Annotated in this window: 51 protein-coding genes and 2 pseudogenes; 23 read left to right on the top strand and 30 right to left on the bottom strand. The window is 70.9% G+C overall.

All coding sequences use genetic code 11. The features are described from left to right. Window positions 1-298 precede the first annotated feature (298 nt). The 4 genes from ACOBQB_RS09625 to ACOBQB_RS09610 form a co-directional block, all read right to left on the bottom strand. On the bottom strand, window positions 299-4,180 hold the full coding sequence (locus tag ACOBQB_RS09625) for an SDR family NAD(P)-dependent oxidoreductase (protein ID WP_423590596.1): 3,882 nt from the start codon (window positions 4,178-4,180) through the stop codon (window positions 299-301). After that, complete coding sequence (locus ACOBQB_RS09620; protein ID WP_423590594.1) at window positions 4,177-4,959, bottom strand: thioesterase II family protein; 783 nt, start codon at window positions 4,957-4,959, stop codon at window positions 4,177-4,179. The genes ACOBQB_RS09625 and ACOBQB_RS09620 overlap by 4 nt, the downstream gene beginning before the upstream one ends. Window positions 4,960-5,333: 374 nt before the next feature. Continuing rightward, on the bottom strand, window positions 5,334-6,506 hold the full coding sequence (locus ACOBQB_RS09615) for a ParB/RepB/Spo0J family partition protein (protein WP_423590592.1): 1,173 nt from the start codon (window positions 6,504-6,506) through the stop codon (window positions 5,334-5,336). Beyond that, the gene (locus ACOBQB_RS09610) at window positions 6,503-6,628 is read right to left on the bottom strand and encodes a hypothetical protein (RefSeq protein WP_423590591.1); all 126 of its coding nucleotides are present in this window, start codon (window positions 6,626-6,628) and stop codon (window positions 6,503-6,505) included. The genes ACOBQB_RS09615 and ACOBQB_RS09610 overlap by 4 nt, the downstream gene beginning before the upstream one ends. Before the next feature lie 635 nt (window positions 6,629-7,263). On the opposite strand from ACOBQB_RS09610, the pseudogene ACOBQB_RS09605 reads away from it, so the two are divergent. Continuing rightward, window positions 7,264-7,401 (top strand): annotated as a pseudogene (locus ACOBQB_RS09605) (hypothetical protein); the annotation flags it as partial. Between the two features lie 268 nt (window positions 7,402-7,669). Continuing rightward, window positions 7,670-7,933 (top strand): hypothetical protein, encoded by a 264-nt coding sequence (locus ACOBQB_RS09600; protein ID WP_423590590.1) that lies wholly within the window; start codon window positions 7,670-7,672, stop codon window positions 7,931-7,933. A 315-nt stretch (window positions 7,934-8,248) separates the two neighbouring features. Here the strand turns inward: ACOBQB_RS09600 and ACOBQB_RS09595 are convergent, their stop codons facing one another. Then, the gene (locus ACOBQB_RS09595) at window positions 8,249-8,983 is read right to left on the bottom strand and encodes a dienelactone hydrolase family protein (protein ID WP_423590589.1); all 735 of its coding nucleotides are present in this window, start codon (window positions 8,981-8,983) and stop codon (window positions 8,249-8,251) included. A gap of 658 nt (window positions 8,984-9,641) precedes the next feature. On the opposite strand from ACOBQB_RS09595, the gene ACOBQB_RS09590 reads away from it, so the two are divergent. The 3 genes from ACOBQB_RS09590 (at window position 9,642) to ACOBQB_RS09580 (ending at window position 11,502) form a co-directional block, all read left to right on the top strand. Continuing rightward, on the top strand, window positions 9,642-10,856 hold the full coding sequence (locus ACOBQB_RS09590) for a helix-turn-helix domain-containing protein (RefSeq protein WP_423590587.1): 1,215 nt from the start codon (window positions 9,642-9,644) through the stop codon (window positions 10,854-10,856). A 179-nt stretch (window positions 10,857-11,035) separates the two neighbouring features. Continuing rightward, complete coding sequence (locus ACOBQB_RS09585) at window positions 11,036-11,341, top strand: hypothetical protein (protein WP_423590586.1); 306 nt, start codon at window positions 11,036-11,038, stop codon at window positions 11,339-11,341. Then, a complete protein-coding gene (locus tag ACOBQB_RS09580; protein ID WP_423590585.1) occupies window positions 11,338-11,502 on the top strand; it encodes a hypothetical protein in 165 nt (54 codons plus the stop codon). The genes ACOBQB_RS09585 and ACOBQB_RS09580 overlap by 4 nt, the downstream gene beginning before the upstream one ends. A gap of 519 nt (window positions 11,503-12,021) precedes the next feature. Here the strand turns inward: ACOBQB_RS09580 and ACOBQB_RS09575 are convergent. Both ACOBQB_RS09575 and ACOBQB_RS09570 read right to left on the bottom strand, forming a co-directional pair. After that, window positions 12,022-12,843, bottom strand: coding sequence for an inositol monophosphatase family protein (locus tag ACOBQB_RS09575; RefSeq protein ID WP_423590583.1), 822 nt, complete (start codon window positions 12,841-12,843; stop codon window positions 12,022-12,024). Between the two features lie 92 nt (window positions 12,844-12,935). Continuing rightward, window positions 12,936-13,580, bottom strand: a complete 645-nt coding sequence (locus ACOBQB_RS09570; RefSeq protein WP_423590582.1) for a TetR family transcriptional regulator — start codon at window positions 13,578-13,580, stop codon at window positions 12,936-12,938. Window positions 13,581-13,816: 236 nt separating this feature from the next. On the opposite strand from ACOBQB_RS09570, the gene ACOBQB_RS09565 reads away from it, so the two are divergent. Further along, on the top strand, window positions 13,817-15,418 hold the full coding sequence (locus ACOBQB_RS09565) for an FAD-dependent monooxygenase (RefSeq protein WP_423590580.1): 1,602 nt from the start codon (window positions 13,817-13,819) through the stop codon (window positions 15,416-15,418). Here ACOBQB_RS09565 and ACOBQB_RS09560 read toward each other — a convergent pair. Then, window positions 15,349-16,026 (bottom strand): ScbR family autoregulator-binding transcription factor, encoded by a 678-nt coding sequence (locus tag ACOBQB_RS09560; protein ID WP_423590579.1) that lies wholly within the window; start codon window positions 16,024-16,026, stop codon window positions 15,349-15,351. The two genes, ACOBQB_RS09565 and ACOBQB_RS09560, sit on opposite strands and share 70 nt — an antisense overlap. A gap of 169 nt (window positions 16,027-16,195) precedes the next feature. Between ACOBQB_RS09560 and ACOBQB_RS09555 the strand changes: the two genes are divergently transcribed. Next, window positions 16,196-17,056 carry an NAD(P)H-binding protein gene (locus ACOBQB_RS09555; RefSeq protein ID WP_423590577.1) on the top strand — a complete coding sequence of 287 codons (861 nt, stop codon included), beginning with the start codon at window positions 16,196-16,198 and terminating at the stop codon, window positions 17,054-17,056. A gap of 18 nt (window positions 17,057-17,074) precedes the next feature. Here ACOBQB_RS09555 and ACOBQB_RS09550 read toward each other — a convergent pair whose 3' ends face one another. Next, window positions 17,075-18,061 carry a ScbA/BarX family gamma-butyrolactone biosynthesis protein gene (locus tag ACOBQB_RS09550; RefSeq protein WP_423590575.1) on the bottom strand — a complete coding sequence of 329 codons (987 nt, stop codon included), beginning with the start codon at window positions 18,059-18,061 and terminating at the stop codon, window positions 17,075-17,077. 674 nt (window positions 18,062-18,735) lie between these two features. Between ACOBQB_RS09550 and ACOBQB_RS09545 the strand changes: the two genes are divergently transcribed. Further along, a complete protein-coding gene (locus tag ACOBQB_RS09545; protein WP_423590574.1) occupies window positions 18,736-20,118 on the top strand; it encodes a DNA primase family protein in 1,383 nt (460 codons plus the stop codon). 4 nt (window positions 20,119-20,122) lie between these two features. On the opposite strand, the gene ACOBQB_RS09540 is transcribed toward ACOBQB_RS09545, so the two are convergent. The 12 genes from ACOBQB_RS09540 to ACOBQB_RS09485 form a co-directional block, all read right to left on the bottom strand. Continuing rightward, complete coding sequence (locus ACOBQB_RS09540) at window positions 20,123-20,593, bottom strand: alpha/beta fold hydrolase (RefSeq protein WP_423590572.1); 471 nt, start codon at window positions 20,591-20,593, stop codon at window positions 20,123-20,125. A 171-nt stretch (window positions 20,594-20,764) separates the two neighbouring features. After that, window positions 20,765-21,142 (bottom strand): MerR family transcriptional regulator, encoded by a 378-nt coding sequence (locus ACOBQB_RS09535; RefSeq protein ID WP_423590571.1) that lies wholly within the window; start codon window positions 21,140-21,142, stop codon window positions 20,765-20,767. A 241-nt stretch (window positions 21,143-21,383) separates the two neighbouring features. Further along, a complete protein-coding gene (locus tag ACOBQB_RS09530; protein ID WP_423590569.1) occupies window positions 21,384-22,277 on the bottom strand; it encodes a fumarylacetoacetate (FAA) hydrolase in 894 nt (297 codons plus the stop codon). A gap of 101 nt (window positions 22,278-22,378) precedes the next feature. Next, the gene (locus tag ACOBQB_RS09525; RefSeq protein ID WP_423590567.1) at window positions 22,379-23,701 is read right to left on the bottom strand and encodes a pyridoxal phosphate-dependent aminotransferase; all 1,323 of its coding nucleotides are present in this window, start codon (window positions 23,699-23,701) and stop codon (window positions 22,379-22,381) included. A gap of 54 nt (window positions 23,702-23,755) precedes the next feature. After that, window positions 23,756-25,420 carry an AMP-binding protein gene (locus ACOBQB_RS09520; RefSeq protein WP_423590565.1) on the bottom strand — a complete coding sequence of 555 codons (1,665 nt, stop codon included), beginning with the start codon at window positions 25,418-25,420 and terminating at the stop codon, window positions 23,756-23,758. Next, window positions 25,417-26,544: a Glu/Leu/Phe/Val dehydrogenase dimerization domain-containing protein gene (locus ACOBQB_RS09515; RefSeq protein WP_423590564.1), complete on the bottom strand. Its 1,128-nt coding sequence runs from the start codon at window positions 26,542-26,544 to the stop codon at window positions 25,417-25,419. Before ACOBQB_RS09515 ends, ACOBQB_RS09520 begins: the two co-directional genes overlap by 4 nt. 88 nt (window positions 26,545-26,632) lie before the next feature. Further along, window positions 26,633-27,196, bottom strand: a complete 564-nt coding sequence (locus tag ACOBQB_RS09510; protein ID WP_423590563.1) for a type 1 glutamine amidotransferase — start codon at window positions 27,194-27,196, stop codon at window positions 26,633-26,635. Window positions 27,197-27,267: 71 nt separating this feature from the next. Next, entirely contained in the window at window positions 27,268-28,056 is a 789-nt protein-coding gene (locus ACOBQB_RS09505; protein WP_423590561.1) for an acetylglutamate kinase, read from the bottom strand. Next, window positions 28,053-29,108, bottom strand: coding sequence for an N-acetyl-gamma-glutamyl-phosphate reductase (argC, locus tag ACOBQB_RS09500; RefSeq protein ID WP_423590560.1), 1,056 nt, complete (start codon window positions 29,106-29,108; stop codon window positions 28,053-28,055). The genes ACOBQB_RS09505 and argC overlap by 4 nt, the downstream gene beginning before the upstream one ends. Beyond that, window positions 29,105-29,956 (bottom strand): ATP-grasp domain-containing protein, encoded by an 852-nt coding sequence (locus tag ACOBQB_RS09495; protein WP_423590559.1) that lies wholly within the window; start codon window positions 29,954-29,956, stop codon window positions 29,105-29,107. The genes argC and ACOBQB_RS09495 overlap by 4 nt, the downstream gene beginning before the upstream one ends. Before the next feature lie 33 nt (window positions 29,957-29,989). Further along, window positions 29,990-30,175, bottom strand: a complete 186-nt coding sequence (locus ACOBQB_RS09490) for a lysine biosynthesis protein LysW (protein ID WP_423590558.1) — start codon at window positions 30,173-30,175, stop codon at window positions 29,990-29,992. Between the two features lie 28 nt (window positions 30,176-30,203). Next, complete coding sequence (locus ACOBQB_RS09485) at window positions 30,204-31,349, bottom strand: isopropylmalate synthase (RefSeq protein ID WP_423590557.1); 1,146 nt, start codon at window positions 31,347-31,349, stop codon at window positions 30,204-30,206. A 333-nt stretch (window positions 31,350-31,682) separates the two neighbouring features. Here ACOBQB_RS09485 and ACOBQB_RS09480 point away from each other — a divergent pair, with 333 nt between their 5' ends. Further along, window positions 31,683-32,417, top strand: a complete 735-nt coding sequence (locus ACOBQB_RS09480) for a maleate cis-trans isomerase family protein (protein WP_423590555.1) — start codon at window positions 31,683-31,685, stop codon at window positions 32,415-32,417. Window positions 32,418-32,586: 169 nt separating this feature from the next. Here the strand turns inward: ACOBQB_RS09480 and ACOBQB_RS09475 are convergent, their stop codons facing one another. Together ACOBQB_RS09475 and ACOBQB_RS09470 are read right to left on the bottom strand one after the other, a co-directional pair. Then, window positions 32,587-33,354: a response regulator transcription factor gene (locus ACOBQB_RS09475; RefSeq protein WP_423590553.1), complete on the bottom strand. Its 768-nt coding sequence runs from the start codon at window positions 33,352-33,354 to the stop codon at window positions 32,587-32,589. A 322-nt stretch (window positions 33,355-33,676) separates the two neighbouring features. Further along, on the bottom strand, window positions 33,677-34,312 hold the full coding sequence (locus ACOBQB_RS09470) for a TetR family transcriptional regulator (RefSeq protein WP_423590551.1): 636 nt from the start codon (window positions 34,310-34,312) through the stop codon (window positions 33,677-33,679). A 322-nt stretch (window positions 34,313-34,634) separates the two neighbouring features. Here ACOBQB_RS09470 and ACOBQB_RS09465 point away from each other — a divergent pair, with 322 nt between their 5' ends. Genes ACOBQB_RS09465 through ACOBQB_RS09455 form a run of 3 tightly spaced genes read left to right on the top strand, consistent with a single transcriptional unit; the run spans window position 34,635 to window position 37,392 of the window. Then, window positions 34,635-35,837 (top strand): IS701 family transposase, encoded by a 1,203-nt coding sequence (locus tag ACOBQB_RS09465; protein WP_423590550.1) that lies wholly within the window; start codon window positions 34,635-34,637, stop codon window positions 35,835-35,837. A 36-nt stretch (window positions 35,838-35,873) separates the two neighbouring features. Next, window positions 35,874-36,533, top strand: a complete 660-nt coding sequence (locus ACOBQB_RS09460) for a sigma-70 family RNA polymerase sigma factor (protein WP_423590548.1) — start codon at window positions 35,874-35,876, stop codon at window positions 36,531-36,533. Next, a complete protein-coding gene (locus ACOBQB_RS09455; protein WP_423590546.1) occupies window positions 36,523-37,392 on the top strand; it encodes a polysaccharide deacetylase family protein in 870 nt (289 codons plus the stop codon). The genes ACOBQB_RS09460 and ACOBQB_RS09455 overlap by 11 nt, the downstream gene beginning before the upstream one ends. A gap of 168 nt (window positions 37,393-37,560) precedes the next feature. Here the strand turns inward: ACOBQB_RS09455 and ACOBQB_RS09450 are convergent, their stop codons facing one another. Together ACOBQB_RS09450 and ACOBQB_RS09445 are read right to left on the bottom strand one after the other, a co-directional pair. After that, window positions 37,561-37,965 carry a MerR family transcriptional regulator gene (locus ACOBQB_RS09450; RefSeq protein ID WP_423590545.1) on the bottom strand — a complete coding sequence of 135 codons (405 nt, stop codon included), beginning with the start codon at window positions 37,963-37,965 and terminating at the stop codon, window positions 37,561-37,563. Between the two features lie 123 nt (window positions 37,966-38,088). Beyond that, complete coding sequence (locus ACOBQB_RS09445; protein WP_423590543.1) at window positions 38,089-39,318, bottom strand: MFS transporter; 1,230 nt, start codon at window positions 39,316-39,318, stop codon at window positions 38,089-38,091. A gap of 65 nt (window positions 39,319-39,383) precedes the next feature. Between ACOBQB_RS09445 and ACOBQB_RS09440 the strand changes: the two genes are divergently transcribed. Further along, a complete protein-coding gene (locus ACOBQB_RS09440; RefSeq protein WP_423590541.1) occupies window positions 39,384-39,770 on the top strand; it encodes a MerR family transcriptional regulator in 387 nt (128 codons plus the stop codon). Window positions 39,771-39,805: 35 nt separating this feature from the next. Here ACOBQB_RS09440 and ACOBQB_RS09435 read toward each other — a convergent pair whose 3' ends face one another. The 3 genes from ACOBQB_RS09435 to ACOBQB_RS09425 form a co-directional block, all read right to left on the bottom strand. Continuing rightward, the gene (locus ACOBQB_RS09435; protein ID WP_423590539.1) at window positions 39,806-40,576 is read right to left on the bottom strand and encodes an SDR family NAD(P)-dependent oxidoreductase; all 771 of its coding nucleotides are present in this window, start codon (window positions 40,574-40,576) and stop codon (window positions 39,806-39,808) included. A gap of 89 nt (window positions 40,577-40,665) precedes the next feature. Then, window positions 40,666-41,568 (bottom strand): NAD(P)H-binding protein, encoded by a 903-nt coding sequence (locus tag ACOBQB_RS09430; RefSeq protein ID WP_423590538.1) that lies wholly within the window; start codon window positions 41,566-41,568, stop codon window positions 40,666-40,668. After that, window positions 41,565-42,188, bottom strand: coding sequence for a ScbR family autoregulator-binding transcription factor (locus tag ACOBQB_RS09425; protein WP_423590536.1), 624 nt, complete (start codon window positions 42,186-42,188; stop codon window positions 41,565-41,567). The genes ACOBQB_RS09430 and ACOBQB_RS09425 overlap by 4 nt, the downstream gene beginning before the upstream one ends. Before the next feature lie 279 nt (window positions 42,189-42,467). Between ACOBQB_RS09425 and ACOBQB_RS09420 the strand changes: the two genes are divergently transcribed. The 8 genes and pseudogenes from ACOBQB_RS09420 (at window position 42,468) to ACOBQB_RS09385 (ending at window position 50,014) form a co-directional block, all read left to right on the top strand. Continuing rightward, window positions 42,468-43,460, top strand: a complete 993-nt coding sequence (locus ACOBQB_RS09420; RefSeq protein ID WP_423590534.1) for a ScbA/BarX family gamma-butyrolactone biosynthesis protein — start codon at window positions 42,468-42,470, stop codon at window positions 43,458-43,460. Window positions 43,461-43,716: 256 nt separating this feature from the next. Continuing rightward, window positions 43,717-44,388 (top strand): annotated as a pseudogene (locus ACOBQB_RS09415) (bifunctional DNA primase/polymerase); the annotation flags it as partial. A gap of 125 nt (window positions 44,389-44,513) precedes the next feature. Continuing rightward, window positions 44,514-44,840, top strand: coding sequence for a hypothetical protein (locus ACOBQB_RS09410; RefSeq protein ID WP_423590532.1), 327 nt, complete (start codon window positions 44,514-44,516; stop codon window positions 44,838-44,840). Window positions 44,841-44,899: 59 nt separating this feature from the next. Beyond that, window positions 44,900-46,348 (top strand): DNA primase family protein, encoded by a 1,449-nt coding sequence (locus ACOBQB_RS09405; RefSeq protein WP_423590627.1) that lies wholly within the window; start codon window positions 44,900-44,902, stop codon window positions 46,346-46,348. After that, complete coding sequence (locus ACOBQB_RS09400; protein ID WP_423590530.1) at window positions 46,345-46,749, top strand: DUF6009 family protein; 405 nt, start codon at window positions 46,345-46,347, stop codon at window positions 46,747-46,749. The genes ACOBQB_RS09405 and ACOBQB_RS09400 overlap by 4 nt, the downstream gene beginning before the upstream one ends. A gap of 640 nt (window positions 46,750-47,389) precedes the next feature. Beyond that, entirely contained in the window at window positions 47,390-48,049 is a 660-nt protein-coding gene (locus ACOBQB_RS09395) for a ParA family protein (protein WP_423590528.1), read from the top strand. Beyond that, window positions 48,049-49,170, top strand: coding sequence for a ParB/RepB/Spo0J family partition protein (locus ACOBQB_RS09390; protein ID WP_423590526.1), 1,122 nt, complete (start codon window positions 48,049-48,051; stop codon window positions 49,168-49,170). The genes ACOBQB_RS09395 and ACOBQB_RS09390 overlap by 1 nt, the downstream gene beginning before the upstream one ends. A gap of 250 nt (window positions 49,171-49,420) precedes the next feature. Continuing rightward, window positions 49,421-50,014: a hypothetical protein gene (locus ACOBQB_RS09385; protein ID WP_423590525.1), complete on the top strand. Its 594-nt coding sequence runs from the start codon at window positions 49,421-49,423 to the stop codon at window positions 50,012-50,014. A 166-nt stretch (window positions 50,015-50,180) separates the two neighbouring features. Here ACOBQB_RS09385 and ACOBQB_RS09380 read toward each other — a convergent pair whose 3' ends face one another. Together ACOBQB_RS09380 and ACOBQB_RS09375 are read right to left on the bottom strand one after the other, a co-directional pair. Beyond that, window positions 50,181-51,419, bottom strand: a complete 1,239-nt coding sequence (locus tag ACOBQB_RS09380) for an FUSC family protein (RefSeq protein WP_423590523.1) — start codon at window positions 51,417-51,419, stop codon at window positions 50,181-50,183. Between the two features lie 268 nt (window positions 51,420-51,687). Beyond that, the gene (locus ACOBQB_RS09375; protein ID WP_423590522.1) at window positions 51,688-52,569 is read right to left on the bottom strand and encodes a calcium-binding protein; all 882 of its coding nucleotides are present in this window, start codon (window positions 52,567-52,569) and stop codon (window positions 51,688-51,690) included. Between the two features lie 250 nt (window positions 52,570-52,819). On the opposite strand from ACOBQB_RS09375, the gene tap reads away from it, so the two are divergent. Further along, window positions 52,820-54,952, top strand: a complete 2,133-nt coding sequence (gene tap / locus ACOBQB_RS09370) for a telomere-associated protein Tap (RefSeq protein ID WP_423590521.1) — start codon at window positions 52,820-52,822, stop codon at window positions 54,950-54,952. Window positions 54,953-54,955: 3 nt separating this feature from the next. Then, window positions 54,956-55,447: telomere-protecting terminal protein Tpg (gene tpg / locus ACOBQB_RS09365; RefSeq protein ID WP_423590519.1), on the top strand; the 492-nt coding region annotated here is incomplete at its 3' end.

Here is a 55,447-nt window from a genome sequence, read left to right as displayed (position 1 = left end):
CCTCGTCTCTCGTTCGGTAAACCGGAAGGAAATAATTCGGTTCCTGGTTGTCGCTGCCGAGCGGAAACCTTTTCCCCAATCCCGAGGCAGCAGCGGAATTAAGAATGACCCTAACTTCCCGACAGGGGGCGGACAACGACGTTCAAGGCACCCGGACCGAACAACGAATAAAGCGCCCCCCTCCCTCGAATAAAAGGGAGAGGGGCGCTTGTGTGGAATTCTCTGCGGCATCAAAAGCGATACGCGGAACGGGTAATTCCCGAGGGTCGGCCGAGGCGTTTTCCCGGCACCCGCCGGGCTAGCCGGCCGCCACGGGCTCCGCCTGACGCTCCAGGGCCTGCGCCATCCCGGCGACGGTGGGGCTCTCGTACAGCTCGTTGGCGGTCAGCCGGACGCCCAGCTCCTCGTCGATCCGGGCCAGCAGGCGGGTGGCGCGCAGCGAGTTGCCGCCCAGGTCGAAGAAGGAGTCGTCGCGGCCGACGGAGGCCTGGGTGAGGACATCGCCCCAGACCGCGGCGATCCGGCGCTCCAGTTCCGTCGCGGGTTCCTGGTACGTGCGCCGGCTGCCGGGCCGCTTGGGCGCGGCGTCCAGGAGCAGTTGCGTGGTGTCCACCGCGCCCGCGGCGTCCACCGGGATCCGGGCCACCTCCACCATGCGCACGGGCACGGGAAAGTCGCGCAGGACCGGCTCCAGGGCCGCGTGCACGGCCTCCGGGTCGATGCCCTCGGCCGTGTAGGCCACCAGGACCTCGCGGGCGCTCAGTTCGTCGGTGGCGAGCTCGGCGAGGATCGCCGGGTTCTCCAGGTCCAGGCCGATCAGCAGGTAGTGGTACGGCATGGACGTGGCCGACAGGAACGCCCGCAGCCCGTCGTCGGGGTCGATGGCTCGGAAGCCGCGCTGCCGTGCGGGGGCCTCGGACTGCCCCCGGTTCATGCCGACGTCGCTCCACATGCTCCAGGCCAGGCACCGCACGTCACGCCCGCGCTCGTGGCGCCAGTGGTCGGCGAAGCCCACCAGGAAGGTGTTGGCGGCGGAGTAGGCGCCGAAGGAGCGGCCGCCGAACTCCCCGTTGACCGACCCGAAGAGCATCAGGGACGTCTTGGGCCTGCTCTCCAGGAGCGAGGCGATCGCCAGCGTGCCGGCCACCTTGGCCCCGTACTGGGCCGTGAACGTCTGGCGCGTCTCCCGCGCCAGCGTGTGGCGCTCCAGGTCCTTCCACTGGCCGGTGACGTCGGCCGCCGCCAGGTGCAGCACCCCGTCGAGCGGGCGGCCCCAGCGCTCCTCGGCGGCGCCCACCGCCTCGGCGAGCGCGGCCGCGTCGGCCACGTCCGCGCGGAGGTAGCTCACCTCGCCGAGGGCGGCGAGTTCGGCCAGGCTGTCCGCCTTCTCGCCGGTGGGCGCCGAGCGTCCCACCAGGAGCAGGCGTGCGCCGTAGGCCGCCAGGAGGTAGCCGGCGATGTCGTGGGCGATGCCGCCGAGTCCGCCGGTGACCAGGTACAGGCCGCCGGGGACGATCGCGGGGGCGTCCTGGCTCTCGGCCTCGGGGACCGGCCGCAGGCGCGGCTGCCAGCGCAATCCCTCGCGGGCCGCCACCACCCCGGTGCGGGAGCGGTCGGCCAGCTCGGCGGTGACGGCGGCCGCCCACCTGTCCCGGTCGGCCGGCAGGTCGAGGTGGCGCACGGTGACCTGCGCGAGCTCGGTGACGGCGGTGCGCACGAGCCCGGGGAGCGCGCAGACACCGAGGTCGATCCGGTCCCAGGGCCGTACGTGGACGGCCCCGGTGGTGAGCAGCAGCAGCAGCGGGCGGGGGCCGCCCTGCCAGGTGGCGCCGTCCAGCGCCGCCATCAGGGCGGTCACCCGGGCGGTCGCCTCGCCGAGCCTCGCCGTGTGGTCGGCGCGCTCGCCCCCACCGCCGGGGAACGCGGTGCACACGATGGTGGAGATGGGGCCGTGCCGGGCGCCGACCTCGGCGAGGACCCGGCTGAGGTGCGCGCTGTCGCCCGGCGGGACGCGGTAGGCGACGGGGCTCTCCTGGACGAATCCCTCTCCTTGCGCCGCCTCGCGGACGACGACCACGCGGCCCTGGTCCAGCCCCAGGAGGGGAAGGTCGCCGGGTTCGGCGAAGACCAGCCGGACGCCGTCGGTGTCGGTGTCGTCGGATGTGTCCTCAAGCCGTGACCACTGCCGGCGCAGGAAGGCGGTGGCCGGCGGCCCGGTCTCCTCCGGCTGTTCGATCCGGTCGGCGAACCGGCCGGCCCGCAGGTCGGCCACGAGCGCGCCGCGCTGGATCTTCCCGCTGGCGGTCTTGGGGAACTCGGCGACGGTGACGGGGACGAGCAGGTCGGGCGCCAGGCCGGCCTCGCGGCCGAGCCTGGCCCGGATGTCCTGGAAGGTGCGGGTGAGCGAGTCGGCGTCCCAGCGGGTGGGGACGAAGAAGACGACGAGCCGGTCCGAGCCCTCCCCCGCCTCGCGTACGCCCGCGGCCGCCGAGTAGGTGACCCGTACGCCGTCGACCTCCTCGACCACGCTCTCCAGTTCGTGGGCGACGTAGTTGGCGCCGCGGACCACGATCTGGTCCTTCTTGCGCCCGGCGATCACCAGGTGGCCGTCGTGGACGAAGGCGAGGTCGCCGGTGCGGAACCAGCCCTCGGAGTCGAAGGCGGCCCGGTTGGCCTCGTCGTTGCCGTGGTATCCGCGCATCATCGTCACGCCGCGGATCTGCAGCTCGCCGATGCGGTCCTCGGGCAGGACCGCTCCGGCGGCGTCGACGATCCGGACCCTCACCCCTGGCAGTGGCGCGCCGACCGTGGAGAAGGACACCGCGTCCTGTCCGCCGCGCTGGTCACGCTGGTTTGGGGCGGAAAAACGCAGGTCCCCGTCGAAGGAGGAGGGGGCGACGACGACCGTGCCGGCGGCGCGGTCCTCGCGGCTCTGCGTGGAGTAGGTGACCCCGGAGCAGGTCTCCGACATGCCCCAGGCGGGCGCCATGGCGTCGGCGGGCAGGCCGTGCGGTGCGAGCAGTTCCAGGAAGCGGTGGCTGTTGGCCGCGATGACCGGCTCACCGCCGTTGGCGAACTCGCGGACGCGGGAGAGGTCCCACCGCCGCTCGGCGATCTGGTCGGCGTACTCGCTGATCAGGTTGAAGGCGAAGTTGGGCGCCCAGGTGTTGGTCGCGCCGTAGCGCTCCAGGAGGTCCAGCCACATGAGCGGGTCGCCGAGGAAGTCGTCGATCTTTCCGTTGACGTGGAGGCTGCGCAGGAAGACGTCGCGGATGTTGTAGAAGACCATCGTCACGTGGTCCAGCGGCATCCAGATGACGCTGACGTCGTCGCTGGTGTAACCGCGGCCCTGGATGACCGACCAGCTCCGGGCGGCGACGGAGGCGTTGGTGTGCTGGACGCACTTGGGCACGCCCGTGCTGCCGGAGGTGAGCAGGTTGATGACGGGGGTGTGGGCCCCGCCTGCGTGCCAGCGCGTGTCGGGGGCGTGCCGAGCCAGTTGTTCGACCTCCAGGACCCGCACGGTCGACTCGTGCCACAGCGCGCGGACCTCCCGCAGGGCGGGCGCGGTGGCGGTGTCGGTGAGGATGGCGGGCTGCTCCAGCAGGTCCCAGGCGTTGCGGAGCTTGCGGTTGGCCTCGTTGTGCGCGGCGTAGGTCGTCGCCACGGCCACCGGGGTGGGGACGAACCCGCCGAGGACGCACGCCCAGAACGCGGTCATGTAGCCGCGGTGGTCGTCGAACTGGAACAGCGCCGCGTCGCCCGGCTCCAGGCCCGCGGCCCGCAGCCCCGCGAGGACGCACTCGGCCTCCGCCAGGAGCTCGGCGTAACTCTGGAACTGCGGCTCCTGACCGCCGCGTACGTAGACGGTGCCCTTGTCGGGCGCCTGCTCGGCGGCCTGGCGCAGCGCCTCCTGGAGCGTGCTCGCGCCGCCTTGGGGGACGTGCGGATCACCGCCGTACAGCTCGGACGTGGGCCGGTGTCCGTCGGTGCGGGGCTCGGCGGCGGCCGGCGCGGCCGGGGCGGCCGCCGGGGCCGGCGCGGCCGGGTCGAGTTCGCAGGTCACCGCCCGTGCGCCCTGGCGGACCACGGCGGCGGCCTCCCGTATGCCGGGCACGGCCCGGACGGCGGCGGCCATCTCCGCGATGAGGGACGGCTCCAGGGCTCCGGAGGTGCTCATGAGAGGCTCCCTGCCTTCTCGGCTTCCAGCAGTACGTGGCTGATGTCCCGGACCAGCTCGGCCGGGTCGTTGAGGAAGTAGAAGTGGCCGCCCGGGTAGAGCCGGATGTCGAAGGCGCCGTCGGTCTGCTCGCGCCAGCCGTCGAGCGTGTCCCGCGGGGCCCGCGGGTCCAGGGCGCCGCTCAGCACGGTGATGGGGCTGTCCAGGCGGGGGCCGGGGCCGACCTGGTGGTGCTCCCACAGGTCGAAGTCGGCCCGCAGGGTCGGCAGCAGGGCGTCCATGACGTCCTCGTCCGCGGCGATCTCCGGCTCGATGCCGCCCAGCCGGACGACCTCGGCGGCGAGGTCTTCGTCGGTGAGATCGTGGAGCTGCTTGACGCGGCCCGTGGTGCCGGGGGCGGACTGGGCGGAGAGGAAGAGGCGGCTGGGCCGCGGGCCGCCCTTCGCGTGCAGGGCCCGGGCCACCTCGAAGGCGAGAACGGCTCCTCCGGAGTGGCCGAAGAAGGAGAACGGCCCTTCCATGACCGGCCGCAGGGCCTGGGTGAGCACCTTGACCAGCGGCCCGACCGCGGTGACCGGGTCCTCGGCGATACGGTTCTGCCGCCCGGGCAGCTGGACGGCCGCGAGTTCGATCTCCGGCGGGACCAGGGCGGCCCACTCGGCGTAGGCACCCGCTCCGGCGCCCGCGTGCGGGAAGCAGATCAGGCGGTGGCGGGGAGCGCCCCGTCTGGCCCGCCATATGTAGGGGGTCTCGGCGATCAGCTCGAAATGGTCGGTCATCTCTCACGCCTCGCCATCGACGAACGTCCCGGTCCGCGCCGCGGACGTCAGGGCCGGCGTGCGCCGCGATTGTGCTCGCACGGTTCCTCCAAAAATATTCGCTGTGAATTCGGTAAATTCCGCGCAGTCGGCGGCCGGGGGGAAATTCACCGGGGCGGGCGCCGAAATTGAATGGACCAGCTGGTTAACCTCTTCCGGCAGAGACCGACGATGCTCGTCGTTTCGCCGGGCCGGCCAAGATGGCGTGGCGGTGCGTGCTGGTGAACGCTTCCCTGTGTTCCGGTTCTCTTTCCCAGGCCGGCTTTCACCTTGGTCTCCGATGGGGGCGGGTGGCCGGGAGCGGCCGCGCCGCCCCGGGGCGAGAGGGCGCGCTGTCATGGGCACCGCATCTCCAGTTCGTGTGCCAGGCGCAGCCAGTGCTCGGCGCACCGGCGGGCCGCCTGGGCGAGCATTCCGGCGCGGTGCACCGGGACGCTCTGGGCCAGCCGGCTCCACTTCGCCTCGTCGCCGATGGCGTGCAGGCTCAGCAGGTGCAGGAGGGCCCGCCCGGCTTCGGTGCGCAGGGAGGGGTCCTTGCCCATGTTCGGCAGCATCAGGCTGATGGCGGCGGCCGACGTGCGGGTGGCGGCACGGCCCGCGGCCGCGCGGGAGGCGGTGGTCTGCGCGGCCGTCGCGCCCGTCGACGGCCTACGGGGCTTCGGCGCCACCGGGTCCTGGCCGAGCCGGATGCGGTCGCGCACGTCCTTGGCGGTGGCGGTCGCGATGCCGGCGCGCTGGGCGATCTCACGGAGCGAGGCGTCGGGGTGGGCGGCGATGATCTGGCTGGCGCGCCGCCGTCCCTCGGCCGCGTGCAGCGGCCTGACCCGCCCGTCGCGCCCCATTCTGGTGTTCGACTGTCCGCCCTGGGTGGTTGAACGGCGCCGGATGGCCGCGACGGTGCTCGCCGCCAGGCCGGTGTTGGCGGCGATGCGGCGGTCCGACCACTGGGGCCGGGCGGCGACGATCCGGCTCGCCGCGGCCGTGCGGTCGGCCAGGGTGAGGGGCAGGCCGTGCGCGACATTGAGTCTGACGGCGAGGGCGAAAGCGTCCTCCGGCTCGCCGTCGAAGAACTCCACCTCGACTTCCTTCTCGCCCCGCAATTCGGCTCCGCGCAACCGGTGCATGCCGTCGATGACGCGCATCGTCGGCCGGTGGACGAGGATCGGCGGCAGCGGGGCGTCGAGCTCGGCGAGCAGCTTGACGTGATCGTTGACCTCACCGTCGACCCGCGGCGAATCGGAGGGCAGCAGCGCGCCGATGGCCACGGTGGCGCGCTGGCCGCGCGGGCGGTCGTTCGGTGACGGGCGGTCGGCCGGTGACGAGTGGTCGGCCGGTGACTCGGCGGGCGCGGAGTCGGATGCGGAGCCGGTGGCGGCAGCGGAGGCGGTGGCGGCGGATCCGGAGGCGGTGGCGGTGGCGGGTGCGGGTGCGGCGGATCCGGAGGTGGGGGCGGCTGTCGGCGCGGTGGGCCGGGCGGTGTCGGTGAGGACGGCGAGTCGCAGGCTCATCGCTCCTCCTCCACCGGCAGCCCCGTGCGGCCGCTCGTGGCGTCGTACTCGCGCGGCGTGGTCCGGCCGCTGCCGGTGGGCCGGCTTCCGACGGCCTCGGTATGGGCGTCCAGGACGTTCATGACGTAGTGGTTCCTCCCCGGTGGTTGACCGGTCCCCCGTAGGTACCAGGCATGGGCCTTGTCGCCGGACGTGCGGGCAGCGGTGCGCCGGCGGTGGTACGTGCCACTTGACATGCATCTGCTGCGGTGCATCGCGGCTCCCCCTCGACGGACGCGGCTACCTCGGACTAGGAAAATACCAGTGTGCGGGTTTTTTATCGAGAGCCTTGCCGAATCCGGCAGAAACCGGGGCCGCACGCTGAAGCTGAACGGGCGCCCACGCGGTTGCGCCTCGGGGGATTCGGCACAACCGCATGGGCACCGCCCGACCGGACCGAGTAGGCAAAGTGCCTGCTCAGGCAGTTCTCTCACCCTCCCGCGAGCCCCACACAGGGACGAGGGCACAGGGAGAGGAGCTGACAGCGGTCGGCGTGACGCCCACCGTGCCGATCGGGATGAAGGAAGAAAATCATACCTACCTCGCGGTTTTCAAGCCCCTCACTGCGCTTCCCGGACCCCTCGCGTCACGCAGACCGCCCGGCGCACGCGCTCACCATCCGCCCCAACCCGCTCACATCCAGCCCTTTTGAACCGTCGGGCCCTGCGGACCGTCGACAGGTAATACGAAACCGCTATGCTGGTTTTATAAGCTCAAGGTGCAGTCCCCGTATCAAGGAGCACCCGTGACCAAACAAGAGCGCGCCGCCCGTACCCGCCACTCCCTCATCCGCTCCGCGGCCGAGACCTTCGAGCGGTACGGATACGTCCAGGCGAAGCTGGCCGACATCAGCGCCAGCGCCGGCGTCAGCCAGGGCGCCCTGCACTTCCACTTCGAGAACAAGGCCGCGGTGGCCGCCACCGTCGAATCGTCGGCGGGCGTGAGCCTGCGCCGGGAGGCCTGGCTCTCCCAGCGCCCCGGCATGAACGCGCTACAGCGGCTGACGAACACCTCGCACGCCCTTGCCGGACGGCTGCGCAGGGACGTCGTGGCCCGGGCCGGCGTACAAGCTGAGCTGCGAGGCGCCGCACAGCCCCGGCCCCACGCTCCCCCAGGAGTGGCGGGTGTGCGTACGGCAGCTGCTGGAGGAGGCGGCCCAGGAGGCCCTCCTCGTCAAGGAGGCCGAACCCGCCGAGGTCGCCGACGCCGTCGTCGCGGCGACCACCGGCTTCGAGCTGCTCGGGCGCGACGATCCCGGGTGGCTGTCCGACACGGCGCTGACCGCGTTCTGGCGGCTCCTGCTGCCGTGCATGGCCCGCCCCGAGGCCCTGGGGACGCTGGAGCCCGGCGGCTCACAGGTCCGCGCGCTCAACACACCGGTCGGGTGAGCGCGAAGCCCCCGCTCCCGTACCGCCGCCCGCCCCTCGCACCGCCCGGAACCCCACGTCGCTCTGTCTGCCGTACTGCTCGCTCTCGGCTTGGCTTTGTTCATGAGAACCGACAGCACATGTACACGAGTTTGGGCAGCACTCGGAGCTCTGCAGAAATCGAACAGATCATGACTTCAGGCAGCACGGGCCCCTGCCGGAAATTCAGCGGGGGTCCACGGTGCAGAGAGCTGCGGAGGGCCGGCACCTGTTTCTCGATGAGCGGCATGCCGGCCGACCTCAGCTACCGCACGCTGCCGGTCCGACGGCGCGGCCTCACTTCAGGTGCCGGGCAAGAAATCGGCCCGCTTCGTCGCCTGCGGACTGCGGGACGCCGGTGTGCCCGCCCATGTTGGCGTGCAGGGTCTTCTCTTTGGAGCCGAAGGCGTCGAACAGGTCCAGGGCCGCCTGCCGGTCGTTCCCTTCGTCGTCCCACTGCAGCAGGACATGCAGCGGAATGGTGACCTGGCGGGCCTCCTCGAACATGGCCCGGGGGACGAAACTCCCGGCGAACAGAACGGCGGCCGAGATTCGCGGCTCGACCACCGCCAGCCGGGTCCCGATGGAGATCACTCCCCCCGAGTACCCGATCGGGCCGCCGATCTCGGGCAGCGACAGGAGGGCGTCCAGGGCGGCCTGCCATTCCGGGACTGCCTTGTCGACCAGCGGGAGGATGAGGGCGTCGATGATCTCGTCGCTGACCGGCTTGCCGGCCTCCATCGCCCGGCGCAGGTCGGCGCGGGCCTGCTCGGCGGCGGGCAGGCGGGGCCGGTCGCCGCTTCCGGGGAGCTCGATGGTGGCAGTGGCGAAGCCGGCCGCTGAGCAGGCCCGGGCTCGGGCCACCAGTCGGGGGTACATCTTGTGCAGTCCGAGCGGGGGGTGGCCGAGCAGGATCAGCGGCGCCGGTGCGGATGCGGGCGTCCACAGGATGCCGGGGACCTGACCGAGAATGAATTCGCGTTCGAGGACGCCGTCGTCGAGGCACTTTTCGGTAGTGAAGTGAAGGGCCATGGTGGTGCCTTTCGGAAGTGCGCTTGAACGGCGCTCCCGGACGACCTATCGCCCGACCGTGACCCCGGAGGGGAGCACCCATGTCGATACTGCGTTCACGGGTACCACCTCCTCGATCTCTCGCACGGCCGCCGGAAACGTAGCAGTGGTCATCCTCGTCCGCCAACGGGTTTTTGCGGAGTCTCCGTGGCGCCGCCGCAGAGCCGCTACTCGGGAAGTGGGGTGCACTAGCGCTGTCGTTTCTCGTGAACATCGAACACGACGCACCGCCGACGCCTCCCGAACTCGTGTACATGTGCTGTCGGTTCTCGTGGACAAAGCCACTCTTGGCTCGCTCGTCCCGGAGGACGGCCCCGGGTTCCTGCCCGCGCTCATCGGCGTGGCATGGATCGGTGGGACGTACGCGTTCCTCGACCGGCGATGGCCCATCACGGGGTGGATGACCCACACCCGGTGGAGCGGGTTCGCGCAAAAGGGCGGCGCCCACCATGACCGGCCTCTCATAGGCCACCGCAGCACCCGGGAGCACCAACATCGCGCGGGCGAACTCGTCGCGGAGTCATCTTGGCCGGTCCGCGCCGAGGTGCGGCCGGTCGTACGCGTCACGCAAGCGAGTAGCGCCATCTCGCCCCTTCTCGCTGCGGCGTACGGTGACGGGGTGGCAAACGACGACTTGGGCCGAACTCTCCGACGTCTCCGTCGCCTGGCCTCCCTGACCCAAGAGGAGTTGGCCGAGCGCTCCGCGGTGTCCGTGGACGTGATCAAGCAGCTCGAACAGCGGCGCAAGCACTCGGCGCGCTTGCCCACGTTGCACGCGCTGGCCAACGGTCTCGGCGTGGAGCTGACGACGCTCCTGGGAGATCCGCCCGCAGTCACCGCCGCAGGCGAGAATGACGGGCCGCGCTTCGTGGCTGTACGCCGCGCCATCATGCCGGCGCTCTGGGGGCCGGACCCGCAACGACCAGGTCCTGACTTCTCGCTGGACCAGCTGCGCGAGCAGATCGCGGACGGGTGGACGCAGTACCACGCCGCCGAGTTCGGCGCGGTGATGAAGGCACTGCCGGACTTGCTCTTGGATGCGCGCACCGCCACGGCCGCGGACAACGACGACGGCCGCCGGGCCGGATTCGCGGCACTGGGCAAGGCCCTGCAACTCGCCGGACACGTCGCCGTGCGGATGGGCAAGACAGACCTTGCGCTCATCAGCTTGGAGCGCGCCGTAGATGCCGCGGGCCGTTCCTCCGACCCCCTGCTACGCCCCATGATCGTCAACTCCGTTGCGTGGACCTATCAGCGACAAGGGCGCCTCGGTGACGCCTTGAGTAGCGCCCTGCACGCCGCAGACGTCATCAAGGACAACGGACTCATGGGCACCGCTGACGGCCTGAAAGTCTGGGGGGCGCTGACGATGTCCGCCGCCACGTCGGCCGCTCGCAGCAACGACTATGAGCGGGCGGCCGCGTTGATGGAGCACGCCGAGAAGGAAGCCGCCCGCGTGGCCAGGCTGCCGCAGGGCAGCGACAGCCGCATGGTCAGCGTGTTCAGCCCGTCGTCGGTACGGATCGAGCGCGTACGCCTGGCCGTCCAGTACGGGCACCCCGCAGAGGCTCTGACGCTGGCCAAGGGAATGCGGCTGAGCAAGGACACCCCGCCGTCATGGCGGACATGGCTGCTGCTGGACGTGGCCCGAGCCCATACAGACCTCGGTGACGCGGCAGGGGCGGTAAAGACCCTTGAGTCGCTTCGTCGGGTGGCGCCGACGTGGATGCAGCACCACACGTTGGCGGTGGCCATCGTGCGTGACCTTTGGGCGCTTCCCAACCGTCCTGCGGGGCTCAGCTCCTTGGCCGAGTTCTTGGGAGTCGGTGACTAGGTCGCAAAAGGGGGACGTTCCGTCCCTGTCACGCTAAGTAGCACATCGATTCCATGAGTCAGGCGAGACCCCGGCGACCGCGTGACCGGTCCCGGGGCGTGGCCGACTGACTAGGAGTCGACATGGGCGACATCACGGGCCAACTACCCGGTGGGGGAAGCGGTTCAAGAACTCTCCCGATGCCGCCGGTTGAACTGCCCGATCCGGCCGGGCTCGCCGAGGATCAGGTGTGCGGCCGGCGCTGCGTGTGGTGTGCGGCCAGCCTCAACACCGCCATCGCCGTCGACTTCGGGGAGCGTCGCGAGGTGAGCGCGCAGGGCAGCGTCAGCCGCTGGTTCCCCCGCTGCTGCCGCCCGTGCGGCTTCGAGCACATCTACCGGGCGCTCCTTGACCACACCCAGTCCTGCGAGCAGTGCGCCGCCGACCTCACCCACTGCCGGGTGGGCAAGGCCCTGCGCATGGCCATGCGGACGGCGCGGCGATGAGCGAGGGCGTGCGGTACTGCGGGCACTGCGACGAACCGATCACCCCGCAGAATCCCGGCACGGCCACCGTGAAGATCTCCATCTCGGCCGGCGGTGCCGTCATCTGGCGGCACGACCAGTGCCCGCGGCTGCCCGCGCCCGTCCGCCGGTACCCCACCTAGACCCCCGGTCGCGTCCCTGGGGAGGGGCGCGGCCGGGACGGGGCGGCCCGCCCGTCGCCGACCCCCGAGGCGGGCCGCCCACCGCCCTCGTAGAGGAGAGAAGGAATGACCTCGTGCCCTAAGAAGCGTGCCCGTGCCCGTGTCAGCAGCAAGAGGAGACATGCTGGGCGGACCGGTGATCTGCGACGCCTTCAGCACCCACTACTACGCGCTGGTGCCCTGCGTCCCCAAGCGTGTGTGGCCGCACAAGGGGGTGTCCTTTCTGGGGACTGAGCCTGTCTCGGCGTCCCGCGCACCGACGTCCTGACCCCGCCCGGTACGTACTGGGCCGTGCCGCCGCACACCACCGGCGACCTCTGCGCCCTCTCGGCAGTCATCAGCATGGTTGACCTCGGACGCCACTGTCTGGCTCAGGCGAGCGAGTGGTGACCGGGAACCGCCGACCTCGGGTGGGAGACGAGATGCAGGCCGGGCCCTGCCGCGCGGTCGTCACCGATGTCCGCCACGGCGTTCAGGCGTTCAGCCCGAGCCGAGCACGCTGTGCGCGGCCCTGCGCGTGGCCTCGTCGGCGGCGAACACGGCGACCCCCGTCATCGGATGGGACCGTTCGCCGGCTCCGCCGCCCGATCCGCCGAGGCCGCCGAGGCCGCCGACCGATCCGCCGGCTTCCTCGACGATGAGCGCCAACGGGGCGTGGTCCCATATCTGCCCGCCCACCTGCACCGCCAGGTCGAGCTCTCCGGAGGCGACCAGGAGGGCGGCGTGCGACGACCACGGGGTGGCCGCCGCCCTGGCCGTCAGCGCGGCGACGGGCGCCCGGTAGCGCGCGGGGATCATCTCGGCCGGCGGGACGACCCCCAGCGCACAGGCCTCAAGGCCGCCGCCCGGTGCGGCCACCCGCAGTTCCCGGGTACGGACCAGCCGGCCGTCCTCGACATCGGCGCTGAACGCGCCCCGGCCGCGGGCCGCGTACCAGATCCTGTGCTGAGCGGGGACGACCGCCACTCCGACAGCCAGCCGGCCGTCCACCTCCAGAGCGATCAGCGACTGCCATCGGTCATCCGACCGCAGGAACAGCCCCGTGCCGTCGATGCCGTCGAGGATCCAGCGCCGGGAGCCCGTGCCGAGCTCGCCGGTCTCCTCCCCCAGGAAGGCGTCGTCCGGCCGTCCGGCGAGCAGGACGCGGCGGACCTCCTCCTCGACGGCGATGTCCGCCTCGGTCACCACCGAGCCGTCGTCCTTGAGGTGCGGGCGCAGTGCGGCGACCCGGGCCTGGTGGCGCAGGGCCACCGCGGCACCGGTGAGGGCAGCCTGCTGTGCGAGGGCAAGATCATCCGGCATGGTGTGCATTCTGCCGCGTGGCGCAGGCACCAGGACGCGGTTCGCCGCGATCCGGTCCGGGCCGCCGGAGGCCTCTGCGGACAGGAGCACGGCTACGCCCTTGCGCAAGGGCTTCCGGACGGCACCAGCGCGCCGGCGACGCCGTCCGCCGCGAGCCGTGGGAGCAGGAGGTTCCAGAGGGTCGTGACGGTGGTGCCGGCGGCCGCGGCGGGGCAGGGCGGGCTCTGCTGCCCGGTGAGCGTGCCGAGGCCGAGGGTGGTGGCCACCAGGGTGGCTGTCACGACGTCCGCCGGCACGGCCCGCGTCATCGCGCCTTCCCCGGCGGCCCGCCGCAGTGTGTCCCCGACCCAGGCCTGCCATACGCGGCGGAGGTCTCTCGACGCGCCGCACCACCCGGGCACCCGCCCCACGCCGAAGCCGACGCGCAGCACCGCGTCCTCCCGCAGTCCGCGGGCGAGGTCGTGGGTGGCGTCGATCAGGAGCTGCAGGGCGCCGCCCGCAAGGTGGCCCGCGCCGCGGCCGGTGATCCGGGCGAGCCGCTGGACCGCTGCCCGCCCGACCGCTTCGGCCAGCGCGTCCTTGTTGGCGAAGTGGTAGTGCAGGGCTCCCTTGCTGACTCCGGCGTGCGCGCTGATCGTGGAGAGGGACGCCGGCGCGAAGCCGTACCGGTCGAACATCTCGGCGGCGGCATCGATCAGATCGTCGTGGGTGCGATGTGCGCGGTCCTGCTGGGCCATCTCGGCACTCCGTTGCGGCGGGAAGCGGGCGTGAGGGCGGCAGGCCGGTTCCGGGCTCCGCGACGCCCACATTAACAAACCGCTGAACCGGTTTCTATGCGCTCCGGTCTGCGGCGCCCGCGTTCGACGGGCCGCCGCGCCATGTCCGTGCACGCTTCACGAGAACCCCACGCCGTAGCGACGCTCCGGTACATTTCGAGCCGCTGTGTGCAGGCCAGGGAGACGAGGAGTCCCGGATGGTGCGCCCGATACGTACGGATGTGGTCGTAGTCGGGGGCGGCCCGGTCGGCATGCTCCTCGCCGCCGAACTGAGCGGGTACGGCGTGGCCACGGTGGTCCTGGAACGCCGGGCCGCCACCTCGGAGAGACCCAAGGCCACCACGTTGCACGCCCGTACGGCGCAGACGCTGGCCCGCCGGGGCTACCTGCCCGCCCCCGAACTCTCCTCGTCGGTGGGCACGGTCAGCAGCCCGTTCCACTTCGCCGGCATCCCGGGCCTGCGCATCTCCGCCCCCGCGGGCGAACCCGAGCCCATAGTGAAACGGGCACAAGCTGATCTTGAGCGGCTCTTCGAGAGCCGGGCCCGCGCCCACGGGGCCCGCGTCCTGCGGGAGCACCGCATGCTGGAGGTCCGCCAACAGCCGGACAGCGTAGGGGTGGTGGCCGAGGGGCCGCAGGGGACCGTGACGTACGAGGCCGCCTACGTGGTCGGCGCCGACGGCGCGCGCGGCACCGTGCGCGAGCAGGCCGGCATCTCCTGCGAGGCGTACGAGCCCACCGTCTCCGCCATGATGGGCCTCGTACGCCTGGACGACCCGGACGCCCTGGAAGCCGGGTGGCACCGCACTCCGCACGGCTGGGTCGTCACCAAGGACGCGCCTGACGGCAAGACGCAGATCCGGACGGTCGACTTCACACGCACCCCCGCCGATCGCGACCGCCCCTTGTCGCTGGAGGTGCTGCGCGCGGAGACCTCGCGGATCATGGGCCGGGAGATCGGCATGAGCGCGCCGCGGTGGCTGAGCCGGTTCAGCGACTACGCGCGGCTCGCGCACACCTACCGCAAAGACCGCGTCCTGCTGGCCGGAGACGCCGCGCACCTGCACTTCCCCGTCGGCGGCCAGGGTTTGAGCACGGGTCTCCTCGACGTCCTGAACCTGGGCTGGAAGCTGGCGTTCACCGTGCGGGGCGCCGCGAGCGAGAGCCTGCTCGACTCCTACGACACCGAACGCCGCCCGGCCGCCGAGCGGGTCATCGACAACGTCCGCGCGCAGCTCTCCCTGATGCAGCCGGAGGTCCGCCTCGACTCACTGCGCAACGTGTTCAGCGGGCTGCTCGCCGAGGACCAGGGCGGGTCCCGTCTGGGCGCGATGCTCAGCGCCCAGGACACCGTACTGCCGGCCCGCTCCCCCGATCCCTCACCGTGGGAGGGCACGTTCCTGCAAAACATCGCTCTGACCACCCGGTCGGGAACGACCGATGTGACGCGGCTGCTGCAAGACGGCCGGATGCTCCTGCTGCTCCTGGGCGCCGGCCACGGTGCACAGCACGAGGAAGCCGCGCGGCGGTGGCCCGGCCTGCTCCGGGTCGTACGGGCCCAGCCGGTGTCGGTGATGCCCTGTGCCGCTCTGCTCGTGCGGCCCGACGGCTACATCGCCTGGGCCTCGGACGGCGGAGCCCTGCACCCGGCGCTGGCGGCGTATGTGACCCGCGGCGGGCGTGCGGGGCAGCCGGCCCGTCGGGGGCGGGCCGGGCGCGGCGTACGGCGTCAGCTCGCGGTGGCGACGGGCTCGCGCAGCCCTTCTTCCACCCGCGCGAGGCCACGGACCTCGTCGTAGACCAGGGCACCGCGGTTGGCGGAGAGGTCCACGGTGGCGAGCACTGAGGCCAGCACCACATTCGGCAGGACGTGGCGCAGTAGTTCCGAGACCCGGTGGCCGAGGTCCTGGTAGTTGCTGATGATCTGCGACATGGCCTGGACACCCGCGAAGGAGCCCACGAGGACGTCGGCGGTCTCGGAGGCGACCACGTGCGGCAGCAGCTCACCGCGCGCCTCCTGCAATAGCCTCAGGATGATCTCGCTCCAGCCCAGGAAGGGGCCGCTGCGGTCGAGTTCGGTCGCCTGCTGGTCCAGCGACAGGCGCACGCCCGCCCTGACCATCGGGTCGATCTGCAGGCGGTAGGCGTGCAGCGCGACGGTGTCGACGAGCTCCTGGGTCTTGCAGTTGCGGGCGGGGACGCTCAGGCTCTGCCCCTGTTCCGCCAGTACGCCCTGGGCCAGCTGGTCCTTGGACTCGAAGTGGAAGTAGAGGGCTCCCTTCGTCACACCGGCGGTGGCAAGGATCTCAGTGATGGTCGCCGCCTGGTACCCGCGTTCCTCGAACACCTGCGCCGCTGCCGCCAAGATGGTTCGACGAGTACGAATCGCCCGGTCTTGCTTGGCCACTGTCTCCTCCGTTCTCAGAGTCGCTGGGGGCGAGCCCCCTCCAAAAAAACCGTCAAGTCTGTATCTTACAACGAGCGGCTCCTGAGGTCTGTCCGCGGCGAGACTTTCTTCGGCCAAAAATGATGACCGGGCGTCCGGTTCCCGGACGGCCCTGCCAAGGGGGGCACACATGATTCTCGTGACGGGAGCCACCGGCACGGTGGGACGGCTGGTGCTCGACCGGCTGCCCGCGCACCGCGCGGTGCGCGTGCTGGCCAGAGACCCGTCCCGGGTCACCGTCGACCGCCCGGGCGTACAGGTCGTCCGTGCGGCCTACGAGGACCCGGCCGGCCTGCGGGAGGCGCTCGGCGGCGTACGCCGGGCCCTGCTGGTGACCACCCGGGTGGCGGGAGGCGACGACGACGTCTTCCTGCGCGCCGCCCGCGAGGCAGGGGTGCGGCAGGTGGTGAAGCTCTCCGCGGCCGCCGTCGTCGACGTGCGGGCACAGGATCTGATCACCCGCTGGCAACGGGACTGCGAGGCGGCGCTGACCTCCTCGGGGCTCGGCTGGACGCTGCTGCGCCCCCGCTCCTTCATGTCCAACTCCCTGTCGTGGGCCCCCTCCGTGCGTGCCGAGAACGTGGTGCGCGCGCTGTACGGAGGGGCGCCCAACGCCTGCGTGGACCCGCGCGACATCGCCGACGTGGCTGTGCGCGCCCTCACCGAGGACGGCCACGCGGGCCAGGCGTACACCCTGACCGGGCCCGAGCCCCTCACCGCGGTGGAGCAGACGGAGCAGCTCGGCCAGGTGCTCGGCCGGCGGCTGCGCTTCGAGGAGCTGGAAGCGGACCAGGCGCGCGCGTCGCTGCTGCGCAGACACCCTGAAGCGGTGGTGGAGGCGCTGCTGGAGAGCGCGCTGCGCCTGCGGGCGGGGGCCAAGGCGCACGTAGGGGACACGGTCCGGGCGGTGACGGGCAGCGCGCCCAGGTCGTTTGGGAGCTGGGCCGAGGATCACGCCGACGCCTTCGCGTCGGCCGCGCCGGTCACCTGAGGGGCGTCCGGCAGGCGGTCACATGTGAACAGGGCGGGCGGCGACGGTGGCGCTGAAGAGAGGCTCGCCGTTCTGCTCGCCGGTCACAAGGACCAGGCCCTCGCCGGAGCCGCCGGTGGGCACCGGGTGCGCCTCGATCACGCAGGGGCTGTCCAGTTCGGCGTAGCGCTGGAAGTCGCTGACGAGACGGATCGGCAGGAAGGACACCGCGTTCGGCGACGCCTGCCGCAGGACGGCCGTGGTGGCCTGACGGGCGGCCTCGATGAGCACCATGCCGGGGACGTGGTCCACCGGGTGGTCGAAGAGGATGGGGTGGCGGGTGTCCACCCGCAACTGCCAGCGGTTGGCCCCGGCCAGCGGCGAGAGCACGACGTCCATCGGCGACATCCGGCCCACGCTCTGCGGGGAGACCGGTGCGGTGAGCCGCAGCGGGGGGCGTTCGCCGGCGAGCCGGCTGCCGCGAAGGCGCTGGTAGACCTCGGGGCCTACACAGGTGTACGAGGCTCCGCCCGTGGCGACGATGTGCCCGTCACGCCGGACGACCGCCTCGTAGCGGGCCCCCGCGTGGCTCTGGCGGCGCTGCTTGACCTCGGTGTAGGTGACCTCCAGCTCCAAGGAGGCGGGGACGCCTTCCAGGCTCAGGTACTGGGGCCGCACGGCCACTTCGAGGTCTTGCATCAAGAACTGGTGACCGAGCGGAACGCTGAACTCCGCATGAGCAAGAAGCGAACCGACCTGACGGATTGTTTCCGTCACCATCAACGGATCGTAGTGCGTCCCGTTCACCGGCGTGAAGAAACTGTGGCCCCTGGGCCACTGGGCCGCGACCGTGAAGTGGGCCTCGTCGCGCCGTTCCCACCCGGTGAGCAGGACTTCCGCCACGGCGGCGCGGTGCACGAGCTCCTTGGGCACCGTCGAGGTGAGGGAGCCATAACGGGACAGCTCCGCCATAAGACGCGGCAACTGGTCGGTCGATTCTGCGTAGCGGAACGTACCCGTTGACATGAGTCCCCCAGGGTCGCGACATCGTCGGCGTGGAACGGTTGGTCATCCGTCTCGCTCGACTGAAGATACGTACCAACCGGTTTAATTTCTAGCTGTTGCGGGCCAGAGGACGGGACGAGAAGTGGAGGCGCGATCTCCTCTTCAGGGCGTACGCGAAAACGGAATGGCAAATTCGACACTCGCCGTATCGAAACTCTGATGCTTTCTTGACGCGGCAGGACACATACGGCACTCGACAAACAAAACGGCCGTCCGATATTTTCGGCCGGAAGTGCCGCGGCAATGACCAAGCCACGGCGCGCTCCAGCACGCCCCGGGGGGAAGGCATGCTCGCCACCAAGGACCGCGTTCCGACGCCACCGGCCGGCCTGTCGGCCAAGGCCGCGTCAGACCCCGCCCGCCGCATGTCCCGGCCCGAGGACTCGGCCGCCGATGACTGTCCCCCGAGCCGCGCGGCGCTTCCCTGACGGGACCGGACGCCCTTCGCACGCGTGCCCTTTAAAACCGTGCCGCGCCCGCCGAGGGCGAGCCCTCCCCCTGACGGTCCGGCGCACCGCCCCGAGCGGTCTCGCGCCGGACACGGCTTATCCCGTCGACATGTGAGCCGTATGCGCACTTGGGTCGCTTTGGTCGCTTGAGTCGCTTTGGTCGCCTGTCGCTGAGAGGAATTGCCCATGCCCGCGTGGGGCAGAAAAGCCGCCGCACGGACGGTGCTCCCCGAGAGTCTGAGCGACCGGGGCAACGCCGAACTCTTCGTCGCGCTGTACGGAGGCGACTTCCGGCATGTGCCGGGGCTCGGCTGGTACCGGCGGCACGGCCACCGGTGGGAGATCGACGAGGACGACACGGTGCTGTGGGCCGCCGGTGAGATGGCCGAATCCCTCGCCGAGACCGACCCCCACGGGCGCCACAGCGCGTCCGCGCTGCGCCGCCACCGTCAGCGCGCCCTGTCCACCCCAGGCATGAAGGCCATGCTGACGCAGGCCAGATCCGCCCCCGGCATGGTCCTGAGCGCCGCGCTCCTGGACGCCGACCCCTACGCCCTGTGCACCCCGGAAGGGGTCATCGACCTCACCACGGGCAGGCGGAGCGCTCCCGACCCGGACAACGACTTCCACTCCCGCGCCACCAGCGTCGTGCCCGGCCCCATGCCCACTCCCCGCTGGGAACGCTTCCTCACCGACACCTTCGGCGACGACGGGCCGGGCCTGCAGATGATCGACTTTCTGCACGAGCTGCTCGGCTACTCGATCACCGGTGACGTCGGCGCGCAGACCATGCCGTTCCTGTACGGGCAGGGCAGGAACGGCAAGTCGGTTCTCCTGGACGTGGTGGTCAGACTGCTCGGTGACTACGCGGACGCCGCCCCGCCGGGCTTCCTCATGGCCCGCCCCTTCGAAGGGCACCCCACCGACCTCGCCGAGCTGCACGGGCGACGCCTCATCGTGTGCTCCGAGCCCAAACCGGGCGACAGGTTCGACGAGTCCCGCTTCAAGCACCTGACCGGCGGCGACCGGATCAAGGCCCGCCGTATGCGCCAGGACTTCTTCTCCTTCGCCCCCACCCACACGCTCTGGCTGCTGGGCAACCACCGCCCCGAAGTGGGCACCGGCGGCTTCGCGTTCTGGCGCCGCATGCGCCTGATCCCTTTCGACCGCGTCGTCTCCGACGACCGCAAGATCGACAACCTCGCCGACCTCCTCGTCGCCGAAGAAGGCCCCGGCATCCTGGCCTGGCTCGTCGAAGGCGCCCGCCGCTACCTCGACGGACCCCGCGAACTCACCGGCCCCGAGCAGGTCAGGACCGCCACCACCGCCTACGCCGAGAGCGAGGACCACATCGGCCGCTTCCTCGACGAGCGCCGCCTCCTTGACCCGGCCCTGCGGGCCGGACAGGCCCGGCTCTACAGCCGTTACCGGGACTGGTGCCGGCTGGAGGGCCTCACCCCCCTCTCCTCCCGGGCCTTCGCCGCGCGGGTCAGGGACACCGCCGGCGTGGTCACTGGCCGAACGGTGATCCTGTCGAACCGGCGCACGTACTACCCGGCATCGGCCTGAGCGCTCAGCGGCGGCCGGCCACCTCGTCGAGCCAGGTGCCGAACAGGGCGCCGACCGGCCCCGGTCGGTCGAGATGGACGTTGTGGCCGGCGCCGTGCAGGGCGGCGTAGGTCATGTTCGGGTAGTGCTCCGGCAGGGCGAGCTGGTCGCGCCGGCCGACCATGTGGTCCTGCCGCCCGGTCACCAGCAGGTGCGGGCCCTCGTGGGTGGCGAAGCGGGTCTCCGGAGTCGTGGAGGGCGTGAACGCCTTGGCGAGTTCCTGTGCGTCCGCACGGTGATGGGCACGGAAGCCGGGGAGCACGTGGTCCCAGAACGCCGCCCACCCCTGCGGGTTCTGCCAGGCGGCGATGCCGGTGAAGACGGCATGGTCCGCCGGGTCGAGCGACGCCAGGAGCGCGTCGTCGCGGGCGAGCACCTGACGTGGCGCCTGGGCCCGCTGCCGGTGCGGCTGGACGACAGGGGCGAACAGGCTCACGCCCCGCACCTGCTCGCCCGGTTCGGCGAGGACATGGCGTGCCGGCCGGCCGCCGAAGGAGATGCCGGTCCTCCCGCCGCGCGAAGGCGGATTTCACCGGCAGCAGCAGCCGGTGATCGACCGTGTGGCCGTGCAGCATCAGTACCGGGGTTCCCTACCGAACTTGACGCCTCAGGCGGCCTCCGTCCGGCGGCTGTTCTGTACGACGTCGATGTAGCTGGCCACCGCGTCCCGGTTGCGGGTCAGGCAGTCGATGCGCTCGGTCATGCGGTCGCGTTCGAGCTCCAGGGCGGCGAGCATCTCCGGCGTGGCGTCGGGGAAGTGGATGGCCCGGGGCTTGTCGAGGCACGGGAGTATCTGCTTGATGATCCGGGTGGGCAGCCCGGCGTCGAGCAGCCCCCTGATCTGCATCACCCGGTCCACGAGGCGTTCGTCGTACTGGCGGTACCCGTTCGCGGAACGCTGCGAGACGATCAGCCCCTGCTCCTCGTAGTAGCGCAACAGTCGGCGGGACGTGCGGGTGCGCTCCGACAGCTCTCCGATACGCATGTGACCTACCTCGTCTTCCTCAAGTCGCCCAGCACTGGTGCGGTCGGCCGACGAGGGCGATCTGCCCCGGTGACGCCTCGCGCAGCGGTGCTCGCAGCGTAGTCGCGACCGCCGCCGTGTCAGCGGGGCGCGGCCCTCGCGGCGACGAGGGCTTGAGGAAGACAGGTACTTCTGACAGAGGGCCAGGATGCAGGCCCGGTGTGGTTGTGGCACGTGCCACAACCACACCGGGCGGAGGTTCTCAGACCGCCGCGGGCTTGCCGCCGTACTGGATGACGTTCGACAGGACGACGTCGTGGCTCTGCACGTCGATGGTCACCCGGTCGCCGTCGGCGATGCGGAACCCGTCGTGGAAGCTGGCCTCGTCGGCCCCCAGGAGCACGTAGTTCACCAGGCCGGGGCGGCGGACCGCCGGGTAGGTGAACAGGTGGTCCGCCATGTCCTTGACCTTGAAGTACAGCGAGTCGCCGCCGCAGGAGAACTTGCCCTCCCAGGCCGGCGCGCCGTCGCGTTCGATGGTGACCTGGCCGGTCACCGACTGCGGCGGCTCGTCGAGGAAGAGCCACGGGGCCATGGAGGTGTCGCAGAGCTTGCAGTACGGGTTCCAGCCGGGGTTCTGCCGGTGCAGCCCGATGTCGCACAGGTCGTTTCCGAAGGTGTAGCCGACGTAATGCGGGTTGCCCTCGTCGTCGTTGACGTAGACGAGAGCCATCTCGGGCTCCTCGATCAGCGCGACCGGGTTCTCGGGGACGACCAGCGTCTCCTCGGGCATCTTCAGCCAGGAACCGAAGCCCTTGAAGAACCAGTTCGGGGCGACGAACTCCTCGTCCTCGCCGGGCTCGGTGTCGAACTTGGACTTGTGGGTGCGCATGAAGCCGCTCAGCAGCGCGTTCCCACTGGCGGCGGGCAGCAGCGGCGGAAGGTAGCGCAGGTCCGGGTCCCCGGCGGTGACGGTGATCTGCTCGGCTCGCGCGGTGATGGCGGCGATGACCGCCTCAGGGCCGTCGGCCGCGAGGAACTCCGCCCGCAGCTGTCCGTCAAACACCCGGTACAGGGTCTGCGGCCGGCCGGGGACCGGCTTGTCGAAGCCCGCGTACCGCTCGCCCTTGTACTCGCACTCGAACAGGATGGACATGGTGGTTGGCCCTTCTACGGAGGTGGGCGGCCTGCGGCCGCGCTGGGGTGGAAGCAGAGCGCAGCCGGGGGCGGGCCCGTGCGTGCGGTGGTGATGGCGGATCAGGTGCTGAGGGCAGCGCCCGCGTGCTCGGCGCCCGCGTGCTCGGCGGCCGGGGCGAGAAGGTCGGCCAGGACCTCCTCGACGCGGTCCAGCGACGCCCGGATCCAGGGCAGGGCGAGCGGGTCGGCCGCGGTCAGGGCGGTGGTGCGCTGCTCCTCGGTGGCGCCGTAGAGCCGGCTGGTGGCGGCCCGCATCCGCAGGGACGTGGCCGGTTCCCCGAACGCGCTCGCCGGCAGCAGGCCCACGCCGTACCGCTCGACCAGGAGTTGGGCGAGCTCGGCGCCGTTGTGCACGCCGTGGACCTCGGCGAGGTGGCCGCGCAGCGGCTCGAAGTCGGGATACAGGTAGCAGGTGGCCGTCACCGGCGCCACGACGGCGCCCGCGGCGGCGAACCGCCGGGACATCGCGCGGGCCACCCTCTCGTGCAGGCGGCGGGAGGCGGCGATGTGCTCCACCACCTCGTCCGGCTCGCCGAAGGCGTAGGCCGCCGCCTCCTGGACGGGTGCCGCGGGGCTGGACCAGATCTGGCTGGCGATGCCGGCCAGCCGTGCGTGCAGCGCGCGCCCGGCGTCGCTGTCGGGGAGCCGGGCGACCCCGATCCGCCAGCCGCCGAGCGCCAGGTTCTTGGTGAGCCCGGTGGTGACCACGGTGCGTTCGGGTGCGAACACGGCCGGGGACACCGCCGGGGACGCCTGGCTGTCGAACACTAGATCGCAGTAGATCTCGTCGGAGATGATGACGAGGTCCAGTTCCCGGGCCGCCTCGGCCAGCCGGCGCACGGTGTCGGGCGAGGCGATGGTGCCGGTCGGGTTGTCCGGCGTGGTGACCACGACGGACCGCGGGTCGTGCCCGGCGGCCCTGGCGGCGGTGACCGCCTCGCGCAGCAGGCCGGGGTCGGGTACCCCGCCCTGCCCGGGAAGGATCGGGACGGCGAGCGGCCGCACGCCGATCAGTTCGGCCTGGGCGGCGTAACTGACCCAGCTCGGCGTGGGAATGACCACGTCGCCGCCGACGGCCAGCAGCAGACCGAAGAGCAGCGGCTTGCTGCCCGGCCCGCACACGACCAGGTCGCGGTCGGTGGGCAGCCCACGCCGCTGCCAGTAGCCGGCGATGGCGGTGCGCAGAGTGAGGCTGCCCGCCACGGGACCGTACGCGTTCTGCCCGGCGGCCTCGGCCAGCTTGGCCCGCAGCGCGGGAAGGACGGGCAGCCCGATCTCACCGCTGGCCATGGAGATCACCTGCTCTCCGGCCTCGCGTCGGCGGGCGATGGCCTCGTCGGCGGCGAGCGTCGCCGACATGGTCACCGGTGTGGGCTGGGGCATGACTGACTCCAACGGTCGGGTAGCGGACGGGGCGCCGGCGGCGGGGCCTTGGGCCTAGCCGTAGAGCTTGCGCAGTTCGGCCTTGCGGACCTTGCCGGTGAGGGTCTTGGGCAGCGCGTCGACCACCACCACGCGGTCCGGCCAGAACCGTTGGGCCTGGTCCGCCTCGCGCAGGTGCGCGCGGATCTCCTCCAGGGTGGGCTTGTCGCCGCCGTTGTGCACGAGGACCGCGAGGATCTCGTCCGTCACCTGGCCGGTCGGGCCCACCAGCGCGGCCTCGGACACCTTGGGATGCCGGGCGATGATCGACTCCAGCTCGGCCATGGGGACGACGACACCGTCGCGCATGATGGCGTCCTTGGCGCGGCCCAGGACGCGGATCCCGCCCCGGCCGTCCTCGCGCGCCACATCCCCCGTGTCGAACCAGCCGTCCTCGGTGAGTTCGGCCGCGAACAGGTCGTCGTGCTTGTGGTAGGTGAGGGCCAGGGAGGCGCCGCGCACCCGCAGGCGGCCCACGGAGGCCCGCTCGTTGGGGTTCTTGCAGTTGTCGATGCGGATTTCCATGGCATCGATCGGCCGGCCGTTGCTGTGCGCCGCCCAGTCCTGGTCGTAGTCGAGCTTGGTGATGGTCACCGGCCCGTTCTCCGACATGCCCCACAGCGAGTACGTGCGCACATTGAGGGTGTCGCGGAGCTCGTCCACCAGCGGCTGGAGTACCGGCGCCGAACCGGTCACCACGTGGCGCAGCGTGCTGACTTCGCGCCGGTCGGTGCGCAGGGACTCGGCGATGTCCATCAGTGTCGGCGGCGGGCCGTAGAGCAGGGTGGCGCCATAGCGTTCCACCAGATCCAGCAGGACCTCGTTCTTGCGGACGTCCTGGAAGGCGATGGTGCCGCCCAGCATGACACTGGCGAGGATGCCCTGCCCGAACCCGGAGTAGTGCACCAGCGGAGTGGAGACGGCGGCGACCAGCGTCTCGTCCAGGAGGAAGGTGTCGACGTAACCGCGCACGGCCGAGTGGATCGTGTTCTGGCTGTGCAGCACGCCCTTGGACATTCCGGTGGTGCCGGAGGTGAACAGCACGACGAACGGATCGTCGGGCTTGAGTTCGCGCCCCTGGAGGGCTTGCGCGTGCCGCTCCTCCCAGTGGACGCCGACGAAGTGCTCGTGGAAGTCGCGGGCGCCCTCGGGGGCGTGGCCGCCGACCACCACGACCTGCTCCAGGGTGCTCACTTCGGAGCTCAGGCGGGTGACGATCTCGGCCAGGGGGGTGGAGTCCCACTCCGGGACGGTGATGCACACGCGGGCCTCGGTGAGTTCCAGCCGGTGGCGCAGCTCCTCCTCGTCGCAGATCGGGGAGATCGGGCAGATGGCGGCGCCGACACGTATGCAGGCGAACAGCAGGGGCGCCATCTCCCACCGGTTGGGCAGCTGTACGGCCACGAAGTCGCCGCGCTGCACGCCGAGTTCGAGCAGTGCCCCGGCGAAGCGCTCGGTCATCTGGGCGAGCTCGGTGTAGTCGAGCGTGTCGGTGCGGCCCTGGTCGACCCGGCGGCCGGCGACCGCCAACTTGTGCGGGCGCTTGCTCGCCTGGTGGCGCAGGTCGTCGAGGAACGTCGCATCGCGCCACCAGCCGCGCCGCCGGTACTCGGCCGCGCGGTCCTCGGGGGAGTCCGCCGTGGTGCCGGTGTGCAGGGCCGGGTGCGTCGCGGTGGTCATCGGCGGTCCTTCCGGCGGGCCGTGAGCAGCTCGGGCAGCGGGTCGCCGGCGGTCGCGGCGGCGATCTCCAGCAGGTCCCGGGTGTTGTTCCGCACGCGGTCGCCGACCCAGTCGAAGACCCAGGCCTTGCGGGCCTGCGCCGACAGGTCGAAGGGGACGACGCGGGTGACCGCCAGGGCTGCCGAGGCGGCCCCGCCGATGTTGGCGATGACGCCGGGCACCAGGGTGGCTCCCGAGGCCAGCGCCTTCTCCTTGCCCTCGACGCTGGAGGCGAGGTTCCCGCCCTCGACCACCAGGCCGGCGCGCAGACGGTGTGCGTTGTCCGCGTTGAGCGCGTACTTCTGCGCCGCGAGGATCAGCAGGTCGGCGTCGACGTCGAGCCAGGCGTCGGGCCCGTCGGACACGCTCACGCCGTGCGGGAGCCGGGAGCGGTCGATGCGCCCGAACTCGTCGGTGACGGCGATCAGCTCGGCCACCGGCAGCCGGTCCGCGCTCAGGGTGCCCCCGATGTCGGCGACGCCCACGATGACGTGCCCGCGGTCCTCCAGGAACCGGGCGACCGCGCGGCCCACCGCGCCGAAGCCCTGCACGACGACCCGGGCCGACTCGGTGCGGCCGCCGGCCTCCAGGGCGGTGAGCGCGGCGACCCCGACGCCGTGACCGGTGCAGTCGATCAGCGGCTCGTAGTACGTGCGCCAGTCGATCGGCATGTCCGGGGCGCCCTGGCGGAAGCGGGGGTCGTAGCCGGCCTCGTCGAAGAAGACGGCACGGTCGGCGGGGGTGACACCCATGTCGATGCCCAGGTGGATGCCGCCGTGCAGCAGCGGCTTGACGGTGCGGCCGAAGGTGCGGAAGGTCTCCTCGCGGTCGCCGCCGTCGGAGACGATGCCGGCCTTGGCGCCGCCGATGGGCAGCCCGGCGAGGGTGAACTTGTGCGTCATGTCTCGGGCGAGTCCGGCCACCTCTTCCTCGGTGACCCCGGTGGTCATCCGGGTGCCGCCCATGGCCAGGCCGTCGTACAGCGAGTCGACCACGACCCAGCCCTTGAGGGCACCGCCGCTGCCGTTCAACGACACCGTGAACGCGGGCTCTTGGGCCTCTTGCGCCCGGGGGTTTTCCTTCATGCTGTAGACCTCGTGATCGGTTCGAAGCGGTTGAGTCGGTACTTCGGTACTGATGGGGTGTCGGCGGCCGCGGGCCGCCCGCCGCCGCTCACTGGTAGAGGTCGGCGAAGCCGCGCAGGATTTCCATCCCGTCGCCGCGGAACTCCAGGTGCGCCTGGGCGCCGTAGATCCGGCCGTCGTCGGAGCGCAGGAACTCCACGGGCGCGTGCTCGGAGCGTCCGATGGAGCAAAAGCCCTCCGGTGCCGCCTGCAGGTACAGGGTGTGGCGGTGGAAGACCGTCACGGTCGGCTTGACGTAGGAGAAGAGGGGGTCCTCCTTGTCGACCTGTACGTCGTGGCCGCCGACTCGCTGGGGGCCCTCGGCGAGCTGTCCACCGTGGGCGACGGCGAGGATCTGCATGCCGCCGCAGATGCCGAAGACGGGGACGTCCGCGCCCATGACGAGGTCGATGAGGGGCCGGTAGTAGTCGCTGTCGTAGGCCCGCACCTTGGTTCCGCTCAGCACGATGGCCTGGTAGCGCGCATCGAGCCGGCCGGGCACCGACGCGGCGTCGACGGTGTCGGTCTCGGAGCCCAGTTGTTCGAAGCGCGTGCGCAGCTGCTTGAGGGAAAGCGTTCCGTTGTTCACCACGAGAACCCGGGATGTCGCCACGTGCTCTGCTCCTGTCGCTGGTGGGGTGTGCTGTCATCGCCCGGTCGCGCGGGCGGTGACAGGGGGGCATCTCACGTCCTGGTGATGACGGTGCCGGTGCGTTCGGCGAGCAGCTCCGAGACGGGGGCGCTGCCGATGATGACGCGCTCGACGCCCCGGTCCAGGGCTTCGCCGGCGGCCCGCAGCTTCTTGCGCATGCCGCCGGTGGCGCCGCGGTCGCGGAAGTCGGCCGCGGCCTGTGCGGTGATCCGCCGGACGGGCTTGTCGTCGATCAGCAGGTGGGCGACGTCGGTGACCAGGGTCAGCGACGTGGCCCCGGTCGCGCCCGCGAGGGCGGCGGCGGCCCGGTCGGCGTCGGTGTTCACCTCCTGGCCCGCGGTGTTGCGGGCCAGCGGCGTGACGAGGTAGCAGTGGCCCGCCCGCAGGTTCTTCAGCGCGCCGGGGTCCACATCGGTGATGGGTCCCACCAGGTTGTCGAGTTCGACGAGCTGCTTGTCGCGCCACCACCAGCGCTCGCCCTGGCCCGCCTGGACCAGGCCGTCGCTGCCCAGGACGCGCTCGGCGGTGATGCCGCGCTCCTCCAGCAGGGCGAAGACCTGCTCGCCGAGGGTGTCGCTGACGGTCTTGATGTCGGCGATCACCTCGGGGGTGGTCCACCGGCTCTGGTTGCCGTAGCGGTCACGCAGGATGGCCGAGGGGTCGCTGTAGCGCGAGCTCAGCTGCTTCAGCGGCTTGGACCAGCCGTGGACCAGGATCAGGGGGTGGTTGCGGCCGTGCCGGGCCAGGTCGTCCCACCAGCCCCGCGTCATGTCGTCCAGGCAGCTTCCGCCCAGTTTGACCACGGTGGGTACGGTGCTCATGCGGGCACCAGCGGCTGCATCGTCAGCCCCATCTCTTCCGGGAGGTGAAAGCGCTTGTTGAGTGCCTGGACGGCCTGGCCCGCCGCGCCCTTGAGCAGGTTGTCCAGGGCGGAAAGGACGACGATGCGGCCCCCCTCGGGGTCGTGCATCACGGTCACGTCGCAGAAGTTGGACCCGAGGACCGCCTGCGGGTCGGGGACGGGAATCATCGTCTCGTCGTGCCTGCGGACGCGGACGAACCGGTGCTCCTTGTAGAAGCGCACGTAGGCGCGCTGCAACGCGCGGGCGTCCACCTCGTCGTCGGTGAGCACGTAGGAGCTGGCGAGCAGTCCCCGTACGTGCGACACCCCGTAGGCCGACATCGTCAGGGAGCCGAGTGTGCCCGGCTTGCTGCGGTGCAGGAAGTCGCTGACCTCGGCGGCGTGACGGTGCCCGGTGGGGGCGTACGGCGTGATGGCGCCGTTGCGGTAGGGGTGCAGGCCGGGGGTGCGCAGCTGCTGGCCGCTGCCGCTGGAGCCGCTCTTGCCGTCCACCAGCACGGTCTTGAGTTCGAGGCCGAGCGCGAGGGTCAGCGGGGCGAGGCCCAGGGTGATCGCGGTGGCGTAGCAGCCGGGCAGGGAGATCAGCGGGGCGTCGGCCATCTGGTCCCCGACGAGCTCGGGCGCGCCGTAGACGAAGCGGTCGGCCAGTTCGGCCTGCCGTGCGACCTTGGGGTACCACCGCTCGTGGAGCTCGGGGGTACGGATGCGGAAGGCGCCGCTCAGGTCGATGACGCTGGGGACCTGTCCGGCCAGGGCGGGGGCGAGTTCGGCCGACACCTCGGCGGGCGTGGCCAGCAGCACCACGTCACACCTGTCGGAGAGGTTTGTGGTGGCGGCCTCGACGGCCAGGCCCACATCCTGGCGCAGGCCCGGATGGAGTTCCGCCGGGCGGCGGCCGATGTTCGAGGATCCGCCCAGGAAGGTCAGTTCCAGTTCGGGGTGCTGGCCGATCAGGCGGATCAGCTCGCCGCCGGCGAATCCTGAGGCGCCGACTATGCCTACGCGGATCATGCGAGGATCTCCTGCAGATAGCGGCTGATGGCGGAGGGGATGTCCGCCCCGGTGGCCTGGGCGATGGTCCTGAAGGCCGGCGCGTGGTTGACCTCGTTGACGACGTAGCCCTCGGGCGTGGTGAACAGGTCGATGCCGTAGATGCCTTCGCCGAGTTCGTTCACGACGCTGTCCACGATCTTCAGGAGCTCGGGGTCGTGGTCCAGGGCGCGGTTGCGGTTGCCCAGGGCGGCGTTGCTGCGCCAGTCGCTGCCGGCGCTCTCGAACTCCGCGGCGGCCACCAGTTCGCGGCCCACGACGAAGCAGCGGATGGAGGTGCCGCCGTCCAGGAACGGCTCGGCCAGGCAGGCCTGTTCGAAGCCGTGCCCGAGGTCCTCGACGTAGTCGTAGACGGAGTGGGCGGTGTCGGCGTCGCGGATGAGGGTGACCCGTTTGCCCATGCCGCCGAAGACGGGCTTGAGGACCAGCGGCAGGGGCAGCTCCTCCAGGGCCTTGTCGAAGTCCTGTCGGGACAGGACGAGCCGGAACTGCGTCACCGGCACCCGGGCCTTGCTGAGCACGGTGCGCAGGGTCAGTTTGTTCTCGCAGGCCTGGATGGCGGCGGCCGGGTTCAGGGTGCGGATGCCCGATGCCTCGGCCTGGGTGGCCAGCAGGCCGCCGCGTGTGTAGCTGCGGCTGCGTACGAGCAGGACGTCGAAGCCGTTGAGTGTCTGCGCCTGGGGGTCGCCGAGGCACAGGGATTCGTCGTTGACCCACTCGATGTCCAGGCCGAAGTACGGGGCCTTGTGGATCAGCTGTCGTTCCTCCCAGCTGATTCTGTCCGCCACGATGGCGATCTTGTTGCCCATGAAGGGACTCCTACTCCTTGCTTCCGGTCGCTCTCACTGGCCCCAGTCGCGGAGCTTGACCTCGACCATCTGCAGGTCGAGCGTGCCGCCTCGGACGTCCTCGACGCGGAGGGTGAGCATGCACTCGGGGCAGCCGAGGGTCTCGCCCTTGTCCATGGGCGGGGTGGTGACGTCGGTCTCGCACTCGGGGCAGGTACCGGTGAGCGTGGACGTGGACATGTGTTTCCTCCAGAGGGCTGGGTGGGGCTCAGTTGGACAGGAAGTCGACGGCGGCCTTGCGGATGGCGTCCCGGTCGAGCAGCGGACGTCCCTCCCGCTCCTGGCGCGCCGTGAGCCAGGTGGTGAAGGCGTCGACGTCGACATCGAGGGCTTCGTCGGCGAGCGCCCACGTGACCAGGGGGACCGTCAGCCGGGATCGCACGCGCAGCTCGCGACGGTTGCCGACGAGCTCCGCGGGGAGGGTCTCGTATGCCTCGGGGCTGGTGAGCTGGCCGGGCAGTTCGTAGGCGAAGGCGTGCTCGGTGGTGGGCCCGGACTGGAAGGCCTCGCCCAGCCCGGCCCCCGCCAGCGCCACCCGGGACAGCTCGGTGAGGTGGGACAGGTCGAAGCGGGTGTCGCCGTGCAGGACGCGCAGCGAGGTCAGCAGTTCGGCCAGTGGTGCGTTGCCGCCGCGCTCGCCGATGCCGCCGACCGTCGCCGAGATCCACTGGGCGCCGGCCCGGACGGCGGCCAGGGAGTTGGCCACGGCCATGCCGAGCATGTTGTGCGAGTGGATCTCGATCTCGGAGCCGTCGATCGCGGTGAGGTCCGCGATCTTCTCCTCCATCTGCCAGGGCGAGAGGTAGGCGACGGTCTCGGCCAGCCGGAACCGGTCGGCTCCGGCCGCGAAGCCGGCGCTGACGTAGGGGACGAGCCGCTCCTTGGGCGTGCGGGCGCCGTCCTCACCGCTGAAGGTGACGTGGAAGCCGCGGTCCTTGGCCCCCTCGATGGCCGCGCGGGCGAGCGAGGTCAGGTACTTCGCGCTCGGCGAGGCCAGCTTGAGCCGCGCGTGCTCCTGGGAGGTGGGGATGGAGAACATGACGGACTTGACGCCCAGGCGCAGGGCCTCGTCCAGCGCCGCCGCCACCTGCTGACGGTCCCTCACCACGACGAGGGTCAGGCTGCGCTCGGGGCCGACCGCCTCGTGGGTGGCCAGGATGAGGTCGGCGTCCTTGGAGGAGGGGCCGGACACCATGCCGACCTCGACCAGTTCCACGCCCGTCCGCACGAGCAGGTCGGCGATGCCTGCGGCGTCCTTGGCGCTGAACTCGACGCCCGCCATATGGGCGGAGTCCCGCAAGGTCGCATCCGATATGCGGGGCTTTATCGTTCCTCGGTCTTCTGCTGCTGACATTGCACGGACTCTTTCCTCCAGAACCTTCTACAAATTCTGGTCGTCGAGTTCGACAGGGCATGGCGGCCACCTCGGCCAGGGCGCACTACATCTGCCAGTTAATTCGGCGAAAGCGGGCCAGGGGAATGCTTTGAACGCCTGTCACCAGCATGTTCGGCCACACAACCCGCGTCAAGGCTCTCCATGTTCGAGACCTGTCAGAGAACGTCACGCAATGTCAGAGGTCCATGGGATTCACCGATGCGGCCTGCCCGCAGCGGAAATCTACGATTAGCATCAATGAGCAGCGGAGAACAGTCTCCACAAGAAAATAAGACCGATCGGAGCGCCGTCATGAATATTCCTGCCACGCCGCGGCTCGGGCTTGTGGTCCCCCCGGAAAACCCCACGGCCGAGCCCGAGTTCCGTCATTTCCTCGGCTCCGGAATGAATGTCTACACCGCTCGTTTCCCGGTGCTCCCGGGCAAGGGGCTGCGGGAGATGCTCACGACGTACAACGACGTGCTGCCCGATGTCCTGGCCGGCTTCGGCCGGTTGCGCCTGGACGCCGCCGTGGTGGCCTGCAGCGCCTCGCACTACCTGCTGTCGCCCGAAGGCGACCGGGCGTTCTGCGCCGAGCTCAGCGACCGTGCGGGCTTTCCGGTGCTGTCCTCGACGCTGGCCATCCTCGCGGCGTGCGAAACGCTCGGGGTGTCCCGGCTGACCCTGGTCTCCCCCTATGAGCCATGGCTGACCGACCTGTCCCGCGGCTACTGGGAGAAGGCCGGTCTCACCGTCGACCAAGTGGTGCCGGTGCCTGCCGGGGAGCGCTACGACCCCTACGCGGTGACCACCGAGGCGATCCTGGAGCAGGTGGGGCGCCGTGACCTGGGCGACGACGCGGCCGTTCTGTTCACCGGTACGGGGATGTTCACGCTGGAGGCCCTGGACGAGCTCGGCGGCCACCCCGGCCGGGTCCTGCTGTCCTCGAACCTGGCGAGTGCCTGGTGGGCGCGGACCGCCGCGGGGGCGCGGGGCGCGGGGCTCGACAGCCACCCGCTGTCGCGGCCGACGGCCCGCGCGGCGTGAGCCGTCGGCGTGCCCGGTGGCCGCTGTGGGTCTGGGCGGCACGGCTGCGGCGCCTCGGCGCGGAGACGGTGTGCAACGGCTTCGGTGCCAGGGCGAACTGAGCGGACCGCCGCTGCGTGGGCTCGGCCGCACGGCCCTTCGTATGGACCGTGCGGCAGGCACCAGCGGGTCATCGGTGGCTGAACTGCAGCCCGACGCCCCGGATCGTGGTGATCCAGTCGCCCCCTCCCAGCTTCTTGCGCAGGCTGCTCACGTGCGTGTCGATAGTGCGGCGGGACCAGGAGTCGCCCCACACCTGCCGCATGATCCGGTGCCGTGAGACAACGGTTCCCGGGTACGACGCCAGCAGATACAGGAGGTCGAACTCCTTGGGGGTGACGTCCACCGGCCTGCCGTGCACGCGCACTTCCCGCGCGAAGGCATCGATGCGCAACGGGCCCCGGCAAAGAACCTGGTGGGTGCCCGGCTGGTTCCGGGTGCGCCGCATGACGGCCTCGATACGGGCCATCAGTTCGCGAAATCCGTAGGGCTTGACCAGGTAGTCGTCCGCACCGGCCTGGAGCCCGAGGACACGGTCCACCTCGCTCCCCCGGGCGGTGACGGCGATCACGGGCGTGTCACCGGCGAACCGCACCTCCCGGCAGACCTCCAGGCCGTCCAGGTCCGGAAGTTCCAGATCCAGCAGCACCAGGTCGGCCCGCCGGTACCCCTGAAGTGCCGCCTGCCCGGTCGTCACCCTCTCGACGGTGTGCCCGTGCCGGGTCAGCGCCCCGACGAGCGGCTCGGCGTCACGGGCGTCGCTCTCCACCACCAGCAGGCGCCAGGACACGGGCGGCCGGTGCAGCACCGGCCTGAAGGCCACCTCACCCCGCCCGTGCCGTGGTGGTCCCCCGGCGGCGTGCCGGGGAGCCGGTATGTGAGGGTCCTTCAGATCCATGTCAACTCCGACTCGGCCGACAGTCTGGACCGTTCCTGCCACACGCTTGTGCCGGGCATGCGCCGCCTCCCCTTGAGTCGCTGTCGGTGAGGACCGCCCCCTGCGGTGTGAGGGCAGCTGCGCCCCGTCCGCCTCACCGGTTGGATTCCCTTCAGGTGCTGCCCGGCCCCAAGGGCACGGTGGAACAGCGAGCACCTGGCGAGCTGTCCCCGGGCAGGGCGGAGACAGGCGCTCCGACCGCATCGGGTTTCCTCGCACCGTCATCTTGCGATGGATGCATCGGACAGCAAACGCGGACTTCAATAAGTCACGCGTGTGCTTCTCAGCGCGCGGTCGTCGGACCCGCAGTTCCCTCGTCCCGGGATGTGCTCGGTCGCGGTGGCGCGGTGGCGGCCCCGTAGAGGAGGAGGTCCCACACCCGGGCGAGTTGCCCCGCCGCGTCGAGGTGCGGGGCCCCGGTGTCCGGCGCGTGGGCCCTTTGCCGCACGTGGGAGTCGACACCGGCGATGAGATAGGCAGCCGTCACGGTCACGGTCTCGGGATCGGCGGTCGTACGCAGCTGCCCCTCGGCATGGGCCTGCTCCAGCAGGTCGCGCAGGGGCGGAAGCCAGCTCCCGGCCCAGTCGGCGTCGGTGTCGAGCCGCTCCCGGGCCAGCCGGGCGGCCGCGCGCACCTCGGTGTGTGTCTGAAGGAGGCGGGCGACGGCCAGGACCAGGGCTCTGGCCCTGCGCAGCGGAGAGGCCGGGATGGCCAGCGCCTGGTTCACCACGGCCTCGGTCGCCGAACGCCCCTGCTCCTGGAGCGCGTCGGCGAGCTTGTCCTTCGCCGGGAAGTGGAAGGTCAGGGCGCCCATGGAGATGCCGGCCGCCCGGCAGACCCGCACCAGGGAGGTGCCGTCGTAGCCGTGGCGGTCGATCTGCTCGGCGGCCGCGACCAGCAGCGCGTGGCGGGTACGCACAGCCCGCTCCTGCTTCACCACCGTCGGCCCCGGTTGCCGCGCCGGACAGGACAGAACCGGTGAAGGGGGCGGCCGGCGGGACGTGGCAGGCACTCAGGTATCGGCCGCCGATGCGCCTCGCACCATCGGGTGCGCATCAAGCTCAAACACCTCTCGCCCGTCTTGGTCTGTGAGACGCAACTTTTGTCCAGGTGGGCGGGGTGCGGCAACGCCGACTTGGCGAAGTAGCAGCGGGGTGGGGGCCTCCCCCCTAGAAACATAAAAAGCGTTCTGTATATTTCGTGGGGTCGTTCCGGTCACCGACGTCCGAGGGGGATCCACCATGGCGATACAGCACTCAGCAGTCCTGCCTCCGACGCAGGGCCCGGGCGGCTGCGCATCGGACTTCTGCGACTTCGTGGAGGACGTCTTCGGCTACCTGCCCCGCGCCGACCAGCGCCGGTGGGCCGACGCCTATCTGCGCGGCCTGCTCACGGTCCCGGGCAAGAAGACCATCCGGCAGATGGCCAAGGCCGTCTCCTTGTCCACCGGCGCCCCGCAGGCACTGCAGCAGTTCATCAGCGCCAGCCCCTGGGACTGGGACGCGGCCCGCGAGGCGCTGGCCCGCAAGGCCGCCGCGCACCTGCCCTCCCACACCTGGACGATCGGCACGGTGCTGGCGAAGAAGCGGGGCGAGCACTCGGTCGGAGTCCACCGCCGGTTCGTCGCCGATGCCGGGCGCACCCTCAACTGCCAGGTCGGCCTCGGACTGTTCCTGACGTCCGGCTCCACGAGCATCCCGGTCGACTGGCGGCTGGTGATGGACGAGGCCTGGTCCGGCGATCCGCGCCGCCGCCGGCGCGCCCGGGTCCCCGACGAGGTGCGGGCCCAGCCCCTGTGGGCGCAGGTGCTCGACCTGACCGACCGGCTGGCCGCCCTCAAGGTGTCCGGCCCCGCTCCGCTCGTCCTCGACCGGCGGTGCGCCGCCGACGCCGAGCGCCTGGCCGCCCATCTCAACCTGCGCGAACGGGACTTCCTCATCGAGATCCGGCCCGAGCAGCCGATCCTGCCCGCCCGGCAGACGCGCCCCGCACCAGGGCCGCGTCCCGCCGGCGGGCCCCTGAGCGCCCTGCGGTTCATGCGGGACGGCGGCTCCCGCCATCCGTACGTGGTCACCGTCGAGCGGGGCGGTCACGCACGGCACCTGAACGTGTTCTCCGGCCTGGTCCGCCTCCCGGGCTCCCGCCCCGGCGCACCCAGCGCCCAGCGGGTCTACCGGCTGCTGGCCGAGCGCTCCCCCGCCCACCGGCAGCCGACTCGTTTCTGGCTCACCACTTTGGTGGACCGGCGGGTGGACGAGGTGCTCTCCCTGACGCACCGGCCCGCGCTCACCCACGCCACGGTGCAAGAACTCCAGGACGACTTCGGGCTGCTGGACTTCGAGGGCCGCTCCTTCCCCGGCTGGCACCACCACATGACGATGTCGTCCGCCGCGTACGCCTACAGCCGGCTGCCGCGGCGCGCGCACCGCCCGGCAGCCGTCTGACCCCGGCCACACGACAGCACACGGCAAAGGACAGCGATGACCGTACCGACGGCCAGGACGCAAGCAGGGGGCCGGCAGGCCTCCGCGGACAAGGAGACCGACGCGGAACGCGCGCGGCGCTTCGAGCGCGATGTGCTGGGCTACCGCCGCCGGATGCACTCGGCGGCGCTGCGCCTGACCCGCAACCCCGAGGACGCCGAGGACCTGGTGCAGGAGACGTACGCCAAGGCGTACAAGTCCTTCCACCAGTACCGGGACGGCACCAACCTGTGGGGCTGGCTCCACCGGATCATGACCAACGCCTTCATCACCTCCTACCGCAAGAAGCAGACCGAGCCCCCGCACTGCGCGGCCAGTCAGATCGAGGACTGGCAGCTGGCCCGCGCCGCCGGCCACACCTCGGCCGGCCTGGCCTCCGCCGAGGCGCAGGCGCTCCACCACGTCCCCGACCCCGAACTGCTCGACGCGCTGCGGGAAACCCCGGCGGAGTTCGTCAAAGTGGTCTACCTGGCCGACGTCGAGGGCCTGCACTACCGCGAGATATCCCAGCTGCTCGGCATCCCGCACGGCACGGTCACCTCCCGTCTGCACCGGGGGCGCCGACGGCTGCGCACCCTGCTGGCGGAGTACGGCCGCAGGCGGGGCCTCGCCCCCGCGGGCACAGCAACCATGAGGTGTCAGACCGATGGACAATGAACTCTTCGACTACAGCCCCATCGTCGGGCGTGAGCCGATCCGCTGGCCGGGCGGCGCCCGCGTCGCCTGCTACATCGGGGTGAACGTCGAGCACTACCAGGTCGACCGGCCCTCGACCAGCATCTTCGCGGGAACCGCGGGGCTGGCCCCGGACCCGCTGAACTACGGCTGGCGCGACTACGGGCCCCGGGTGGGCATCTGGCGGCTGATCGAGAGCCTGGACCGGCACGGGATGCGTCCGAGCGTCATGCTCAACTCCGCTGTCTGCGACCGCTACCCGCAGATCATCGAAGCGGGGCGGGCCCGCGACTGGGCGTGGATCGCCCACGGCAGGGACAACTCCACGTTCCAGGCCGACATGTCCGACGAGGAGGAGCGCGCCTACCTGTCGGACGTGGTGCACACCATCGAGCGGGCCACGGGCAAGCGGCCGCGCGGCTGGCTCGGCCCGGCGCTCACCGAGACCTTCGCCACCCCGGCGCTCCTGGCCGAGCTGGGCGTGACGTACGTACTGGACTGGTCGAACGACGACCAGCCGTACCGGCTGAACGTACCCGGCATGCTGAGCGTGCCCTATGCCATCGAGCTGAACGACATCAGTCTGTTCGTCGGCCGGCACCTGAGCGGGCCGGATTTCGTGACGATCGTCAAGGACCAGCTGGAGCAGCTCTACGCCGAGGCGGCCGACAGCGGCCGCGTGATGGCGCTGGTCGTGCACCCGTTCATCATCGGCCAGCCGTTCCGGCACAAGTACCTCGACCAGGCGCTCGCCCACCTCGCGAACCATCCCGGGGTGTGGCTGACGACCAGCGACGAGATCGCCGATCACTACGCCCGCACGACCGCCCCGAAGGCCTGAACAGCGGCGGGCTCGTACCCGATGCGCTTGGTGCGCACGGGTGACGAGCCCGCCGTCCCTGCGCCCGGGGGATGTGCGCAGAGAAGGGGACCGCCGCACGGGGCGCGCCCCCGAGGTCCGGCGCCCGCCCTCACGTGCGGTGGCGGCCGGTCGTTGACGCGCCCCTGTTCAGGCGGTGCTGGGGTCGGATGCCCGGTGGGCGTCCGGCGCGGCGGCATCAGAGGGCTGGACGGCCGCGATGACGGTGTCCAGGACGTCCCGCGCGGCCAGCAGGCCGGCCGCGGTGTCGCTGATCCGCTGGCGTTCCCGGCGCAGGCCGGGGAGCTGGGCGAGGCGGACCGGCTTCGGCTGCCGTCCGTTGCCGGGGATGCAGGGCATCAGTTCGGCGATCGTGTGGGTGCTGAGACCGGCGGTGAGCAGGGTGCGGATGTACTTCACGGTGCGTACGTCGTCTTGGCCGTACTCGCGGAAGCCGCTGGGCCGCCGCACGGGCTTGAGCAGGCCCTGCTCCTCGTAGTAGCGCAACAGCCGTTCGCTGACCCCGGTGCGCCGGGACATCGCTCCGATGAGCACGGGCCGATCACCGTACCGATCCGCGTCGTCGACTCCCTTGGCGGGTGCGTGCGGTGACGCGGTGGAGGAGCCGGTGCGAGGGGGTGCCGGGCCCGGCCGGTTTGCCGGGCCCGGCGCTGGTGTTCATGAGCCGACGCTGGTGCGTTTGGCGGGGAAGCCGTGGGTGCGGGCGGCCAGGACCACCAGGAGGACCGGGACCAGGAGCACGAGGATCGTCCAGGGGAAGGAAGTGGATCCGACGGCATTCAGGAGGATGCCGCCGAGGATCCCGCCACCGGCCATGGCCACGTTCCACAGGGTGACCAGCATGGCCTGGGCGGCGTCGGCCTGCTCGCCGCCCGCGTCACCCGCGGCGGTCTGGAGCAGGGTGGGCGCGCCGCCCCAGCCCAGACCCCACAGCACCACGGCGACGTAGACCATGGCGGTGTTGTCGGACAGTACCGCCAGCAGGGCGGCGGCCACCGCGATCAGTAGCGTGGCGCCGATCATCAGGCCCCGCAGCCGCCGGTTGATCTGGGCCCCCACGACCCAGATGCTCACCAGGGAGGCGGCGCCGAACACCAGGAGCACCAGGTCGATGGAGTCCCCCATCCCCAGCTCGTCCAGGAACGTGGCGATGAAGGTGTACAGGATGGTGTGGGCCAGCACGAACACCAGCGTGACGAACAGGACGGGCGTCACACCCGGCACCTTGAGCGCCCGCAGCATCGGGGTGCGGCTCTCGGACCGCTGCCCGGGGTAGTCGGGGACGGTCGCCGCGATCCAGCCGAGCAGCACCACGGTCAGCACGGTCATGGTCAAGAACGCCGCCTGCCAGCTGAGCGCCTTGCCCAGGAAGGTGCCCGCCGGCACGCCCAGGGAGAGGGCCACCGGGATACCGGCCATGGCGATCGCGATCGCCTTGCCCTGCAGGTGCGGCGGCGCCATGCGCCGCGCGTAGCCCGCCAGGAGCGCCCAGGCCAGACCGGCCGCGACACCGGCCACGAAGCGGGCCACCATCGTCAGCGAGTAGTTCTCCGAGACGGCCGTGACCGTGTTGGCCACCGCGAAGCCCGCCATCGCCGACAGCAGGAGGCGCTTGCGCCGCCATCCGGCCGTCGCCGCGGTCAGCGGGATCGCCGTCAGCGCCGTACCGATCGCGTAGATCGTCACCGTCTGCCCGGTCGCCGACTCGCTCACGTGCAGGTCGCTGCTCATCGCGGGCAGCAGACCGGCGGGCAGCGTCTCGGTCAGGCTCGTGATGAAGACGGCCGTGGCCAGCGCCAACAACGCCAGCAGCGGCAGTTTCTCTTCTTTTTGATTCTTGACCCCGGTGCCGGGATCAACTGGGGTCCGTGTCTCGCTAATTGACATGGTGTGAATGCTCGAACCATCACACATGTGTGAAGGTCAATGCGACGAGACGTGAGGTAGGTCACATGCGTATCGGAGAGCTGTCGGAGCGCACCGGCACGCCCCGCCGACTGCTGCGCTACTACGAGGAACAGCGGCTGATCGCCGTGGGCAGGTCCGCCAACGGCTACCGCGAGTACGACGAGTTCCTCGTGGACCGGGTCCTGCAAATCAGAGGGCTGCTCGACGCCGGGCTGCCGACAAGGATCATCAGAGAGATCCTCCCCTGCCTGGACCAGCCCCGCGCCATCCACGTCGCCGACGCGACACCGGAGATGATCGCCACGCTGGAACTGGAGCGCGACCAGATGACGCAGCGCATCCAGGGTCTGATCCGCAACCGCGACGCCGTGGCCGACTACCTCGACACCGTGCGGGTCAACCACCGCCCGCGCGCGGTCCTGGGGGGCTGACGGGCCCGGCGGTGCGCCCCGGGAGGGGCCGGGCCCTAGGCGGCGGTCCAGCCGCCGTCCACCGGCATCGCCGTACCGGTGACGAAGGTGGCCCGGTCGCTGCACAGCCAGGCCGCGGCCTGGGCGACTTCGGAGGGATCGGCCATCCGCTTCTGGACGGAACGGGCGATGAAGCTCTCCTCCAGGGAGGGCGTGTGGGCCAGCACCTCTTCCATCAGTTCACTGCGGGTGCTGCCCACCACCAGAGCGTTGACGCGGATCCCGCGCCGGCCGTACTCGGCCGCGGCCGAGCGGGTCAGGCCGAGCACGGCGTGCTTGGCGGCGACGTACGCGGCGGAGGCCCCGGTGGCCTGGACGCCTGCGACGCTGGAGGTGTTCACCACGGATCCGCCTCCGGCCTCCAGCATCGCGGGGATCTGGTGACGCAGGCAGTTCCACACTCCGCGCAGGTTGACGTCGATGGTGCGGTCGAAGACCGCCGTGTCCGTCTCGTGGATCGTGGTGCCCGCCGAGGCCCAGCCCGCGTTGTTGAACGCGGCGTTCAGCGTTCCGAAGCGTTCCACGGCGGCCTCGACGGCCCGCTGCACGTCCTGTTCCCTTGCCACGTCACCCGGTGTCGCGAACGCGGTGCCTCCCGCGTCGGCTATCTCCCGGACGAGTTGGTGGAGCCGGTCCGCGCGGCGGGCCATGAGCACGACGGCTGCCCCCTCGTCGGCGAAGAGCCGGGCCGCCGCGGCGCCGATGCCGCTGGAGGCTCCCGTGATCAGAACGGTCTTGCCGGCCAGCATCCCTTGCGCGTGGGTCATGTCTTCCTCTCACATCGGCCGTCGGCCGTCGGTCGGCTTGTGGTGCGTGGTGCTCCTGGGGCGGGCGTACGAGGGCGGGGCGGCCGTGGCTAGCGGAAGTCCGCGCTGTGGTGGGCGGCCCAGGCCTGATAGGTGTGCGCCCCGCGGCCGGTGACCTGCCGCAGGCCGTCGGCCACCTCCGTCTTGACACCCTCGGCCTGGCGGCGGGCGCGGACCAGCATCGCCTGGGCGACCGGCTCGGGAAAGCGCCGGCGCCACCGCCGCAATGCCTGTTCCTCCGTCAGTTCCTCGTACCGCAGGGGCTTTTGGAGCACGTCGCCCAGGTGGCGGGTCTGCTCCTGCGCGGAGAGCGCCTGCGGTCCGGTCAGGGTGTAGGCCCGCCCGGCGTGCCGGGGGTCGGTGAGGGCACTGGCGGCGGCCTGCGCCACGTCCTGGGGGTCGATGCAGGCGTTGAGCGAGGTGCCGTAGAGGGAGCGCACGACACCCTCCTTGCGGATCGAGGGGGCCCAGCCCAGGGTGTTGGACATGTAGGCGCGTGAGCGCAGCAGGGTCCAGGACAGGCCGGTGGACTTCAGCTGCGTCTCGCAGCGCCGCTGCCAGGCGGTGATCAGGTCCTGTGAGCCGGGGTCGTTCACCGCGGACGCGGAGATCTTGACGATGTGCCGGACCCCGGCCGCCTCGGCCGCGGCCAGGGCGTTGGCGTCGTGGGTGGATCGATGCGGATCGAAGGTGATCAGCAGGAGGGCGTCGGCCCCGGCGATGGCCTGTTGCAGTCCGGGGCGGTCGTCGAGGTCCGCGCCGACGATCTGGCCGGCCACCTTGGCGCGGGCGGCGTCGGCGGGGGTGCGGGTCAAGGAGCGCACGTGGTGGTCGGGGGCCAGGATGCGGGCCACGCGGCTGCCGATCGTGCCGCTGGCCCCGGTGATGGCGATGCGCAGACCGCGCGGCTTCTCGGCGTGGTGGGCGGTGTCCTGCCAAGGGGGCGCCGTCATCGGGCGATCACTCGTTCCAGGTCCAGGGAGATGCTGCGGGCGACGGTGGGGACGGCGATGCCCGGCAGCAGCAGCTCCCACATCCGTACCGTGCGCTCACTCAAGTCCTCGCGGCCGTTGACCAGTTGGGCGTACAGCTGGACGCCGGTACAGGCACCCACCACGAATTCGGCGACGCTTTCCGGGTCGACGCCGGGCATCAGCTCCCGGTCCTGCTCGGCATCGCGCAGGCAGTCGAGCATGGCCGACTGCCAGTTGAGGAAGGTGGTGGCGTCCCGCATGCCGAAGCTGCCCTGCTCCACGGCGAGGCGTACGCCCGCTCGCAGCATGGGGTCGATAGGGAGCTGGTAGGCCCAGACCAGGGTGATGTCCACCAGCCGCTGCAACCCGCGTGAGGTCACGCGTGTCTCGATCGCCTGGTGCTGCTCGTTCATGACCGCGAGGGCGAGCGCTTCCTTGTTCTTGAAGTGGAAGTACATCGCTCCGGCCGTGAGTTCGGCGCGCGTCAGGATGCTGGTGATCACAGCCCCGGTGTAGCCGTGCTCGTCGAACTCCTCTGCTGCCGCACGCAGAAGTGCCTCACGCGTGCGTACCGCCCGGTCCTGCTTGAGTCGCGGCATCGCCACCGTCCCTGCACTTGTCCATCGTTCGACAAAAAAAAGAACACCCTTTATGTTATCCATGATCGGTGCCTCGGTCCACTTGGGCCCGCACCGTCACTGACGAGGAAGCCTGGGGGGAGGGCGCGTGACGTACAGAGCTGCCTGCGCACGCGCCGCGCCGACGCGCGGCCGCCTCCCCTCTGTGCTTGGCCAGCCTGTGTCCGACGCAGCCTCAGGCGCCGTCCCGCCGTGCTCGTCCGCTGTGGCTCTTCCCCAACACTGCTTCAGGAGTACGCCATGCCGACCACCCCTGTCTCGACGGCCCCCGCACCCCGCACCGCGTATGTACCGAGCGAACTCGTCCACAAGCAGCAGGCCGACGAGGTGCTGCTGACCGGCTGGCGCCGCACCGCGCCGGACGCCTTCACCGTCACGGCCAGCTGGCCCACCGACCACTCCTTCTACGCGGTGCGCCACACGCTGCACGATCCGCTCCTGCTCACCGAGACGATCCGGCAGATCTTCCCGCTGCTCTCCCACGCCGCCTACGACGTCCCGTTCGGGCACCACCTGCTGTGGGAGACCTACGACTACGCGCTGATCCGCGACGCGCTGCACGCCGAGCACGTGCCGGCCTTGCTCGACCTGCACGTCACATGCCTGGAGGAGGTCCGGCGCGGCAGCCGGGTCACCGCGCTGACGCTGCGCATCGACGCGGTCCGCGGCGGCCTGCCGCTGGCGAGCGCCCGCACCCGCTTCACGATCCAGAGCCCGGCGATCTACCGCAGGCTGCGCGCCGGGCACGGCGAGAGACCGCTGGCGCCCGCCCTGCCGCTGCCTTCACCCGTGCCGCCCTCAAGGGTGGGGCGCCTCTCCTGCCGCGATGTCGTCCTGTCGCCCACGCAGGCGTCCGACCAGTGGCAGTTGAGGGTCGACAACCGCCACTCCATACTCTTCGACCACCCTTTGGACCACGTCCCGGGCATGCTGCTGCTGGAGGCGGCCCGGCAGGCCGCCCAGGGCATGTGCCCTCAGCAGCCCATGGTGGCGGTGGCGATGGAGAATCGTTTCTTCCGCTATGTCGAGTTCGACGCCCCTTGCTGGGTCAAGGCGCGGCCGCTTGCCGACGACGCGCAGGGACGCACCCGCGTCGACGTCGTGATGCGGCAGAACGGCACCGAGCACTACGCCGTCACCGTCACCCTTGAGCCGGCCCCCGCCCCGCGGACCGCTCTGCGGTACGAGAGATGCCGTCCCCTGCACGGCGTGGCCCTGAGCGCCCACCACTAGAAGGCATGGAGGGGCGAAAGGGGCGCCTCCCGGCCCGGGGGGCGCTCTTTTCACCCATGGTCCCGCAGAGCTCACCCATGGCGAAGGACAGCGGTCGCCTCGGTCGCCCGACCGAACCGGGTCGGCCCCCGGAACGAGGAACCCATCAAGGCGTTTGCATTACGCGAGGCTTGAGGGAAAGCTGTGGCCTTCCCCGCTAGCCTGGGCCGAGCACATGCTGAGCTTGAGTCGCTTCGGTCGCTGAAAGGAACCGTCAATGCCCTTTGACCTGGGGCTTTCTGGCAGCGATTCAGCATGTCGCACAGCGTTCGACGCCGGTGGAGCCACGCCCTGGCGGCCCCTGGATGTCGCCTTGCGGTGTGCCTCGCGCGGCTGGCCGGTGCATCCGCTCGCGCCGCGGCGCAAAACACCGGCGGCCAACTGCCGCCGCTGCCAGGGGCAGGCACACGGCCACCGGGACTGCCCGTGCACCGGGGCGGGTCGCTGGTGCCACGGATTCCACGCCGCCACGACCGATCCGGAACGCATCCGCGGGTGGTGGGGCGAGCAGCCCGGATTCGGGGTAGGGGTGGCGTGCGGCCCGGCGGGGCTGGTCGTCATCGATGTCGACGCCCACCAGGTGCCGTTGCCCGCCCGGGACCGGTTGCTGCCGGGCATCCCCATTCCCGAGGCGGTGTCACTCCAAGGGCTGCGGCACGGCTTTCACTCTTTGGCGTTGCTCGCCGCGATGCGCGGAGCCCCGGACCCGGCCGAGGACGCCTCGACCCTGCGCGTCGCCACGCCCTCCAAAGGCCTGCACATCTGGTACACCGCGCGGCCCGGACAGGTGTGGCGCTGCTCGGCGGGGTCCAGTCCCTCACGCGCGCTGGCCTGGCAGGTCGATGTGCGCGGCCACGGCGGGTACATCATCGCGCCGGGCACCACGACCGAGGCCGGCACGTACACGCCCCTGGAGGGCGCACGGCTGCCGGCTCCGCTGCCCCGGTGGCTCGCCGACGAACTCGCCCGCACGGGGCACCGCCCCGCTCCCCCTCCCCGGGCACCACCACACCCGTGCCCCGGCGAGGGCACCAGGCGGTCGCCGCGGCCGGAGGGCACCGTGACGCCGCGAGCAGCACGCTGGCCACGGTCCTCGCCCCGGTGTCCGCGTGCGCGGGCGTTCCCCAAGGGGCGGGGTTCAGCGAGAAACTCAACCGCGCCGCCTACACCGCAGGCGGCTTGGTGGCCGCCGGCCATCTCACCGCCGACCAGGCGCGGGCAGCGCTGCTGGCGGCCGCCGTTCATGCACGCCCCGGCCAGGAACGCCGCGCCCTGCAGATCATCCGCAGCGGCATGCGCGCGGGCGACCGGCACCCCCTCGAACTGGGAGCCCGTACGTGACCCATCCCCTGGACCCCGACGAGGGACTGTTCGACCCGGTCGAGGTCGCCCGGCAGATCATGCTGGAGGCACAGCCCGCCGTACCCGCCCAGGGCACGCCTGCCACGGCGCCGCCGCAGGCCTGCGAACACGGCCTCGTGCCCGACAGCCTCAGCGACCGGGGCAACGCCAAGCTGTTCGTCGCCCTGTACGGGCGCGACTTCCGGCATGTGCCGGGGCTCGGCTGGTACCGGTGGTGCGGCTACCGGTGGGAGATCGACGAGGACGACACGGTGCTGTGGGCCGCCGGTGAGATGGCCGAGTCCTTCGCCGAGTCCGACCCCCACGGGCGCCACACCAACGCGGCGCTGCGGCGCCACCGGCGCCGCGCCCTGTCCACCTCGGGCATGAAGGCCATGCTGATGCAGGCCAAGGCCGCCCCTGGCATGGTCTTGAACGCCGCGCTGCTGGACGCTGACCCTTACGCCCTGTGCACCCCGGAAGGGGTCGTCGACCTGCACACCGGCATGGTCGCCGCCCCCGACCCCGAAAAGCACCACCACTCGCGGGCCACCAGCGTGGCCGCCCGGCCCATGGCCACCCCGCGCTGGCAGCGCTTCCTCACCGACACCTTCGGCGACGACACCGAAGGCCGCCAGCTCATCGCCTTCCTGCACGAGCTGCTCGGCTACTCGATCACCGGCGACGTGGGGGCGCAGATCATGCCGTTCCTCTACGGGCAGGGAAAGAACGGCAAGAGCGTTCTGCTGGACGTCATGGTCAAACTGCTCGGCGACTACGCCGACGCCGCCCCGCCCGGCTTCCTCATGGCCCGCCCCTTCGAAGGACACCCCACCGACCTCGCCGAACTGCACGGCCGGCGCATCATCGTGTGCTCCGAACTCAAGCCCGGCGACCGCTTCGACGAAGCCCGCTTCAAGCACCTGACCGGCGGCGACCGCATCAAGGCCCGCCGTATGCGCCAGGACTTCTTCTCCTTCAACCCCACCCACAAACTGTGGCTGCTGGGCAACCACCGCCCCGAAGTGGGCACCGGCGGGTACGCCTTCTGGCGCCGGATGAAGCTCATCCCCTTCGAGCGGACCGTCGCCGACGACCGCAAGGTCGACAATCTCGCCGACGTCCTGGTGACCGAGGAGGGCCCCGGCATCCTCCACTGGCTGATCACCGGAGCCCGCCGCTACCTCAACGGTTCCCGGGACCTCACCGGCCCCCAGCGGGTCCAGACCGCCACCACCGCCTACGCCGAGACCGAGGACCACACCGGGCGCTTTTTGGCCGAACGCTGCGTCCTGGACGCGGCGATGCGCGCCGAACAAGCCCAGCTCTACAGTCACTACAAGGACTGGTGTCAGCTCGAAGGGGCCAACCCGGTCTCCTCCCGGGCCTTCGCCGCACGCGTCAGGGACGCCGTCGGCATCTCCACCCCCAAAGAAATGATCTTGTCGAACCAGCGCAAGTTCTACCCCGGCATCGGCCTGAGGGAAGAAGAGGAAGAGACCTCATGAGCGCCCTCATCGAGCCCCAACAGCTCAGCCACGAGACCGACATCGTCTGGCTCGAGGACATCGAGACCCTCGACTACGTCCGCCAGACCCTCGACCGCCTCGCCACCCGCCGCGGGAAGCCCGCCTACCACCGCGCCGGCCGCATGGTCGGCTACGCGGTCCTGGGCCCCGGCGCGCGCTCCTCCCGCGCCTCGGGCACCTTCCTGCGCCGGGTGTTCTGGCTCCTGCCCCACGACCGCGACGGCCAGCCTGACGGCCTGTACTCCTCCGGCGCGCCCTCCGAGGCCGTCGACCCCCGCACCATCGCCGCCCGGACCAAGGGCTACAAGACGCAGCGCTCCGAAGGCGGCCCCGAATCCGACGCCATGCGCGAGCTGGGCATAACGCTGCCGAAGAACTGACCGCAGTGAGCCGACCCGCAGTCAGCCGACCCGCAGCCAGCCGACCCGCAGCCAGCCGACCGCAGTGAGCCGACCGCGGCGGCCTCATCACGACAGCGACCCAAAAGCGACTGAACCCCGTACGGAAAACCCCCGTGCGGGGCGTAGTGCTGCCCGTGTACCCCCGATACCCGTCACCACAGGCCGCAGCGACTGAACGCCCAGGCCCCGAAAGCGACTGAACTCAGCCCCAAAGGGCAGAGAAGAACCCCAGGTCAGAGGCGCCCCTCACCGCAGCAAGCGACCGAAGCGACCGAGCGTCGGAACTATGAAGACATTCCCGGGCGCGCGCGTGTGTGACATAGATAGAACCCTTCAGTCGCTACAGTCGCTAATCTCCTCCAAAGACGCTCCTGACCTGCGGTTTTCCCCGAGACTCAAGCCAGCGACCCAAAATCGCTCGGTCGCTGACGCTTGGTCGCTGCGACGTTGCGCGGGCAAGCCGTGTTGGGCTGGTTTACCGCGGTAAACCAGCGGCCCCGTACGGCACCTGTCCCCTCTGGGCGAAATGCGGGTGTCAGTGCGAGCGCGGTCTCGTCCTTCTGGAAAGATGCTTCGCGCCCGAAGTACCGGAACCCACGGGAAGCACACGGAGCATCACATGACTGCTGCTGTCTACGTCGTGTCCATCGACCCCCAGGCCTCGACCGTCTGGTGGGCGAACAGAATCACCGACCTGCCCTTCGACTTCTCCCAGGAGCACGAGACTCCCGAGAACTTGAAGATCCTCAAGGACACCGGGGCCAAGGTCCACGTCATCGCCAACCAGAAGGGCGGCGTCGGCAAGACCACCACCACCCTCAACCTCGGCGCGGTCGTCGCCGACGTCCTCAAGGGCTCCGACAACCTGCTGCACGTCTTCATCGACACCCCCGGCAGCCTCCAGGACGAGAACCTTCTGCTTGAAGCCCTGAAGTACGCGCACGACGTGATCGTGCCCATGCCCCCCGAAGGCCTCGCCTTCGACCCCACGGCCCGCACCATCCAGAAGGTCATCGAGCCCAGCGGGCTGCCCTTCACCGTCGTGGTGAACAACTGGGACCCGCGCGACGGAACCGCGGACCGCGTCGACACCGAGCAGTACATCGACGCCCAGGGCTGGCCGCGCGCCCGCACCGTCATCCGCCGCTACAAGGTCCACACCCGCGCCTCGGTGGAAGGCAAGGTCGTCACCCAATACCCGAAGAACCGCGTCGCCATGGAAGCCCGCGAAGACTTCTTCCGCCTCGCCATCGAACTGGGCTACGGAGGTGGCGCCTGATGGCCGGCCGCCGCACCAGCCTCGCCTCCCTCGCCGGAGCAAAAGTCGACGACGTCCCCGGCAAGAGCGACCCGCTGCTCCTGACCCTGCCGCTGACCAAGCTGGTCCCCACCCGCTTCAACCCGCGCCGCAACTTCGGCACCGAGGAGAAGCTCAAAGAGTTCGGGCTGGTCCTCAAGAAGCGGCAGCTTCAGCCGGCCGTCGTCGTCTCCCGCTCCGGGTACCTGAAGCTGTGGCCGGACGAAGCGGAGCGCGTGGGCGACGCGCCCTACGTCATCGCGAACGGGGAGCGCCGCTACCGTGCGTCCCTCGCCGTTGGACTCACCACACTCGACGTGGTGCACAACGAGGACGTGGCGGCCGACCGCGCCGACTTCCTGGACGCCGTCCTCTCCGAGAACAACGACCGCGACGACCTCGACCCCATCGAGCGGGCGCTCGGTATCGAGACGATGGTCATCGAGCTCAAGGGCGCGGACCACGTCGCGTCCTACTACGGCAAGACCAAGGGCTGGGTCAGCCAGCAGCGCAAGTTGCTGAAGCTCACCCCTGAACTCCAGGAGCTGGTCAGCTCCGGAGAACTTCCCGTCCGCGTCGGCCGCGACATCGCGGGCCTGCCCCCTGAGAAGCAGGCAGCAGCGTGGCAAGCGGAGCTCGCCCGCCGCGCCGAAGCCAAGACGGCCCCCCGCCCGAAACGTGTCGTGCAACCAAGAGCGGTGCAGAAGGCGGCAGCACCGGTCAACAACGACAAGGACACCGGCGACAGCAAGAACGGCAACGACAGCGAGAACGGCGCGGGGCGGTTTACCGCGGTAAACCGCCCCGCGGCCCCGCTGCCCAACCCGAGCGGCGACTCCGCAGCGGCGAGGAAGCTGTTTACCGCGGTAAACAGCGCCCCCGCCGACCACGCGCCCGGCCCAGCGCCTGAAATCACCGTCACAGCCCCCTACGGGGACGGCACCACTACCTCAGTACCTCACCAGACCTGGACACCCGTGGCTGACTCCCTGCCGTGGGACGAGCCGCTCTGGTTCGACATGCAGCTCCGCAAGCACATGTCGAAGGAGAACCGGGACAAGCTCGTCTGGCTGCTCCAAGGGACGGACGAAACGGACGCATAGCCGGAACAGACCAACACCACAAGGCCCGTACTCCCTCGCTGCGGCTACAGGGGGAGTACGGGCCTCGTGCGTTTCAGGGGGGCACCTCAGGGGGGCCGCAGCCCTGACGGGTCGTGATGTCCGGGAACGGCCGCGGGCGTTCGAGATGTGCCTGCGCTGGTCCGACGGCGAGGTGTCCGTCTACGGCCCCATCCAGGCCGACGCGCTGGGCCGCGAATACCAGCTTGTTCCTCCCGGATAGGATCGTTTCATGCGGATACGTCACGCACTTCCTCTGTCCGTAGCCGCTCTGGCCGTCCTGATGTCCGGCTGCGCGGACGGGCGAAGCGGGGACGGGCACAGCCGGGGCGGGGGAGACGGGAGCGGACCGTCGGCAAGCGCCAGCGCTTCGTCGCAGCCGCCGCAGCCATCCGCGTCCTCCGGGAACACCCGCCCCTGGGAGCCGGACGACGCGCTCCAGCGCGCGGAGCGCGCGCTGGACGCCGCTGCCGACGACGGCACAGAACCGGAGGTCGTCGACTCCGGCACCGCGTACGTCGGTTCCGGGTTGGACACGTCCTTCTCGGCAAGCGGTGACCACCCCTACCGGCTCGACATCACCTGCGACACGGACAGCGTCGAGGAGCTCACCCTGACCCTGTCCCGGGGGGAAGAGGAGCAGGCCTACGGAGTGGACTGCGGGGACCCCGAGGCGGACCAGTTCAACCTGCCGGCGGGCAAGCCCTTCAAGGCCCGCGTCGACCCCGACAAGCACGGCACGGGACTCCTCGCATGGCGTCTGCACACGGTCGCCCCCGGAGACGTGGACGGGTGCGACGACGACATCGACGCGTGCGAGAACTGAGAGGTCGCGGCGTTCTCCGCGTACGGGGGGGGTGGCCTAGGAGCTCACAGGCTTCGAGGCCACCCCGTCGCACCCCTCGCGGGCCGACCGCGCCCAGCGGCGGGAGGCCGTCGACGGGCAGGGCGGTGACGGTGTGCGTGGAGGGATCAGTCCCGCCTGCGCGGTCTCAGGACTCCACGGCCGGCCGCCGCTCCGCGCCACTCTCGCCACGCAGCCGGCGACGCAGCGCCGCGAGCCGCGGATAGCGCTCCTTGAGCTCCGCCGAGCGCCGGTCCAGCTCCTGCATGAGGCGCTCGGTGCGCTTGTCGAGGTCCAGCTCGTCGAGGATCCGGTCGATCTCGGCGAGCAGCGCGCCATGCAGCTGCCACTGCCTGGGATGCTCCTGCACGTCCTCCAGCAGCAGCTCCGCGACCCGGTCGCGGGTGACCCGGCTCGTCGCCAGCGCGGCGGTCAGCCGCTCCTCGGCCTGCTCCCCGTTCGCGGCCACCTGGGTGGTGATCAGCCGGGCGAAACTCTCGATGGCGTCGGCCAGCTGCTCGAACAGCTCCTGGAGACCGGCCGACACGTCCGGCGGGAACAGCGACTCCTGTGTACGGAACTTCGCCAGATCGGTCAGACTGCGGGTCAGCACCCGCAGCACCACCGCGCAGATCTCCAGGGTGTCCAACCCCGTCCGCAGCACCACCCGGGACAGCAGCCCTTCCCGCACACGCGGATTCATCCGCAGGCTCTCCTCCGCCTGCCGCAGCGAGGCGTCGACCTCCACGATGTCGTGGTCCAGCCGCCGCGCCTCGTGCAGCCGGGCGGCCGCGTGCGGGAAGGGAAGGTGGCCCTCGGCGATCTCCGCGCCCATGGCACGGAACATGTTGCCCATCCCGCGCGCCAGCCCGTCGATGGACGCCCCCGCCGACTGCGTCCACACCGGAGGTGCGAACAACAGGTTGAACAGCAGACCCACCCCGGCGCCGATCAGCGTCTCCAGCACCCGGTGCCAGGCCGCCGACGTGGCCTGGGAGACACCCAGGACCAGCATCGCGCTGATCGCCACCTCGGGCACGAACTCGTTCACCCGCACGAAACGGCCGATGATCAACGAAGTGAAGATCGTCAGACCCAGGCTCCACCAGGTCAGCCCGACCAGGGCGGTGAAGCCGATGGCGATGAGCACACCGACGACCACGGAGTTCACGCGCCGGATACCGGTGGTGAGAGTCGCGTACAGGGTGACCTGGACGACCAGGAGCGCGGTCAGCGGGGCCGTCAGAGGAGCGGGCTGCGCGGGCAAGACCATCAGGGCGACGCTGAAGGAGATGACGGCGGCGGCCGTGGAACGGAGCGTCTGCGCCGCGACAGGCTCGGTGGTCCGCCGCACCAGTTTGATCACGGGTGCTGATACGTCCGGCATCTCCTTCACGTGCCCGATCACGAGCCCCTCACCACACTTCAGCACCAGGAACCCCCCAGACGCCGTTCCACACCGCCCGTCACGTGTCACGTGTCACGTGGCGGCCGGGTGAGTGCGGGCCGGGGGCGAGTCCCCCGGCCCGGTGGCTCGGGCCGAGGGGTGGCCTGCGGTGTCTGCGGTCCGGGCGCGGCCACCGGAACCCAGGCGCGGCCGGAACCCGGGCCTGGCCGGACCTCGGGCGTAGCCGGAACCCCGGTCGGGGGGCCGTTCAGTCCTGGTGGAGTTCGTTGCGGCCCGGGCCCCCGGAGAGCTTGTCGGTGCCCGCACCGCCCCACAGCACGTCATCACCGCTGTTGCCCCACAGCGTGTCGTTGCCCGCCTCGCCGTACAGCTTGTCGTTGCCCTTGCCGCCGTAGAGGACGTCGGCGCCGCCCTTGCCGTACAGGACGTCACTGCCGTCCTCACCGTGCAGGGTGTTCTCCTCGCCGGTGCCGGTTAGGGAGTCGTTGCCGGGACCGCCGAAGCAGTCCTGGCTGCATCGAGTGAGGGTGTCGTTCCCGGCGTCGCCCCACGGGCCGAACCCGAACGGGCCGCCACCGCCATCGAGGCGGTCGTCGCCGTCGCCGCCGTACAGGAGCGCCGACTGCGACGCGGTGATGACATCGTTGCCCGCGCTGCCGTAGATCCCCGCCCAGGCCTGGCTCTCCGGCGCCAGCGTCGCGGTGTCGTTCTTGTCGCCGAGGTCGATGTCATAGCTGTCGGAGTCGTCCGAGTTCTCCGGGATCTTGACCGCGCACCGCACGGCGGTGCGGTCGCCCTCCTCGGGATACACGCACTCGTCGTCCTCCGCCGCGTCGGCGGAGATGGTGATGTCGTACCGGTCGTGGAAGGTGAGGACGTAATAGGAGTCGTGCTCGCCGCGGTGGTCGATCTCTTCGTCGACTGTCACCTCGTTCTGCTGCCCGGGTGCCGCCTTGTACCAGAGCTCGCCGTCCGCGACGACGACGGACCCCGTGGCCTGAGCGGCGGACGGGGCAGACGGGGCGGAGGGGGCGGAGGGGGCCGCCTGGGCGGTCGAGGCCGTTAACCCGGCCATGCCGAGAGTCAGGGCAAGGGTGGCGGTGGCTGCGATGGTCCGATGAATACGCATGCGGAAGTGACCCTTCAAGGTGTACGCGTGTACGTGTGCAGCGGTGCTTCTGCTCACCCGGTTAGACAAGAGGCCCCAGAACGGCGTTGCCCGGCGGCCCGTGAACAGCGGCGGACGGCATGGTGGCCGGTGCGTGGCGGGCCGCCCCGCCCTATCGCCGAACGGGTTAAAAATAAGACTAAACCTGATCTTCGCTAAGGCTAAATGCAGGGGTAATCAATGTTAGGGTCCGAGGCGGAGGTAGACGACCATGGCAACCGAGGAAGAGCTGTTCGCGAACATCGACGCCCTGCTGGAGGAGGAGCCGCAACTCCCGCCCCCGGCCGAACGGGCCCGACTTCGCCAGGCCGCCGGCATCACCCAGGCCCGCCTCGCCACCGCGCTCAAGACCACGACGCAGACCGTGAAGAACTACGAGAACGGCCGCTCCGAGCCCAAGTCACCGCGCCTGGAGGCCTACCAGCGCCTGCTGAACGGCTGGGCCGCGAAGTACCCCGCCCCCGGCACAGCCCCCGCCCTCACACCCGCCCCCGAAGTCGCGCCGCCCCGGGCCCCGGAGATCTTCACCGGCCCATCCGAGCCCGAGACGGAAATCCCCGCACCGATCGAGGCACCCCCCGCCCCGGTCGCGCCCGAGCGTCCGACCACCCGCCCGGCGACCTCACGCCCGGCGACCTCACGCCGCCCGGCCGCCAAGAAGGCCGCGAACCCCACCGTCGACCCGCGGTTCCCCCACGGCCCACTTGCTGTACTGGACGGCGACGGCTCCGCGTACGGCGTGGACGGCATCGTGCTCGACTGCCCGGCGACCACCGTCCCGGAACTGGTGGAGTGGACACTGCGCGAATCCGGCCTCGGCGCCGCGAAGCTCAACCGCTATGGCAAAGACAGCGACCCGCTGATCGTGCTCACCGCCGCGGCCGCCGTGAACCTCGGACTCCCCGAGCGCCTGGAAGGCCACGAGCAGCGCCGCTCGCTGCGCCTGCCTCAGGACCACCCGGTCGTCAAGCAGGTCACGAAGGCGAAATGGCAGCTCACACAGCGCGGCTTCGGCCCGTGGGCCAGGGTCTACCGCACGGCGCAAGGGCGCGAGCGGCAGTGCGTACAGCTGGCCATCCTGTCCTGGGACGCCCTCGATGAGCGCTCCTGGCCCGGCGTCGCGGAGATGGAACCAGCCGACATCGCCCGCGTCCTCGGGGTCTACGCCCAACGGGTCCTCACCCCCCGCGGATCGACAGCCGTGTCCGGACTGGAGCTGATGACGGCACTGCGCCCGCCGACGAAGCCCGAGCGCGACGAGGAGACCGGGAACTGGGTGTCCGCCTACAACCCCGGTTCGCTGGGGACGGAACCGATGGACCCGGCACCACCGGAGGCCACCGCCGAACACCCGGTCGTCGTCAACTCCGGCTGGACCGGCGGATTCCTCAACGAAGAGGCGTACCAATGGGTGCGGTCGGTGGACACCCTCACCGACGAGGAGTGCACCCTGCCCTTCGCACTCGGCCTGGACCTCAACACCGCCTTTCTCGCCGCCGCGGCCCGCCTGGTCGTCGGCCTGTCCGCCCCCGACCACTTCCACAACGTGAAGTTCAACCCGAAGATCCCCGGGAGCTGGCTGGTCGACCTGTCCCACATCGAGCTGGACCCGCGCCTGCCCAGCCCGTTCACACCGGACGGCACCCGCCCGACCGGCCCGGCCTGGTACCAGACACACACCATCGCCTACGCCCAAGAACTGGGCCACGACGTCCACCCGATCGAGGCATACCTGCGGCGCGACACCGGCGCGTACCTCGACCCATGGCACGACCGCCTCAAGAACGCGTACGTCGACACCCTCGCCGATCTCGGCGTCACCAAGGACCTGGACGACCGCCAGTTCCTCACCGCCATGGAACAGCACAAGCAGGCCGACCCGGCCCTGGCCGCCGTCCTCGCGGCCATCAAGGCCACGGTCAAGGGCGGCGTCGGCAAACTCCGCGAACGCCCACAGGGCAAGAACTACAAGGCAGGGGAGCGGTGGCCGGCCCTGGACCGCCCCACCTGGCGCCCCGACATCCGCGCCGCCGTCATCAGCAAGGCCCGCGTCAACATGCACCGCAAACTCAACAACATGGCCAAGATGACGGGCCTGTACCCCCTCGCCGTACTCTCCGACTGCGTCGTCTACCCCGCACCGAGCGACAGCCCGCTCGACTTCCTCCCCTACGCCGCCTCCGGCAAGCCGAAGCCCGGAGCCTTCCGCCTCGGACCCACGCCGGGCCTGGCGAAGCTGGAAGGCGTTCAGTCGATGCTGTGGGCGGTCGACCTGATGGAAAAGGGCCTCAACCCGGCCCGCCACATCAAGGGCGGCGACGCCGTCATGGACGAAGGAGAGTAGACCGTGGGCGAGATCGAGGACGCCATCGAGCGCGCCGACCGGGAGTCGTTCACCAAGGAGCCGCCGAAGACCCTCAAGGGCCAGATCAACTACCTGCTCAAGCAGTTGGGCAGCGCGAAGGCCGTCGCACAAGAACTCGGTGTCACCGCCGACTCCGTGAACCGCTACCGCCGCGGCGCCCGCAAGCACCCCCGCGCCGACGTCGCGGCGAAAATCAACGACGCGGTACGAGCCCGCTGGCAGCCGCGGGTCCGCAAGCGCCGCCGACGCCAGGCCGCCACCACCGGCGGGATCACAGTGGAGACCAGAGCCCGGTTCGGCTACACCGCGCCGATCGGCACGACCGACGACGGACGGTTCCGCCGCCTCACCGTGCACCTCCCCCCGGAGTACGCCCGGCGCCTGTTCGACGCCCGCGAAGCCGGGGCCGGCGACCAGCAGATGCGCGGAATCATCGCCGAAGGTTTCAAAGACGTGTATTTCCAGGACGGCGGA

Source organism: Streptomyces sp. G5(2025) (assembly GCF_049542075.1).
In the GTDB taxonomy this organism is placed as follows: Bacteria; Actinomycetota; Actinomycetes; order Streptomycetales; family Streptomycetaceae; genus Streptomyces.
This window is presented reverse-complemented; position numbering and strand designations above follow the sequence as displayed.

Coding starts and splice junctions, on each gene's coding strand:
- ACOBQB_RS09585 (WP_423590586.1), top strand. CDS start 11,036: ATGCCGCCGGTTGAACTGCCCGATCCGGCCGGGCTCGCCGAGGATCAG.
- ACOBQB_RS09465 (WP_423590550.1), top strand. CDS start 34,635: ATGGCGATACAGCACTCAGCAGTCCTGCCTCCGACGCAGGGCCCGGGC.
- ACOBQB_RS09565 (WP_423590580.1), top strand. CDS start 13,817: ATGGTGCGCCCGATACGTACGGATGTGGTCGTAGTCGGGGGCGGCCCG.
- ACOBQB_RS09610 (WP_423590591.1), bottom strand. CDS start 6,628: ATGAACGTCCTGGACGCCCATACCGAGGCCGTCGGAAGCCGGCCCACC.
- ACOBQB_RS09430 (WP_423590538.1), bottom strand. CDS start 41,568: ATGACGGCGCCCCCTTGGCAGGACACCGCCCACCACGCCGAGAAGCCG.
- ACOBQB_RS09595 (WP_423590589.1), bottom strand. CDS start 8,983: ATGGCCCTTCACTTCACTACCGAAAAGTGCCTCGACGACGGCGTCCTC.
- ACOBQB_RS09425 (WP_423590536.1), bottom strand. CDS start 42,188: ATGCCGCGACTCAAGCAGGACCGGGCGGTACGCACGCGTGAGGCACTT.
- ACOBQB_RS09490 (WP_423590558.1), bottom strand. CDS start 30,175: ATGTCCACGTCCACGCTCACCGGTACCTGCCCCGAGTGCGAGACCGAC.
- ACOBQB_RS09550 (WP_423590575.1), bottom strand. CDS start 18,061: ATGTCAACGGGTACGTTCCGCTACGCAGAATCGACCGACCAGTTGCCG.
- ACOBQB_RS09375 (WP_423590522.1), bottom strand. CDS start 52,569: ATGCGTATTCATCGGACCATCGCAGCCACCGCCACCCTTGCCCTGACT.
- ACOBQB_RS09480 (WP_423590555.1), top strand. CDS start 31,683: ATGAATATTCCTGCCACGCCGCGGCTCGGGCTTGTGGTCCCCCCGGAA.
- ACOBQB_RS09405 (WP_423590627.1), top strand. CDS start 44,900: ATGCTGGAGGCACAGCCCGCCGTACCCGCCCAGGGCACGCCTGCCACG.
- ACOBQB_RS09580 (WP_423590585.1), top strand. CDS start 11,338: ATGAGCGAGGGCGTGCGGTACTGCGGGCACTGCGACGAACCGATCACC.
- ACOBQB_RS09530 (WP_423590569.1), bottom strand. CDS start 22,277: ATGTCCATCCTGTTCGAGTGCGAGTACAAGGGCGAGCGGTACGCGGGC.
- ACOBQB_RS09545 (WP_423590574.1), top strand. CDS start 18,736: ATGCCCGCGTGGGGCAGAAAAGCCGCCGCACGGACGGTGCTCCCCGAG.
- ACOBQB_RS09525 (WP_423590567.1), bottom strand. CDS start 23,701: ATGCCCCAGCCCACACCGGTGACCATGTCGGCGACGCTCGCCGCCGAC.
- ACOBQB_RS09570 (WP_423590582.1), bottom strand. CDS start 13,580: ATGGCCCAGCAGGACCGCGCACATCGCACCCACGACGATCTGATCGAT.
- ACOBQB_RS09455 (WP_423590546.1), top strand. CDS start 36,523: ATGGACAATGAACTCTTCGACTACAGCCCCATCGTCGGGCGTGAGCCG.
- ACOBQB_RS09575 (WP_423590583.1), bottom strand. CDS start 12,843: ATGCCGGATGATCTTGCCCTCGCACAGCAGGCTGCCCTCACCGGTGCC.
- ACOBQB_RS09440 (WP_423590541.1), top strand. CDS start 39,384: ATGCGTATCGGAGAGCTGTCGGAGCGCACCGGCACGCCCCGCCGACTG.
- ACOBQB_RS09515 (WP_423590564.1), bottom strand. CDS start 26,544: ATGAAGGAAAACCCCCGGGCGCAAGAGGCCCAAGAGCCCGCGTTCACG.
- ACOBQB_RS09435 (WP_423590539.1), bottom strand. CDS start 40,576: ATGACCCACGCGCAAGGGATGCTGGCCGGCAAGACCGTTCTGATCACG.
- ACOBQB_RS09495 (WP_423590559.1), bottom strand. CDS start 29,956: ATGGGCAACAAGATCGCCATCGTGGCGGACAGAATCAGCTGGGAGGAA.
- ACOBQB_RS09485 (WP_423590557.1), bottom strand. CDS start 31,349: ATGTCAGCAGCAGAAGACCGAGGAACGATAAAGCCCCGCATATCGGAT.
- ACOBQB_RS09420 (WP_423590534.1), top strand. CDS start 42,468: ATGCCGACCACCCCTGTCTCGACGGCCCCCGCACCCCGCACCGCGTAT.
- ACOBQB_RS09385 (WP_423590525.1), top strand. CDS start 49,421: ATGCGGATACGTCACGCACTTCCTCTGTCCGTAGCCGCTCTGGCCGTC.
- tap (WP_423590521.1), top strand. CDS start 52,820: ATGGCAACCGAGGAAGAGCTGTTCGCGAACATCGACGCCCTGCTGGAG.
- ACOBQB_RS09615 (WP_423590592.1), bottom strand. CDS start 6,506: ATGAGCCTGCGACTCGCCGTCCTCACCGACACCGCCCGGCCCACCGCG.
- argC (WP_423590560.1), bottom strand. CDS start 29,108: ATGATCCGCGTAGGCATAGTCGGCGCCTCAGGATTCGCCGGCGGCGAG.
- ACOBQB_RS09390 (WP_423590526.1), top strand. CDS start 48,049: ATGGCCGGCCGCCGCACCAGCCTCGCCTCCCTCGCCGGAGCAAAAGTC.
- ACOBQB_RS09520 (WP_423590565.1), bottom strand. CDS start 25,420: ATGACCACCGCGACGCACCCGGCCCTGCACACCGGCACCACGGCGGAC.
- ACOBQB_RS09445 (WP_423590543.1), bottom strand. CDS start 39,318: ATGTCAATTAGCGAGACACGGACCCCAGTTGATCCCGGCACCGGGGTC.
- ACOBQB_RS09625 (WP_423590596.1), bottom strand. CDS start 4,180: ATGAGCACCTCCGGAGCCCTGGAGCCGTCCCTCATCGCGGAGATGGCC.
- ACOBQB_RS09395 (WP_423590528.1), top strand. CDS start 47,390: ATGACTGCTGCTGTCTACGTCGTGTCCATCGACCCCCAGGCCTCGACC.
- ACOBQB_RS09475 (WP_423590553.1), bottom strand. CDS start 33,354: ATGGATCTGAAGGACCCTCACATACCGGCTCCCCGGCACGCCGCCGGG.
- ACOBQB_RS09555 (WP_423590577.1), top strand. CDS start 16,196: ATGATTCTCGTGACGGGAGCCACCGGCACGGTGGGACGGCTGGTGCTC.
- ACOBQB_RS09460 (WP_423590548.1), top strand. CDS start 35,874: ATGACCGTACCGACGGCCAGGACGCAAGCAGGGGGCCGGCAGGCCTCC.
- ACOBQB_RS09505 (WP_423590561.1), bottom strand. CDS start 28,056: ATGAGCACCGTACCCACCGTGGTCAAACTGGGCGGAAGCTGCCTGGAC.
- ACOBQB_RS09380 (WP_423590523.1), bottom strand. CDS start 51,419: ATGCCGGACGTATCAGCACCCGTGATCAAACTGGTGCGGCGGACCACC.
- ACOBQB_RS09400 (WP_423590530.1), top strand. CDS start 46,345: ATGAGCGCCCTCATCGAGCCCCAACAGCTCAGCCACGAGACCGACATC.
- ACOBQB_RS09535 (WP_423590571.1), bottom strand. CDS start 21,142: ATGCGTATCGGAGAGCTGTCGGAGCGCACCCGCACGTCCCGCCGACTG.
- ACOBQB_RS09620 (WP_423590594.1), bottom strand. CDS start 4,959: ATGACCGACCATTTCGAGCTGATCGCCGAGACCCCCTACATATGGCGG.